Source organism: Neobacillus sp. 114 (assembly GCF_030127045.1).
GTDB classification, from domain to species: Bacteria; Bacillota; Bacilli; order Bacillales; family Cytobacillaceae; genus Neobacillus; species Neobacillus rhizophilus.
In genome coordinates, this window is sequence record NZ_CP126144.1 from 1,255,365 (window position 1) to 1,312,866 (window position 57,502).

A 57,502-nucleotide genomic window follows, 5' to 3' on the forward strand; every position below is an offset into this window, starting at 1 on the left:
ATTCATACTGGTAAACAATTTAAAGAAAGTCTGGAAATTGGAGAACGATTACAGGGTTTAGAAGCAAGGAAAGAGATTCTTAGAGCAATTTTAATATTTAGTACTATCCTAGCTGCTATAATATCCTTACTCGGAGGAAGATGGCTGTCGAATATGATCATGAGGCCGATTTCCAATATGATTACTACCATGGAGGAAATTGAAAAGAGTGGTGTTCCGAAGACTATCACCATTCAAAATAGGGCAAAAGATGAGCTGCAAACTTTGGCTAAAACATTTAATCGAATGATAGATAGACTTCAAGAGAACTTAGCAAAGCAATCGCAGTTTATTTCTGATGCCTCTCATGAATTAAAAACCCCGTTAACGGTCATTAAAAGCTATGCAAATCTACTGAGAAGGCACGGGCTTGAAAATAAAGAAATGGCTGACGAAGCCATTCAAGCTATTCATTCTGAGGCAACTAGGATACAAAAAATGACAGATACTTTTTTAGACTTAGCCACTCTTGAACGAGAATCAGAATTAGAAATCCATGAAGTAAACCTGGTTTCTTTATGCCAAAATATTTTGAAGCAACTAAAACAAGTATATAAACGAGAAATAACCTTGGAATATGATACGTCTTCTCTCATTGTTCATGCAGATGAATTAAAGCTCAAACAGGTTATTATCATTTTGCTAGACAATGCCATGAAATACAGTCAGGAAAAAATTGAGGTTTTCTTAGAGCAGAAAGAACAATTTGCCATTATTCGTGTAAAAGATTATGGGATTGGAATCCCGCAGGAGGAGATCCATAATATTTTTGAGCGGTTTTACCGAGTGGATAAAGCGAGGAGCAGAGAAACCGGGGGGACTGGATTGGGTCTGCATATCGCCAAAAGTATTATGAAATTGCACAAAGGTGAAATAGAAATAGAGAGCAATGAAGGATCGGGGACTACTGTAAAATTACTTTTGCCTAAATGAAGCAGAATTTCACGCAACTAACACTAATATTAACACTGTGGAAATCATTCTTTCTGAAAGATTATTTTTTAAAAGACGAGGTAGTTTTGCTTTTGAATCTTACCGACTTGCTATATAATGGGAGTAACATGTTCACTAAATTGTCAAAATTCCATTTGAGTATATAGCAAAAATTTATCGGGGGGATTAGAAATGATTAGGGCGGCAGTTGCTGGTGTTGTTGGTTTCATTTTAATTTTTATTGAGTCCATGATTGTCATGAAGTTTAAAGGCTACGCTACTATTGAATTCGGCGGCCTTAAACCGTTCATTAACGTTTGGGCGATGAATTTCTTCGTTGTTTTTGCCATCCTGACACAGGTTACAAATTGGTACGTTAGCAGACAGAGTTTCAAGGAAGATAACAGCTATTAATCTACAAGAACAAACACCTCCATCTCAAGGCTGAGATAGAGGTGTTTTTGGTTATGCAGTGCGTTTAACCGGATCATTTGCTTTTAAAACTGTTTTGCGGAAGAAAGGAACAACCCAGCGGTCTAAACCGATGCGGCCTGCGTTGTAGCCTGCAGCTAAGATAATCACGCCAAGGAAAATGTCAGTAGGAATGTGAGATACGGTTCCAGCAAGGAAGAACGCAAAGTTCATGACTAAGGCAAAGAATGCAGCAGCAGTTGTCAAGCAGCCTAACATTAATCCTAAGCCGACTAAAACTTCTCCCCAAGGAACGATAAAGTTAAAGATATCAACGTTAGGAAGGGCGAAGCCTTTTAAGAATTCAACATACCAGCCATAAACAACCGCCCCATCCGGACCTTTTACAGGATTGGCAGTAACTCCTTTTAAAAATCCTGCTGCATCAAATCCTCCAGTTAATTTATGAAAACCGGCAGTGAACCAAGAATATCCGAGATATAAACGTAAGACGGTTAAAATTCCAGCGGCGATCTTGTTTTCTCTCAACCAATTTGCAAACATTTGAAACATCTCCTTAAAAGGTTTATATAAGTTTTAAATAATTTCTACACTGTAAATATAGCAAATTTAATTTGAACTGAGAGCTCTTTGTTCGCTAATTCACATATTCGTAAAAAAGCTTTGAACAATTTGTTACATGACATTTTATTTAGTTAAGCGTTTTGTCTAATGGGTTCTTTTCCTTTGAAAACAGCCTTACGGAAGAAAGGAACAACCCAGCGGTCTAAACCAAAGTGTCCTGCATTGTAGCCTGCAATAAGAATAATCATGCCAAGGAAAATGTCAGTCGGAATGTGAGATACAGTTCCGGCAAGGAAGAACGCAAAGTTCATGACTAAAGCAAAGAATGCAGCGGCAGTTGTTAAGCAGCCTAACATTAATCCTAAGCCGACTAAAGTTTCTCCCCAAGGAACGATAAAGTTGAAGATATCGACGTTTGGAATGGCGAAGCCTTTTAAGAATTCAACATACCAGCCATACACAACGGCACCATCCGGACCTTTTACAGGGTTCGCAGTTACTCCTTTTAAAAATCCAGCAGCATCAAAGCCTCCAGTCAATTTATGAAAACCTGCGGTAAACCAAGAATACCCAAGATATAAACGTAAGACAGTTAAAATACCAGCAGCAATTTTGTTTTCTCTTAACCAACGAGCAAACATTTGAAACATCTCCTTAAAAGATTTATATAAGTTTTAAATAATTACTACACTGTAAATATAGCAAATTTAGTTTGAATCGAGGGCTTTTTGTTCACTAATTCACATATTCGTAAAAAAGCTTTGAACAATTTGTTACATACTGGAAGGGAAGATACTGTAGGAAATTTTTTCAAAAAACGACTTGATAAAACTAATGTTATTAGTTAAAATAAAACTAACGATAATAGTTAAGGGGTTGGTCAAAATGAGAATGATCCAAAAGGGATATTTGTATCAGGTAACGTTTATGGCGAATGTGTTTCCAGTAAATTGCTATTTGGTGGAAGAAGAGGACGGTTTAACACTAATTGATGCGGCTTTAGGGTTTGTTGCAAAGGGAATATTGCAGGCAGCCGAGAGAATTGGTAAACCTATTACAAAGATTGTCTTAACCCATGCCCATGAGGATCATGTTGGAGCACTGGATTTGTTAAAGGAAAGACTGCCAGATGCATCTGTTTATATTTCGGTGAGGGATAACCGATTAATGAACGGCGACCGCTCCCTGGATTCTCATGAGGATCAGACCCCGATAAAAGGCGGTGTCCCTAAGAAATTGAAAACAAGAGCCAATGTTTTATTGAAGGAAGGGGATATCGTTGGATCGTTAAAAGCCTTCGAATCGCCAGGTCACACTCCTGGGTCTATGTCCTTTTTAGATATGAGGACCCAAGCCTTAGTGGCAGGGGATGCATTCCAAACAAGAGGCGGCATAGCGATTGCGGGGGATTTCAGACCATTTTTTCCATTCCCGGCCTTCGGGACATGGAGCAAACAAACCGCGTTAACAAGCGCCAGGAAATTAGCCGCAGTGAATCCAAGTTTGCTTGCCATCGGCCATGGGGAAATGGTGGAAAACCCTGCAGAGGCTATGAAGATGGCTATCAATAAAATGGAAAAGAAATTACGCAAAAAGGAGAAATAAAATGGCTAGACCGAAAGTTGGACTTGAATTAACCGAAATTCTGGAAGTGGCGGGGGAGCTTGCCGACCAATATGGTCTTCAGGAAGTTACCTTGGCAAACCTGGCGAAAGAGCTAAATATCCGCCCGCCGTCTCTTTATAATCATTTTGATGGCCTCCCGGGACTAAGGAAAAAGCTAGCCATATATGGGCTCAATCTGTTGTATGACGAATTAGCCCCAGCGGCTATCGGGGTGTCTGGAGCAGAAGCGCTGCTAGCGATTAGCAAGGCTTATGTGGGGTTTGCCAGAACGCATCCAGGAATCTATGAGGCCACCTTAATGGCACCGGACCCGGAGGATGTTGACGTTCAGCAGGCGGGTGCCAAAATAGTCGATCTTTCCGTCCGGGTTTTGCAGGCCTATAAGCTAGAGGGCGACATGGCTCTGCATGCCGTGAGGGGGCTGCGCAGCATCCTCCATGGATTCTCCTCCCTTGAGCAAAGAGGTGGATTCAAAATGGCTTTGGACTTGGATAAGAGTTTGGAGATCATCATAACGGCGTTTATCGAGGGAATCCGGAAGGGCCGATAAACAGAAAAAACTCATCAAAACACGATTACTCTGCTGTTTTGGGGAGTTTTTTCGTTTATGAAGCCGCATGGCTTTCATTTCCGATGCATTTTGAATTGCAAAAATAGCTCATTATAGTAGGCCAAGTTCTTCTTGCCAAGGTTTTCATAGACTTCCAGCTTCTTTGTCAGTTCAGGTGACGGGTAGAACCGTTTATCATTGACAACATCTTTTGGCAGAAATTTAAGGGCCGCTTTATTTGGCGTCGAGTAGCCGACATATTCGGTGTTTTGCGCGGCAACTTTTGGGTCAAGCATGAAATTAATGAACTTTTGCGCACCATCGATATTTTTTGCTGTTTTTGGAATGACCATGTTATCAAACCACAAGTTGGACCCTTCCTTTGGGACAACATAATCCAAGTGCTCATTTTCTGACATAATTTCTGAAGCGTCTCCAGACCATACCAACCCAATCGAGGCTTCTTCATTGGCCATGAGCATCTTGATTTCATCACCGACAATCGCCTTGACATTAGGGGTTAATGTATCAAGTTTATTTTTTGCTTCCAGCAGGTGTTCCTTGTTCGTGTCATTAAGAGAATATCCCAGGCTGTTCAGCCCCATCCCCATTACCTCGCGGGCACCGTCAATTAATAGGATTTCATTTTTTAAATCGGGGGCCCAAAGGTCATTCCAGCTGGTTATTTTCTTTCCGTTAAGCTTGCTTGGATTATAGACGATTCCGACGGTTCCCCAAAAATATGGAACTGAATATTGATTGTCGGGATCAAATGGGAGGTCCATAAACCGTTTATCAATATTCTTTAAATTTGGAAGCTTGGTATAATCTAATGGAATCAGCAAATTCTCATGGCGCATTTTGTCAATCGTATACTCAGAAGGAACAGCAACATCATAAGTAGTGCCGCCCTGCTGGATTTTGGTCATCATCGCCTCATTTGAATCAAACGTTTCATAGATGACTTTAATGCCTGTTTCTTTTTCAAATTTCTTAATCAGCGCGGGGTCAATATAATCCCCCCAGTTATAGACAGTTAAAGTGTTCCCGCCTGAATAGCCTTGTGAGGAATTCAAGCTGGATATGGCAATTAAAATCAGGGCGGAGGAAACGGCGATAACCAGGAAAAATCTAACCAGATTTTTCATCGTTTACGCACCCCCGCTCCGTTTACTTTATTGTTTTGGACAATAAAGTAATAGATGACTACCAGTATCATCGTAAATAGGAATAGCAAAGCCGACAACGCATTGATGCTTAAGGAAATTCCGCGGCGGGCCAATGAATAAATTTCAACCGACAGCGTTGAGAACCCATTGCCGGTAACAAAAAATGTCACAGCAAAGTCGTCGAAGGAATACGTTAGCGCCATGAAAAAACCTGCCAAAATGCCAGGAGAAATATAAGGGATGATTACCTTTGTCATGACATCCCAGTGATTTGCCCCAAGGTCGCGCGCCGCATCAATCAAAGACGGGCTCATTTCCATTAACTTTGGCAGCACCATTAAAACCACAATCGGAATGCAAAAGGCGATATGCGATAAAAGTACCGAATAAAAACCGAGCTTGATTCCTGCTGTGGTAAATAAAATTAAAAAAGAGGCTCCAATAATTACATCCGGGCTGACAATCAGGACATTGTTCATTGCCAATAATGTATGTTTCGTTTGCTTTCTTTTTGCGATATAAATGGCCAAAGCTCCGATTATGCCGATGATGGTCGAAAATAATGCCGACAATAGGGCAACGACAACAGTATTCAGCACAATAATTAACAGTCTTGTATCACCAAACAGTTCCCGGTACCAATCCAAGGTAAAGCCTTCAAAGTTATACATCGTTTCTCCGCTGTTAAAGGAGTAAAAGACGAGAAAAAAGATGGGTGCATAAAGGACGAAAAAAATAATGGCCAAAAATAGCCTAGAAAATGGCGATATTCTTCTTTCCAAGTTACACACCTCGCTTTCGAGTATTGGTCATAACCATAATCAAAAACATAGCAATGATTAAAAAGACTGCGATTGTTGAGCCCATCCCCCAGTCCTGGGTGACCAGAAAGTGCTGCTCAATGGCTGTGCCAAGTGTGATGACACGATTCCCTGCGATTAATCTGGTCAGCATAAACAGGGAAAGTGCCGGTATAAACGTCACCTGACAGCCGGATTTCACCCCGTCAATCGTTAATGGGAAAATAACCCTTCGAAAGGTTGTCCACTTTGAGGCTCCCAAGTCATTGGCAGCATCAATCAAGGCAGGGTTCAATTCGTCTAGAGCGTTAAAAATGGGCAATATCATAAAAGGAATAAAGATATAAACCGATACAAACACAAAGCTGAAGTCGGTAAATAAAATTTGCTTCTGGCCAATCCCGATGATTTTTAAAAAGCTGTTGGCTGCACCGTATGTCCCAAAAATGCCAAGAAAGGCATAAGCTTTTAATAAAAGGTTGATCCAGGACGGCACAATGATTAACAGCAGCCACAATTGCTTGTGCTTTGTTTTCGTCAAAAGGTAAGCGACCGGATACGAAATCAACAGTGTAATGGCCGTAATTAAAAATGCATACCAAAATGAACTAAAGGTCATTTTTAAATAGACGGGCGTAAAAAATTTCTGATAGTTCGTGAGTGAAAAATGACCTTCAATATCAAAAAATGAATAGTAAAGGACTAACAAAATAGGACCAACGACAAACAGAATAATCCAAAGATAATAAGGGATTTTAAATAAATTGCCGGTCAGCTTCCTATCCATGGCGGTTCCCACCCGTATAAGTTTCCAAGCGCCTGTCGAACTCTTCCTCCGTTTCGCCTGGCTTCATGATATGAATGGCTTCCGGGTCAAAATGGAGTCCAATTTCAGCTCCGACCATCGCCTTTTTCGTCGAATGGACAAGCCACTCATTCCTGTCTTTATCATAGCAGCTAATCTCATAATGAACGCCGCGGAACAGCTGGGAATCGACTAGGACCTTCAGTTTGCCTCGCTCGACGGTCGTAATCTCAAGGTCCTCAGGCCGAATGACTATTTCCACCTGCTCTCCCTCACGAAAGCCCTTGTCGACACAGTCAAATTCAGTGCCCCCGAATTCTACCAGATAATCTCTAATCATTTTTCCGGTTACAATATTAGACTCCCCGATAAAGTCGGCAACAAAGCGATTAACCGGTTCATCATAAATATCTGTCGGCGTTCCGCTTTGTTGAATTTTCCCTTTGTTAAGAACAAAGATTTCATCGGACATGGCCAGTGCTTCTTCCTGGTCGTGGGTGACAAATATAAACGTAATCCCTAATCGCTGCTGCAGTTCGCGGAGCTCATATTGCATTTCGGTGCGCAGCTTTAAATCGAGGGCAGAAAGAGGCTCATCAAGCAGGATGACTTCCGGTTCGTTAACAATCGCCCGAGCGATGGCAACACGCTGCTTTTGTCCCCCGGACATCTCACGTATCTCCCGGTTTTCGAACCCGCTGAGATTGACAAAGCTCAGCGCTTCCTTTACTTTGGCTTGGATTACCTCCTTTTTTAGTTTCTTGATGCGCAGACCAAATGCCACATTTTCAAACACATTTAAATGAGGGAACAGAGCATAATCCTGAAATACGGTATTAACCTGCCGTTTATTGGCAGGAATATTATTGATTTTTTTTTCTTTAAAATAGATCTCACCTTTGCTTGGCTCAATAAATCCAGCTATTAATCTTAATATGGTTGTTTTACCGCAGCCGGATGGGCCAAGAAGTGTATAAAATTTCCCCTGCTCAATCTCGAAACTTACATCATCAAGTACAGGCGGATCCTGATCATATTGCTTTGTTACATTTTTGAATTGGATAATGGAAGTATTTGTCATGGTAGACACCCCCCTTAGAAAGTAGGTTTTGGGAACAATTATACCGTTAATGGGTAAAAATTCAATGTTAGTTTGATTTTATGTCTGTGTGGAAGAAGTTGGATGCTTTTTGATGTGCGTTAATGGTCAAGCCTTTGTTATAATGAAATCAATATTTGATTAAAAGGATGAGATTGCTGTGCAAAAACAATTAGGATTGGTGCTGGATGTAGAAACGACAGGTTTAGGGCCAACAACGGATGAGGTTATTGAACTGGCTCTAAAGTTATTTTCCTATTCAACCGAAACCGGTGAAATAATCGAGGTTTTGGAGGAAGATTCCTTTTTAAGAGAACCCCTTTCAGGTTCGGCTCGCCGGAACTATGACAGGGCATTCCGGGTTCATGGCATCCCATTTGACATGGTTCAGGGAAAGAGCTTTTATGATGTGAAGATTAAAACATATTTTCATCGTGCTGATTCTGTTTTTGCACATAATGCTTCCTTTGACCGCAGTTTCCTTTACCACATGTATCCGGAAGTGAATGACTTGCAGTGGTTTTGCACAATGAGGAATGTGCCTTGGAAACAGTACGGCTTTCCAAATGGTAAGCTGCTTACCCTTTTGGAAGCCCATGAAATCACAAACTATCAAACACATAGAGCGATGGATGATATTACATACCTAATGGAACTGCTTAAGCGGACAAGTCCAAAAGGCAATCTATATCTTCAAGAAGTTCTTGAATTCGGACCGATGAGAAAGTATCAGCCGGCTGCATCAAGAGCGAAGATGGGGTAGTTGTATCCTATTGGCGCCCAAACTATAAAAAAATCAAGTGTAACGGTCAGGCGCCAGAGCTTTAGAAAAAACGCATCGGTAATCCGGTGCGTTTTTTCTACCCATTAATAATCGTCCCTCCATTAACATGAATCATTTGTCCACTCATATAAGACGAATCCTCTGAGGCTAAGAAAACATAGCTTGCCGCCAGTTCATAAGGCTGTCCCGCACGTCCCATTGGAGTATCTGATCCGAAAGTGGCGACCTGGTCTGCCGTAAAGGTCGATGGAATGAGCGGAGTCCAGATTGGACCAGGGGCAACCCCGTTTACTCGGATTCCCTGCTTCGCTAATGAAAGGGACAACGAACGAGTATAGGTGACTATCGCTCCTTTTGTGGCCGAGTAATCGAGCAATTGTTCATTTCCATGGTAGGCTGTTATGGAAGCCGTATTTATGATTGATGCCCCTTTCTTTAAAAAAGGAAGAGTCATTTTCGTCATATAAAAATAGGAGAAAATATTGGTCCTGAATGTTTTTTCCAGCTGTGCTGAAGTGATATTTAAAATACTTGGCTGCGGGTGCTGCTCCGCCCCGTTGTTGACCAAAATATCCAATCTCCCGAACTCATCAATTGTTTTCTTCACAACCTCTTTGCAATAGTCCTCATTGCCAATATCGCCAGAAAAGAGAAGGCATCTTCGTCCTTCAGCTTCTATGATTCCTTTGGTTTCCTCAGCATCCTGATGTTCTTCTAGGTATACAATTGCTACATCTGCACCCTCTTTAGCAAAATAAATCGCAACTGATTTTCCAATTCCGCTGTCACCGCCAGTAATAATCGCGGTTTTTCCGGATAATTTTCCGGCTGGCTTATAGTTGGAATCAATGGAAATCGGCTTTGGGTTCATTTCACTCTCAGTTCCCGGCTGATGGTTCTGATGCTGTGGCGGAAACGTCTGCTTTTTTTTGCTTTTATTGCTGCTCATTTTCTAACCCTCCATTAATTTTCATCTCTCGTTAGTTTTAGAAAAATGAGGAAAATTTATGATGGGAAAAGGGAACGAATGTAATAGGGTTGTTGATTGGGGCTTCATTGAAGATATTGACAATCAAACAAACAAATAAAGGCTCTGTTCCCTTGCTGCGAACAGAGCCATTTTGTTTTAAGAAAGGATATTATTGGTGTGGTTTTCCTTCTGTGAAAATTTGGAAGGTTATGCCGAATTTATCTGTTACTTGGCCATAGGCAGGGCTAAAGAAAGTTTCCTGTAAAGGCAATCCAACTTGACCGCCTTGGGAAAGTCCCTCAAACATTTTTCTTGCTTGGTCTGCATCATTGGTTGAAATACAAATCGTCACTTGATTTCCACTATGATGCTCCTGTCCAGGGAAGGTGTCGGAAAACATAACTTCTGACTCACCAATTTTAATGGTCGCATGACTTACCAAATCCTTGGCTTCAGCAGGAAGAGGGTATTCCGGGTTTTCAGGCATTTCACCAAAACTTTGAGAGAATAAAACCTGTGCATCCAATGCCTGTTGATAGAACTGGATCGCTTCCTTAGCTGTACCGTTCATCACGAAATAGGGAATTAATTTTACTGACATGAACATTCACTCCTCGAATCCATCAAAATTTATTAGTTAACATTTTAGTAATGAGGCCTCCATTGGCCAATAGCCATTGAAAACAACACAATTTCTATTATTAACCAATAATTTCATTATAAGACACGGAACAAACGTTCGTCAATTATTTTTAAAAAAGTGATGCCGCCTGCGAGAAAGGGAAAACAGCCATAATTAGTGTGTTATGGTTTATTTGAGTGTTCCAATGTATTTGGATTGCGGCCGGTAGATGGTGTTGTTTTCTGATTGTTCCAGGATGTGGGCTGTCCAGCCAACGATTCTGCTAGCGGTGAAGGTTGGTGTGAAAAGGTCTGCCTCCATGTTAATGGCTTTCATGATAGCTGCGGCATAGAATTCTACATTTGTATAAAGGGAGCGGCCGGGTTTTAACTCCTCTAACACCCTTACTGCGGTTTTTTCTGCGTCCATAGCAAGATCAAGCCATGCATCTTGACCAACTAGCTCCCATAATTTGGCCTTTAAGGCAATGGCACGCGGGTCATGGGTTTTGTACACCCGATGCCCAAATCCCATTAATCTTTCACCCTTCGATATTTTATCACGCATCACCTTTTCAGCATCTCCAACCGCCGCAATCTCATCCAAAAGTTCAATTACTCCTGAAGGGGCGCCGCCATGAAGCGGTCCTTTCATCGTTCCAATAGCTGATGAAACGGCTGATACTAAATCAGATTCAGTAGATGCCGTAACCCTTGCTGAAAAGGTTGAGGCATTCATGCCATGTTCAAGAGTTAAAATCATATAGGTTTCGAGTACCTCTACATGGGCATCTAATGGGACCGAACCATTAAGCATATAAAGGTAATTTGCCACATGATCCAATTCATTCAACGGTGGAACAAATTCTTTACTCTCCAGCTGTCTTTTCCGGTAAGCAATGATTGTCGGGGCGAGGGCGGTGATACGAATAGCCTGTGACACAGTCGGCTTCCAGCCATAATTGAAATTCCCGCCTTCAGCTGAAATGGCTGTTCTCATCACACTCATTAGATCCATACCAGAAGGGAGCAGGTCGATTAATTTTTTCATATTTTCCGGTAGATCACGGTTGCTCATTAACTCATTTTTCAAAGCTCGTAACTGTACTTCATCAGGTAAATAGCCATGCCAGAGCAAGTAGGCAACTTCTTCAAAAGAGTATCGATTAGTAAGCTTCCCAATTTCATATCCCCGGTAAATAAGCTCTCCCTTTTCACCATCAATATGACTGATTAATGTTTCGGCAGCGACAATTCCTTTTAAACCCTTTTGGATCATAAAAATCTCTCCTTCCTTTATTTACTAATAGTGTATATAATGAGTTCGATTAATGAAATTAAATAATTTTAAATGAAATGATTAATATTTTTAATAAGGAGGAGAATATGGAATTCCAATGGCTCAACACATTTATTACGGCTGCTGATTGTGGGAATTTCCGCAGAACGGCGGAAATCCTTTATATTTCACAGCCTTCTGTTACCGTTCATATAAAACAATTAGAACAAGAACTTGGAATTCAGTTATTTGATCGGGAAGGGAAAAAAGTAAAACTGACCGAAGCGGGGAGAAGATATTTAGTTCATGCAAAGAGATTGTTAGAGGTTTATCAAGGGGGGCTCGAGGACATTCACTCTTTTAGTCAAGGATACTCGACCAAATTTTCTATTGCCATTTCGCCTTTGATCGCGGATACCATCCTGCCATATGTCTTAAAAAGCTATACAAACAAGCATCCTGAGGTAGAGATTTCGGTTAAAATTATCGAATCCGTTGGTATCGAAGATGCGGTATTAAGGGAAGAAGTTGATATCGGGCTGTCATGTTTAAATAGTCTTCACCCTCAATTAATTAGTGAACTCTTATATAAAGATAATGTTATGCTGGTAGCGCCTCATGATGGGAGAGATTCCGAAACAGCACCTCCGTTAGACGAAGAAGAGGTTTTAACATCGAACTATTTGTTAACCCATAATCACCCAGGTTACTGGGATGGTCTTTGTCATGCAGTAAAAACCAAATATCCAAAAGTAAAAATGATGAAAGTATCACAGGTACACATTACAAAAAGATTCATCGTTGAAGGGCTGGGTGTCTCTTTCCTTCCGACATCAACGGTCAGAAGGGAACTGCTAGAAGGGAGGCTTATAGAAGTAGACTGCCAAACCATCCACCTGCCCGAAGCCAACACTTACGCAATCATGAAATACGACCACTCCAAACAAAAAGAATTTCTCGAGTTTATCTCAAACTATCGGATTTAAAAAACAGTGTCCGCCTGAGGCAGACACTGTCCACGATTGGTGTCAGGCGCCGCTCGTTATTTCAATTTAGATAAGTATCGTTCTGTCACGATGCTGCGGTGGTGGATTGCATGGCCGGCGATGATGTAGGCGATGGCACGGGCGGTGACCTCCATGCCATTGGCGTTGCCGACATTTGTCCAGGCTGACTCCGGCATGTTCTCGATCAGAGTGATTGATGCTTTTCTGACTGCAATGAAGTCAGAAAGAATAGATTGCAGCGGCAGTTCACTCATTTGTGCTCCTGCTACATAATCATTTTCGTTAAAGCCTGCCAGCGGTGTCTTGTCGCCACGCCCAACTCGAAGCAGGCGGTAGCTCATGATTCTTTCGGTATCTGCCATATGGCCAAGCACCTCTTTGATGCTCCATTTGCCAGATTCATAGCGGAAGTGCGCCTCTTCCTCTGAAATCCCTTCGAAAAGAGAAACCACCTCTTCCAGGCTTTCTTTAAGAGTCGCCAATAAATCTCCCTCTGGAACTAACTGGACGTAAGGAACATAATACTCCGGAAACTCATTGTTATTTGGACGCTGTACCATTCGAAAAATCCCCTTTCTAGTCTCATAAAATATAGACTTTCCATCCTGTAAACATGATTATCTATCCCTATTTTAGTAGTTTATTCAAATAAATACCATAAAAAAGAGCCGTTGCCCAGGTCCTCCCCGAAGCAACAGCTCTTCATAAATTATTTAAAAATTTTATCAAAATGAACGCGCTTGTTAATGAAATACATGACCGGCATGCCGACAGCCATCACAACGAATTCCCCAACCGCCGTTGTTAACCATGTAAACAGGAATGGCAGATCGAACGCTAAATGCAGTTCAATCGCAATGAGGAACATCGTAAAGGTGAACACCAATGTATTCACAATCATCCGTGTCCAAATTCCTTTAATGAACCGTGCACACAAAATCGTAATCACTAAAGCAATCAATGACTGCCCTACACCGAAAATAAGGTCATACGCCTTCATTGGTGAGAAGAATAAATTCGTTAAAAATACCCCTAAAATGATCCCGTATAAATACTTTTTGTTGAAAACGACGAGATGGTTAAACATCTCTGAAACGCGGAATTGCACCTGGGTAAACCCAAATGGCTGAATTAACGCCGAAACCGCAATGTACAGGGCCGCAATAATCCCGTTTACAACGATTTCCCTTACCTTGCTGCTCGATGTGCCTGTCGTGTACTGGGCGTCAAGCATGTTTGTTGTTTTTTCCATATTCATTTCTCCTTAGTTTTTTAAAGTGGGAGGATCTCGAACCACTTAAAGTAATATACTAACAAACTATTATATTAATACATAAAAAATTGGCGGTCAATTACAGTTTTTGGGATAATAAGAATATACAAAACATAATGTCGGAGGGGAACCATGTACGAATATAAATTTGAAAGAATTGAATTAAGCAAGTTAAGCGGAAAACCTAAGGAAGATTACCATGAAATCATTCAACAAAATGCCAAAAACGGCTGGAGACTGGTCCAGATTTTTGCGCCGGGAATTGCTGCATATGGGTCCGCGGCTTATTATGAAGCCATATTTGAAAGAAAAGTAGATTAAAGAAATACAAATAATATCTGAACATGCATCAAAGAAACTCAATAAGAATTGCGCCAAAATTAAAAGAATGATAAAATCTAACCAAATAACTTCAAATTTTTAGGATTGTTACTGACTAATCAGGCAAAACCTATGACTAATGTTTTTTTGCATTAGTTTTAGGTTTTTTTATTTTCCTTTTTATCACAAATATTCCACAAATAGGTGATTTGTATGAAAATCGCAAAGGTAATCAATAACAATGTAATCAGCGTCATGGACGAGCAAAATAAAGAATTGGTCATTATGGGAAGAGGAATCGCGTTTCAAAAACGGCCGGGTGACGTAGTGGATGAGAGTAAAATCGAAAAGGTCTTCAGACTCGAAAACAAGGATGTTTCCGAAAAGTTTAAAACGCTATTGTATGAGATTCCATTAGAATATATGGCCGTTTCCGAAGAAATCATCAACTATGCGAAAGTGAAACTAGGGAAGAAGCTAAATGACAGCATCTATGTCTCCTTAACCGACCATATTCATTTTGCGATTGAAAGGCATCAAAAAGGAATCAATATCTCGAATGCGCTCCTTTGGGAGATTAAAAAGATTTATCAAGACGAATTCTCCATTGGTCGGGAAGCGTTAAAAATGATTCAAAACAAGCTTGGTATTACGCTTCCAGAGGATGAAGCGGGCTTTATTGCGATGCATATCGTGAATGCGGAATTAAACGATGAGATGCCAAACCTTGTCAACATAACCAAACTCATTCAGGATATTTTAAACATCGTCAAGTATCATTTCAAGATTGAACTTGATGAGGAATCCTTAAATTATTTCCGGTTCCTTACCCATCTTAAATTTTTTGCGCAGCGCCTTTTCAGCGGTTCGCATTTAGACAGCGAGGATGATTTTCTTTATAACCTGGTAAAGGAAAAACATAAAGAAGCATTTGCTTGTGCGCAAAAGATTAAAGATTATATTACAAAAGCGCATCAGCATGAGATCACAAAGGAAGAAATGGGCTACCTTGCCATTCATATACATCGTGTCGTGAATCGAAACTAGTAAATTTTTTATGGTAAGAAAGCGTTGACACCTAATGAAAGCGAATGCTATTATGTGAATACAAATTAATATAAATTTATTAGGATTGTTACTGATTATGCAGGCAAAACCTAAATTGCAAACCATACTTATGTTTATGGCATGCAGTTTAGGTTTTTTTTATTTTCTTAAAGGTGTGCCATCCTGGTCCGGACAGGAAACACAGCAAAAGTAAAATCAAAAAGTAAATATAAAAACAGGATTGTTACTGGTCATGCAGGCAAAACCTAAGTCATAAAGAATGTTTCAGGGACGCTATGTCCCCGGCTTCTTAATGGCTTAGGTATTTTTTTTACCAAAATACTAGAGGTGATAAAGATGTCGAAAAACGAAAGATTAGCTAAAGAAATTCTACAGCTAGTTGGCGGAGAAGAGAATGTAAATTCACTTGTTCACTGTGCAACGAGACTGCGTTTCGGACTAAAGGATAAATCAAAAGCCAATAAAGCAAATTTAGAAAAAACTGATGGGGTCATCACTGTTAAAGAAAGCGGCGGACAGTTCCAAGTGGTAGTAGGAAATAATGTTCCGGAAGTGTATGCTGAAATCGGAAAAATCTCAAACATCACAAGGGATTCAAAACATGCTGCCGCTAAAGATAGTGGAGAAAAAGGAAATTTCTTGGGGAAAGCGGTAGATGTCGTTTCCAGTATTTTTGCACCGCTCCTTGGTTTAATGGCAGGGGCCGGTATCCTTAAAGGGTTATTGTTAATTGCTGTGAATTTCGGCTGGCTGGTCAATACTGATACGACTTATACGATTTTATACGCGGCTGCAGATGCGATGTTCTACTTCCTGCCAGTATTGTTAGCCATCACAACCGCACGTAAGTTTGGCGGAAATATCTTTGTCGCCGTAACCATTGCAGGTGCGCTGCTCTATCCGTCCATTGTGGCGCTTAAAGCGACTCCACCTGAGGGCGGAATCCATTTCTTTAGCATTCCTGTTACCATGATGAGCTACTCATCAACGGTTGTTCCAATCATTCTTTCGATCTTCGTCATGAGCAAGCTTGATATTTACTTTAATAAAAAGATTCACGAAAGCGTTAAAAACTTCGTTACTCCGTTATTGTTATTAGTGATTATGCTTCCATTAACATTGTTGGTATTTGGTCCAATCGGTGTAAATGCAGGTAATGCCGTAGCAAAAGCGATGGTCGCCGCATTCGCATTCAACCCAATTTTAGCTGGCGCCATCATGGGGGCAAGCTGGCAGTTACTCGTCATGTTCGGTATTCACTGGGGCTTGGTGCCAGTATTCATTAACAATATTGCCGTTCACGGAAAAGACGGTGTAAAGCCGGCCGCAACCGCTTCTGTATTTGCTCAAACTGGTGCAATGGTCGGGGTTATGTTAAAAACGAAAAATAAAAAGTTAAAAACATTAGCAGGTTCGGCTGCGATCACAGGTCTTTTTGGTATTACAGAACCAGGAATTTACGGCGTAACATTACCGCTTAAAAAACCATTCATTGCTGGAATCATTGGTGCGGCAATCGGTGGAGGAATCATTGGTTACGCTGGAACGAACGCATTTGCTTCTGGTGCTCCTGGATTATTGACTTTACCAATCTTCTACGGACCAGGCGGCCAAGGGTTCACCGGTCTAATTATCGGTATTGTAGTGGCATTCTTAGTATCTGCAGGTCTTACTTATGTATTAGGTTTTGAAGATCCAGTTGAAGAAGAAATAACTGCTCCAGAAACAGGCAAAGCAGCTAGCAGTGAACAAATTGCCAGTCCTATTACAGGTAAAGTAGTTAACTTATCTGATGTATCTGACCCAGTATTTGCTTCAGAATCGATGGGAAAAGGAATTGCGATTGAACCATCTGTTGGCCGAGTTGTATCGCCTGTAAATGGAGTTGTAACAGTTGCTTTTAAGACGAAGCATGCGATCGGCCTTGTTTCCGAGCAAGGTGCAGAAATCTTAATTCATGTTGGGATCGATACTGTCCAATTGGATGGAAAATACTTCACCTCACATGTTAAACAAGGCGATAAAGTTTCAGTTGGCGATTTATTAGTAGAATTCGATATTGAAAAAATCAAACAAGCTGGCTACGAGGTAACAACACCTGTGATTGTTACGAACTCCAGTATCTATACAGAAGTAACAGCAGCAAGACAAGGGGATATTGGCGAAAAGGAACCAATCTTAATCCTGGATATCCATACAAAAGAAAGTATTGCGTAGGTAGTCACTACTTACTGCTTCATAGATTAAAAACTTAATAAGATATATGATTTTGGCTATAGCTAAAGCCATATATTTTTTTGAAGGAGAGGAATAAATCATGAAACACACACAGCTAAAACCATTTCCAAAGGATTTCTTCTGGGGAGCTTCGACCTCTGCATACCAAGTAGAAGGAGCATGGAATGAGGATGGTAAAGGTCCGTCTGTCATTGATATGCGTCAGAAATACCCAGAGGGTACGACGGATTATAAGGTAGCAAGCGACCATTATCACCGTTATCAAGAGGATGTTAGATTAATGGCAGAGATGGGTTTTAAAGCTTATCGCTTTTCCATCGCCTGGACACGAATTATCCCTAACGGAACAGGTGAAGTGAATCCAAAAGGACTTGAATTCTACAGCAATTTAATCAATGAACTTATTAAATATAAGATTGAGCCCATTGTAACGATGTATCACTTTGATTTGCCATATGTGCTTCAAGCTCGCGGCGGCTGGTCGAATCGTGAAACGATTGATGCCTTTGTGGAGTATGCGAAAGTGCTGTTTGGGAACTATGGTGATCGTGTTAAATATTGGCTGACGATTAACGAACAAAACATGATGATTATGCATGGAAAGGCACTAGGAACTCTGGATCCAAATTTAGAAGACCCAGACAGAGAGCTTTATCAGCAAAACCATCATATGTTAGTGGCACAAGCAAAAGCTATGGATGATTGTCACCAAATGCTGCCACAGGCGTTAATTGGGCCGGCTCCAAATATTTCCTATATATATCCTGCCAGCTCGAAGCCGGAGGATATATTGGCAGCGCAAAACTTTAATTCAATCCGCAACTGGCTGTACTTAGATGCGGCAGTATATGGACGTTACAATAAGACAGCTTGGAGCTTTTTGGAAGAAAAGGGCTATGTTCCAACCATTGTCGAAGGCGACATGGAAATCTTAAAAAATGCCAAGCCTGACTTTATTGCGTTCAACTACTACACGTCTAAAACAGTAGAAGCAAGCAATGGGGAAGGTAATGATAAAAATAATACTGGTGACCAGGAAATTGTCATTGGTGAAGCAGGTGTTTATAAGGGGCACAGCAATTCGAACCTTCCAAAAAATGAATTCGGCTGGGAAATTGACCCGATTGGCTTCCGCACAACGCTTCGTGAAGTATATGACCGCTACCAGCTGCCAATCATCATTACGGAAAATGGTCTTGGTGCCTTTGATAAGGTAGAAGAAGACGGCACCGTTCGTGACCTGTATCGGATCGATTATTTGAAAAAACACCTTGAACAAATGCAGCTTGCGATTACCGATGGTGTAGAAGTGTTTGGCTACTGCCCTTGGTCAGCAATTGATTTGATTTCCACACACCAGGGTGCGAAGAAACGTTACGGCTTTATTTTTGTGGATCGTGAGGAATTTGACTTAAAAGAATTACGCCGTATCCCTAAACATAGCTTCTATTGGTATAAGGAAGTCATTGCAAACAACGGCGAGAATTTGTAATAAGCTGATAGGGCTGACAAGGAAACCTTATGTCAGCCCTTTGCTTATATTTTCCTCTTACGGACATCTTTCAGGCAAAAAAAAGAATAATAAAGAGAGTACATAATTGATATTTAAAGAAAAGGATGATTTCTAATGGAACAAAACCAACAAAGATTCCCCGAAGGATTTCTATGGGGCGGGGCAACCGCTGCCAATCAAATAGAAGGTGGATTTCGCGAAGGCAATAAAGGTTTGAATATCTCAGATGTCTTGCCGGGCGGGAAAGAGCGACTTAAAATATTGATGTCGCCTGGCTTTAACTTTGAAATTGACAATGAGAAATATAGGTACCCGAACCATGAAGCGATTGATTTTTATCATCGTTATAAGGAAGATATCGCCTTGTTTGCGGAAATGGGCTTCAAAGTATTTCGGATGTCGATTGCTTGGACAAGAATTTTTCCCAATGGTGATGAGTTAGAGCCGAATGAAGAAGGTCTGGCTTTTTATGACCGGGTCTTTGATGAATTACATAAGTACGGAATTGAGCCCGTAGTGACCATCTCTCACTATGAAATGCCGCTGCATTTGGTGAAAGAATATGGCGGCTGGAGAAGCCGTCAGGTGGTTACTTTCTTTGAAAGATATGCTACATCGATTTTTAACCGTTATAAGGATAAAGTGAAGTATTGGATGACCTTTAATGAAATTAACGGTGCCTTGAAGATGCCAATCATGAGTATGGGCTTCTCACCCCAAAACGAAGAAGTCCGATACCAGCAGACCTTCCAGGCTTTTCACCATCAATTTGTGGCCAGTGCGATGGCCGTAAAAACCTGTAAGCAAATCATTCTAGATGCACAGATTGGCTGCATGATCCTGTTTGCACCTGTTTATTCGTACGATAGTAATCCGGAAAACGTCCTCTTTGCCTTAAAAGAAGAGGAACTGTTCAATTACTTTTGCGCAGATGTTCATGTGCGCGGCGAATACCCAACTTTCAGTAATCGCTTCTTTAAGGAGCATAATGTAGAACTTGAGATTCAGGAAGGGGACTTGGAATTAATCAAAGAAGGAACGGTAGATTATATCGGCCTAAGCTATTACATGTCCCGTACAGATAAAAAAGTTAAGGCCGAAGAGGAAAAAGCAAATGGCAATATTGTTGGAGGAGTGAAAAACCCATTCCTGAAAGCAAGTGATTGGGGCTGGGAAATCGACCCTGTCGGTTTGCGAATCAGCTTAAACAAGCTATACGGCAGGTATCAGGTGCCGCTTTTTGTGGTCGAAAATGGGTTAGGGGCATACGACCAGGTAGAGGAAGACGGCTCCATCAACGATGATCACCGGATTGATTACCTCCTTGAACATATAAAAGCCATGGGTGAAGCTATTGAAGATGGTGTAGAGCTAATGGGCTATACAAGCTGGGGCTGTATTGATTTAGTCAGTATGTCTACTGGCGAAATGTCCAAGCGTTATGGATTTATCTACGTGGACAAACAAGATGACGGCAGCGGTACATTAGAGCGTAAACCGAAAAAGTCCTTCTATTGGTATAAAAATGTCATTGCTACCAATGGGGAGCAATTATAACAATAAAAAAATCGGTATCTTATTAGGTACCGATTTTTCTATTTGTATGTGGCAGTGGCGTTATTTTTGGATTCGCAGATATAATTGAAAATCCGCAGATAAAATGAAAAATTCGGTGACAATGCAGTACATCCAATCAAGCCAAGACAATCACTCACCTGCAATCTACACAGCCAAGAAACCAGAGGAAGCACTGGAACAGGTAAAGGAAATCTACTCAGACTGGCTTGAAGAAGCAATTGATGTATGGGTGGTAGAGGAAGAAAAAATGCCACTGTACCCAGACCCAGATGGGATAGCAGTAAGGAAGACAGAATTCTACCAAAACCTAAAAGAAGAAAAGTAAGACAGGCAGGGGAAACTCTGTCTTTTTATTTGCAATGGCTTTGCCACCATGCCACCAAATGTCAAAAAGGGATTGTTCCCACATACAAACATAAACAAACCTTTAACCCTAGCCAGATAAGAATTTTGCTGAATAAATCTAAACTCAACACCCCATTTTTCATACTTTTTAAAGGTAATTTTGTTGCAAAACCTTTTCTACACTGCATCCTTAATAAGATACAATATCCACATATCAACAAAATAACTAGAAAAAGTTTATGTCAGGTTGTTATAAATGGCTTTAGCTACCTTATTAAGTAGGTGAAGATTTCACTTTAACTTTTTTTCAAATCTATAAAAGGAAAGTGAGGTCAAAAAGATATTATTTTAAAAATATACAATTTGGGGTGGAGAATATGGACAAAGCACAAGCTATTGACAGAATGTATGAGGTGCTTGCTGAATTGCAGGGTGAAATATACTTCTGGCAAGGGAAAACTACTGACAAGGTTATGTTACAAAAATTTGCTAACTTAGAGGATGCTTCTATTAGGCTGTATGAAGAACTTGATATATTACCAATTAGTACACTTAGTTCTATGGTTATGGTAAGTATAGTAAAGTACATGGAGATTGAATTGAATCAAACTGATGAATTATTTTTTCTTTACACTTACATTAACCAGTTGCAGGTCTGCCTATATCAAATAAGGGCATAATCATTCAAAATCAAATGAACACAACTCCAATAAAACTAAATCTAATTTTGTCTGAGGACTTCCTGGCAACACAGGTTGTCCTCTTTTTTTATGCAATTTTTTAGATAGGAGAGGATAAAATGGCAATTAAACTAAATATTAAGCCTGACTACTTTAATCATAAATATGTGCCTTATGTAAACAAGGATGCCAGATTCGCAGATAACTTCAAAAAATTCGCAGATAAATTTTTCCGCTATGAAAAAATGCATGTATCAAGCCGCATTACGATACCGAACGAAGCCCGATAACCCCCGCAATTATCAAACCGACACTGACAAACCTCCCGATGTTTTTCGATTCATCGAACAAAAACATATTTATCAAAACCGCCCCAGCTGTGCCAATCCCAATCCAAACCGCATAAGCGATGCTGACCTGCAAATATTGAAAAGAGGTATATAAAAAGCCAAAGGAGGCACTGAAACCGCCAATATAGAGTGCGCCATTTCTCAAGGTTTTCCCTTGGCTGTATAATTTCAGCCCTGCCGCCCCGATAATCTCACTAACACTTGCCAATAGGACAAATAACCAGCCCATGCTAGGCAGCCTCCTTTGCCGTTTCTTTTTTGCTGTGTTTGTTGTCTGCCAGATTTAAACCGATGACCCCTAATACAATAATGGCAATAAACAAAAGCTTGCCGCTATTGAACCCTTCCCCAAAAAGGAACACATCCATCAAGACGGTGCCGATCGTGCCAACTCCTGAAAAAACAGCATAAACCGTTCCGGTTGGCAGCCCTTTGCAGGCTTCAGGCAGAAAGTGAAAATCCGTAAAGATAATCGCGATCACGATGGCCCACTGCCACCAGGTTTCAGCAACATTAAATCCATATACCCACATTAATTCAAATAAACAAGTTAAAGCTACAAATAACCAAGCTTTTTTCAATTATCTCACCTCATGATGCTGGCAAGCCATTTTAACAAGCCAGCTTTACCCTATAGTATATTAGGATATCACAAGCGCAAAAAAAATTGTTTCAACCTGAATTAAACACTATGGGAAATTGTGTAATCTTTGGAAAGTGTGATATAAATCACGAAACACCATCAGGTAAATCAGTATAATGATTAAAACAGGGAAAACTTTGCAGAGGATGGTGAAGAAGTATGGAATACCAACTAAAAACACTTTATTCGGAAATCGGCGGCCAGGAGACGATTGATAAGCTGGTGGAAGCTTTCTATCCGCGCGTCTATGCCGATCCTGATTTAGCTCCATTATTTGAAGGCGATATGGAAGAAATCAAACGGAAGCAGAAAATGTTCCTGCCGCAATTTACAGGCGGTCCGGCACTCTACAGCCAGGAATTTGGCCCACCTGCAATGCAACACCGCCATCTCCCGTTCGAAGTGACACCAAAACGGGCGAAATGCTGGCTTCGCTGCATGAAAGAAGCATTTCGAGAAATCGGCCTTGACCAGAATCCGGCAGGAAAGGCATTCTATGAACGCTTAACACAAGTGGCCGGCATTATGGTGAATAGCCCAGACCGTGAATAATGCAAAAGATCCTCAGCCAAAATTGAGGATCTTTTTTGATGCCCAAACGTCATTGCTGCATAGTTTAATTTTTAAAAAGAAATGATATGAATTGGAGGTGTATGAAAAAATGTCAAAGAAAAACGCACCCAATTCAATTCCATATAGTATTTGGGATACCAAATTAGATAATGAGCAAATAGAAATGAACGAAAAAATTGCTGAAACAATGAAAGGCAGTACTGCGGAACAAAAATCAACGGAGCAACAGGATTAACAGGGTAAAAGCAACCATTTCGGGTTGCTTTTATTTTAGCTAATAGGAAAGTATAAACTTTCACAAATTTATACTTTCCTAACGCATAAATTCAACTATGCCTCATGAACCGTCCTATCGGACTCGCCAATCGGCGAGTTTTCATTTATTTTGGCAGCCCTTTCAAAATGTGGCCGTTGTGTTATGATGTAGGTGTTATTGAAGGGAAGGAGCAGCAAAAATGAATACAACTGACCAATGGTGGAAAAAAAGCGTCGTATATCAAATCTATCCGCGCAGCTTCCGTGATTCGAACGGGGATGGAATTGGAGACCTTCCGGGGATTATTGAAAAACTGGATTATCTAAAATTATTAGGTGTCGATATCATCTGGCTGAGTCCGATCTATGATTCGCCCAACGACGATAACGGCTATGATATCCGGAACTATCAGGAAATCATGAACGAATTTGGAACGATGGCTGATTTTGACCGGCTTCTTGAAGAAATTCATAAGCGGGATATGAAGTTAATGATGGACCTAGTCGTCAATCATACTTCTGATGAACATGAGTGGTTTGTCCAATCGAAACAATCTAAGGACAATCCTTATCGTGATTACTATATTTGGCGGGAAGGCAAGGACGGAAAAGAACCGAATAACTGGGGCTCTTTTTTCAGCGGCCCGGCCTGGGAATACGATGAGGCGACGAATGAATATTATTTGCACCTTTTTTCGAAAAAGCAGCCCGACTTAAATTGGGAAAACCCAAAGGTTCGCCAAGAGGTTTACCAGATGATGAAGTTTTGGCTGAAAAAGGGTGTAGACGGCTTCCGGATGGATGTCATCAACATGATTTCCAAAGCTCCAGGGCTGCCGGATGGAGTGCAGCATAGCGGGCAATTATTTGGTGACGGAGCTCCTTATTTTATGAATGGCCCTAGAATTCATGAGTTTTTACAAGAAATGAATAACGAAGTATTGTCCCAGTACCCAACCATCTCAGTCGGGGAAATGCCTGGAACCACTCCAGAGGATGCCATTCTCTATACGAATCCAAACCGCCGTGAAGTGAACATGATTTTTACGTTTGAGCATATGGACCTTGACAGCGCGCCCGGCGGAAAGTGGAATCTCAAGCCTTTAAATCTCCTCGATTTAAAAGAAAACTTGGCTAAATGGCAAACAGCTATACATAACAGGGGCTGGAACAGCCTGTACTGGAACAATCACGATCAGCCTCGGATTGTCTCGCGTTTTGGCAATGACGAAGAATATCGGGTGGAATCGGCAAAAATGCTGGCCGCGTGCCTGCACTTTATGCAAGGAACACCTTATATTTACCAAGGCGAGGAAATTGGCATGACCAATGTGAAATTCAAATCTCTTGAAGATTACCGCGATATTGAGACGATCAATATGTACAAGGAACGGAAATCTCAAGGATATTCCCATGAGGAAATTATGACCTCCATTTATGCAAAGGGAAGGGATAATGCTAGAACCCCGATGCAATGGGATGATGCGGAACATGCAGGTTTCACCACAGGAACCCCTTGGATTAAGGTGAACCCGAGGTATCAAGAAGTAAATGTGAAGAGTGCTCTGGATGATAAGAATTCTATTTTTTATTTTTATCAAAAATTAATCGCCTTAAGAAAGGAATTGGACATCATTGTCGAAGGTGATTTTCAATTGCTGCTTGAAGACCACCCCGAATTGTTTGCTTATGAACGTAAATGGAAAGAAGAAAGCGTGATTGTAATTTGCAATTTTGGGGATAAGGACATGTCTGTGGAGAATGAACTTTTGACAAGAATTTCTGATTACAACGTCATTCTTTCAAATTACGAAGGCTCAAACATAGAAAAACTCCGGCCATTTGAAGTAGTCGTTTTAACACGCTAATTAACCAGGGGCCTGAACCCGAACTGTCCTGATTAAAGAGTGGGGATCCAGGCTCTGCAAAAAAATGTTTGCACATTTAGCCCAGAAGTGTTACTATGAATCTACCGATTAGTGCAAACGTTTTCACTAATTGCTACATAATGAGATAGGGGGTCTAATTAGACAAAGGCTGTTAAACGCAGTTAAATTGAATTGTTGCCTGCTAGATTTATTATGTTTTTTTGCACTTTTGCGCAAACGGTTTCACAAAATAGTATTTTGATAGAAGACAATTTCTACTTTCCTTTAACAAAATAGTTAGATTTTTTACTATACGGAATTGTGCAAACGATTTCGCAAATCTTTAATAGAGTATTAGAAGTCGTATCTGTCAATACTACCTACATCTCTGTCAATATGGTAGCTGCGCAAAAGATGGTGTACCAAAAATTATTATGCAAAGCATGGGGGTAAATGATGAACAAGAAAAAGTTATTTTCCGGCATAGGTGCAGGGATTTTATCGCTAAGCCTTCTTTTAACTGGCTGTGGAAACGCTGATAAGGGCTCTTCCAACGAAAGTTCAAAAGGCAATGTGACAATTGATGTTTTCCAATTTAAGGTTGAATTTAAAAAGCAATTTGAAACAGTTGCTAAGAAATATGAGCAAGAACACAAGGGTGTAAAAATCAACATCACGACTGTTGGCGGCGGTGAAGATTACGGTGCGGCCCTAAAATCCAAATTTGCTTCCGGCAAAGAACCAGCGATCTATAATATCGGCGGTCCGCAGGACGTAGAAGATTGGCAAAAGAAACTGGCTGACCTTTCTGATACAGAAGCATCAAAAGCTGCTCTAAAAGGTACTCTTGATGGGGTAAGCAAGGACGGTAAAATTCTTGGATTGCCATACAACCAAGAAGGTTATGGTTTGATTTACAACAAGGCTGTTTTTGAAAAAGCCGGCATTGATGCAAAATCTATCAAGAGCTATGCCGACCTTGAAAAGGCAGTTAAAACTCTAGACTCAAAGAAAAAAGATCTTGGTCTTGAAGCAGTATTCGCGCTTCCTGGTAAGGAAACATGGGTAACTGGACTGCACTTATCCAATGCCTTCCTTGCTCCGGAATTTGATAACAACGTATTAAACGCTTATAACGCTAAGAAGGTTGACTTCAAATATGGCGATGCATTCAAGAAAGTGCTTGATCTGCAAAACGACTATTCTGTTCAGCCAACTGTAAGCTTAGATTACTCTAAGCAGGTTGAAGAATTGTTCTCACTGCAAAAAGTAGCATTGATCCAGCAAGGTAACTGGGTATATGGATCCATCGAAGGCATTGACAAAGAATTTGCCCAAAAAGGCATCGGCATCCTGCCAATCCCTGTTGAAGGCTATAAAGAAGATGCAATTCCTGTAGGGATTCCAATGTACTGGGGCGTAAACAGCAACAAGGACAAAGCAACTGTTGCTGAAGCAAAGAAATTCTTAGACTGGCTATATACTTCTGACGAAGGTAAAGAAGCCGTTATCAACGACTTTAAATTTATCCCTGCTTATGATGGCTTTGATGCATCAAAAATCAGTGACCCGCTTTCAAAAGAAATTTATCAATATGCTCAAGATGGCAAAACTATCGGCTGGACCTTCATGGGCTACCCAACTGGCTGGGGACAGAACGAGCTTGGAGTGCAAATCCAGAAATACTTGAGCAAAGAAGCTAAGTGGGAAGATGTTGTGAAAACTACTCAAGCAGCCTGGGAGAAATCCAGAAATAAATAATCAATGAAGGCAAATGCGTTGGCCTAATACAAATTTATAATGGGTCCTTTCAATAAAAAGGACCCATTATTTTTAAGAGAGGCAAGCGGCTGGTTCGTAAGGAAGCTTCACCTTATCAATCAGCCCCTTTTCTCTCATCATAAACGAGAGACTCTAGATTATTGCTTGGAGGTTTTTTACCATGATGCGTACTCGGGATTTATCCTATTGGCTTTTTTTGGCCCCGGTTCTTTTAGCCTTATCCATGGTTGTGATCATCCCGCTGGTATTTGGTATTTATTATTCCTTTACTAACTGGAATGGAATTGAAGTCGGTAGTTTTGTCGGCCTTAAAAATTATTTAGCCATTTTGGATGATAAGGAATTTTTAGATTCCATGTGGTTTACCGTGAAATTTTCCGTGGTTTCCATTATTCTGATTAACTTTTTTGGCTTATCTTTGGCCCTTATTGTGACTTCAAAAATTAAATCCAATAAGTTCTTAAGAACGATTTTCTTTATGCCAAACTTAATTGGCGGGTTGATTCTTGGTTTTATCTGGCAGTTTATTTTTATTAAAGTTTTCGCCGGAATTGGTTCAGTGTTTGGAATACAAAGTTTAGAAGGATGGCTTTCTACTACACAAACAGGATTCTGGGGACTTGTCATTTTGATGAGCTGGCAAATGTCCGGATACATTATGGTCATCTACATTGCCTATTTAGAAGGCGTCCCTGGTGAGTTGATTGAGGCAGCAGAAATTGATGGTGCAAGTCCGTTCCAGCGTCTTCGCTATATCATTTTCCCATTGGTTGCTCCAGCTTTTACGGTCAGCATGTTCCTTACTTTGTCCAATACATTTAAACTTTACGACCAGAACCTGTCGTTGACAGGCGGGGGGCCGTATAACTCCACGCAAATGGTGGCAATGGAAATTTTTAAGACGGCCTTTACTGAAAGTGAAATGGCATATGCACAGGCCAAAGCAGTTATTTTCTTTGTGATTGTGGCGGTCATTTCTTTGACGCAGGTATATATCAATAAGAAAAGGGAGGTTGAAATGTAATGAGGAAACATAAATGGCCCATTGAAATCCTAGGTATTATTTTAGGAATAATATGGCTGTCTCCCTTTTACTTAATGATTGTGAACTCCTTTAAAACAAAGCGTGAAATGTTTGAGGATACACTAAAGCTTCCGGCAGGCTTTAACTTCGATAACTATATCGAAGCCTTTACAGAGTTGAATTTTATTCAAACTTTCATGAATTCCGTGTTGATTACCGTGGTCAGCGTACTTGTTATCATTGTTTTTTCATCGATGGCAGCTTATGCTTTATCGCGGAATAAAAGCAAAATCAGTAGTTTTATATTCTTCCTGTTTGTTGCAGCAATGCTAATTCCGTTCCAATCGGTGATGATTCCGTTGGTTACGATATTTGGTAAATTAGAAATGTTGAACCGAGCCGGCATTATCTTTATGTACCTCGGATTTGGCGCAAGTTTATCGATCTTCTTATATCATGGTACATTAAATGGGATTCCAAAATCTTTGGATGAAGCGGCAACCATTGACGGGGCAAACCGATTCCAAATCTTTTGGCATATCATCTTCCCGATGTTAAAACCGATTACGGTCACCGTTGCGATTTTAAATACGATCTGGATTTGGAATGACTACCTATTGCCGTCCCTAGTTATTAACCAAGAAGGAATGGAGACGATTCCGCTCAAGATGTTCTTCTTCTTTGGAGAGTATACGAAGCAGTGGCATCTGGCCCTTGCTGGACTTACCATTGCGATTATTCCAGTCATCATCGCTTATTTCTTTGCCCAGCGTGAAATTATTAAAGGGATTTCCGAAGGTGCAGTTAAATAACAAATTTACTATATAATAGAAGCAAACTTTATTGGCTTAGGGGGAAGCACTGTGGTAACGATTAAGGATGTAGCAAAGGCAGCTAATGTGGCGCCCTCAACGGTTTCTCGGGTGATTGCCAACAATCCGAGAATCAGTGAGAAGACTAAGAGGCGTGTGAAAGAGGTCATGGAGGATTTAGGATACTATCCTAATTTGCAAGCAAGAAGTCTGGCCGCCAAAAGCACACAAACGATCGGTGTCATTATGCCGAACTCAGCTTATCATGCTTTCCGCAACCCGTTCTTCCCTGAAGTCTTACGAGGAATCAGTATGAATGCCCATGACAGCAGATACGGGATTTACCTTTCCACGGGTTCAACGGAGGAGGAGATTCACGAGGAAGTGCTGTCGATGGTAAATGGGAGACGTGTCGATGGGATTGTCATGTTATATTCACGGGTCAATGACCGCACCATGCAGTACCTTGCGGAAATAGACTTCCCATTTACCGTAGTAGGCCGGCCAAGCACATATGAAGAAAGAATTACGTATGTTGACAACGATAATATTTTTATTACCAACCAGGTGACAAAATATTTGATTGACCTTGGTCATAAAAATATTGCCTTCGTGGGCGGGAATTTGGACTTTGTTGTCGCCCATGACCGTTTAAACGGTTATCGGATGGCTTTAACAGAAGCGGGTCTTCCCGTAAATGAAGCTTATTTGGTTCATGAAAGCTTTGTTAATGATAATGGACGGGATGCCATCCAATCTTTGATCAATTTGGAAGTGCCGCCAACTGCATTTGTCACCCAGGACGATTTAATGGCGTATGAAATCATCAGCCACTTGGATGCTTTGAACATTAGAGTTCCAGAGGATATTTCGATTGTCAGCTTTAATAACCTTTCATTATCGGAGCATTCGAAGCCTCCATTAACATCAGTGGATATCGGTACCTTTCAACTAGGCCAGGTGGCAACGCAATGTTTAATTGAAAAAATTGAGCATCTTGACACCCTGCCAAAACGAATTACGATCCCGACGAAGCTGATTGAACGAAAATCATGCGCCCCAAAAAGGTAAGTACTAACAATGGACTAACAAATAGAAAGTCAGTGAGGAAGATATGAGTAAATTATGGTGGAAAGAAGCGGTGGCCTATCAAATATACCCACGTAGCTTTATGGACTCGAATGGAGACGGGATTGGCGATATCCAGGGGATCATCACGAAGCTTGATTACCTTAAGGATTTAGGAACCGACGTCATCTGGGTCTGCCCAATGTTCGAGTCGCCGAATGATGATAACGGGTACGATATCAGCAATTATCAGGAAATCATGAAAGAGTTTGGAACGATGGCGGATTTTGATTTTCTTTTACAAGAAACCCACCGCCGAGGGATGAAGCTAATCCTTGATTTAGTCATCAACCACACGAGCGATGAACACCCATGGTTTGTTGAATCCCGCTCCTCTAAGGACCATCCGAAGCGCGACTGGTATATTTGGCGCGACGGTAAGGGCGGAAAGGAACCTAATAACTGGGAAAGCATTTTTTCTGGGCCAGCATGGGAATATGATGAATCAACTGACCAATATTACATGCATCTTTTCTCAAAAAAACAGCCTGACCTTAATTGGGAAAACGAAGAAGTCCGCCAAGCCCTCTATCAAACAGTGAATTGGTGGCTTGATAAAGGGATTGACGGCTTCCGTGTTGATGCCATCAGCCATATCAAAAAGGAAACTGGCCTCCCAGACATGCCGAATCCAAAGGAGCTTCCCTTTGTTCCATGCTTTGAAAAAATGATGAATGTGACCGGGATACACGATTTTCTTCAGGAATTAAAGGAAGAGACGTTCTCCAAGTATGACATTATGACGGTTGGTGAAGCAAATGGTGTCACCGCCGATGATGAAGAGGACGTTGAGCTTTGGGTCGGGGAACAGAAGGGCAAATTCAACATGATTTTTCAATTCGAGCACCTTGCCCTTTGGGATGCCGAGGTAAAAAAAGAATTGGATATAGTAGAATTTAAGGATGTCCTATCGCGCTGGCAGAAAGGGCTGGAAGGGAACGGCTGGAATGCCCTTTTTATTGAAAATCACGACAAGGCCCGCGTAGTCTCCACCTGGGGAAATGATAAGGAATACTGGCGGGAAAGCGCCACTGCCTTTGCTGCGATTTATTTTTTGATGCAGGGGACGCCATTTATTTATCAAGGGCAGGAAATCGGCATGACCAACGTCCGCTTTGATTCCATTGAGGATTATGATGATGTGTCGGCAAAAAATATGTACCGCTTGAAACGAGCGGATGGTGTCCCACATGAGGAAATCATGGAGATGATCTGGGCGAGCGGCCGCGATAATTCCCGGACGCCGATGCAGTGGTCAAATGAAGGGAATGCTGGGTTTACCAGGGGAATCCCATGGTTAAAGGTCAACCCAAACTATCGCCAAATCAATGTCGAAGCACAGGAACAAGACCCAGATTCCGTCCTGAATTTCTACAAAAAACTGATTCGGTTGAAAAAGGCGAATGAAGTGTTTACGTACGGTACGTACGATTTACTATTGCCGGAAGATCCGCAGAGTTTTGCCTACACGAGAACACTTGACGGAGAAAAAGTGCTGGTGATTGCGAATCTTTCAGACCGAAAGGCTGAGGTAAAAGGTGTGAGCTTTGAAAATAGTTCTTTGCTGCTTCATAATTATGAAATTTCCAAGATGTCAGAGCAGATTTTAAGACCATACGAAACAAGAGTATACCGGCTGAAATAAAGAAAGACGATTCGGGGAAACCGAATCGTCTTTTTGCTAGAGTTGTTACACTGTTACTTTTGGTTTATCAGCTGCATTCTTTTTGCCAATCTTTCTAAGGAAAGGTACTACCCAATAATCTAAGCCAAATCTGCCGGCGTTGTAGCCTGCTGCCAGGATGATGAAGCCAAGGAAGATGTCAGTAGGGTTATGAGATACAGTTCCTGCTAAGAAGAAAGAGAAGTTCATTACGAGACCAAAGAACATGGCAGCTGTTGTTAAGCATCCGAGAAGTAAGCCAAGACCGATTAATGTTTCACCCCAAGGGACGATAAAGTTGAAAAGATCGACATTTGGCAGGGCCACACCTTTTAAGAATTCTACATACCAGCCGTAAACAACGGCGCCATCTGGACCTTTGACCGGATTTGCTGTTACTCCTTTTAGGAATCCTGCTGCATCAAAGCCGCCTGTTAATTTATGAAAACCTGCTGTGAACCAAGAATAACCAAGGTATAAACGGATAACCAGTAGGATGGCTGCGGAAATTTTATTCTCTCTTAAAAATTTGTTAAACATCTTACATTCCCCTTTCAAACATTTATTTGTTTCTCTTTCTAATTTCAATATATAGGATTTTTTTGTAAAAAACATGGATATAGTAATAAGTTCAAAGTTTGTTCGAAATGTTTTGACAGTTCTTTGAACGGTGCAAAATTCAAAGCGTATGCTCGCATTTTTTAATGTTGAAAACACTGCCATTCTTGCCGTGACAACAATTGTAAAGTTAGATGTTTTTTGTTATTTTAAAATTAATGATTTTCGAAACGAAAAAGGGGAAAGAACGTTGATGGGAATGAAATTGGCAAATTTTCGAATAAAGTGGATTATCATCATTTGTTTGCTTGTTTTTTCAGAGCTACTTGATTTATTTGTTTCTTTCAATTTTCCTTCTATTAAACTATTTCACTTTACAACAATTGCTGTGATTGTATGTGCCATCCCTTTTCTCCTGGTCACTTTTAAGGAAATGGGGAAAAAATCAGTAGAATATGAAAAAAATGAAGAAAAGTTAAAAAATATTTATGATTCCCTAGATGTAGCGATTTGGTCCCATGACCTCAAAACCAATCAGCTTTTCATTACCCAAGGGATTGAAAAATTGTATGGAGTATCGTTAGAAGACTTTTATCATGACCATGCTTTATGGAAAAAGGTCATTTTTTCGGATGATTTACCCATCATATCTGAACGTGAGCAGAAAATAGTACTTGGGGAAACAGTTACAAGTGAGTATCGAATTATCCGGCCCAACGGTGAGGTGCGCTGGATTTATGACAGAGGTTTCCCGACTTTGGATTCAAAAGGAAACTTTGTTTATTTTAGTAGTGTACTATTTGATATTACCGATCGGAAAGAAAGTGAGGACCGCTATCGCAGTTTAGTAGAAATGTCCCCTGACATCATAGCTGTAGTTAGTGAGGAGAAAATTGAATATATTAATGAGGCTGGATGGAGGCTGATGGGCGCAGCCCATCCGGAGGAACTAATTGGCAAGTCACCATTAAATTATGTTCCCAATAATATTATCCGGACAATTCGAAGGAGGGTTGGATCCTATGATAACCCTATTCAGGAAAGAGTAAGTTTCGAATTCCAGGTAAAACGGCTCGATGGTGAAAAAATAGATGTCGAAATGGCTTCAACTCCAATTCTTTTCGAAGGCAGATTTGCTGTGCAAATTGTCGGCAGGGATATTACGGAAAGGAAAAGGGCAGAGCAAACGATTAAAACAATGGCTTATTATGACGCCTTAACTGGCTTGCCAAATCGAAACAGCTTTAAGGCCCACTTAACAGAGGCAGTAACAAATCACCAACACCAAAAACCGGCTGTGTTATTTTTAGACTTGGATCGCTTTAAGATTATTAACGATACGAAAGGCCATTCTATTGGGGATATAATCCTGCAAATGGCAGCAGGCAGACTGCAAGGGGCAGTGCAACAGAATGGGATTGTTTCACGGCAGGGTGGAGATGAATTTATCATTTTACTAGAAAACACCAATAAGGAGCAAGTGACCTATATAGCCGAAAAAATCCTAAATGCATTTTCCAAGCCCTTCTACGTAAATAATCAGGAATTCTTTGTCTCAACAAGTATAGGAATTAGTCTTTATCCAGAAGATGGCGCGGATGAGGAAAGCTTAATAAAAAATGCCGATACTGCCATGTATAAGGCAAAAGAGCGCGGCAACAACTTTCAATTTTATTCATCCAGCTTAAATGGAATATCCGTCCGAAAGATGGAATTGGAAAATGGTCTGCGTAAAGCATTGGAATTCAATCAACTGATGCTCTATTATCAGCCGCAATGTTCCTTGACAACCGGGGAGATTGTGGGAATGGAGGCGTTAATCCGTTGGGATCACCCTGAACACGGCTTTGTCCCACCATCTGAATTTATTCCGCTTGCTGAGGAGACGGGGCTGATTGTACCAATTGGCAAGTGGGTTCTAAGGGAAGCCTGCAGACAAAGGAAGAATTGGAGCAAAGCGGGAATAGCGGATTTTCCAATCGCTGTTAATGTATCAGTCCGCCAATTCGAAGATGACCATTTTATCGAATATATTGCAGCGGTTTTGGAAGAAATGGATCTCGATGCAGGGCTTCTTGAATTGGAAATCACGGAAAGCATCATGCAGAACCTGCAAAGATCGTCTTACATCCTTCATCAATTGGAAGGGATGGGGGTGCTTTTAGCAATCGACGATTTCGGGACGGGCTATTCCTCGCTTAGTTATTTGAACCGATTACCGATTCAAAAAATTAAAATCGATAAGTCCTTTGTTCAGGAAGTTCCTTTCCTTGCAAGCCAAGAAATGCTGGTAAAAACAATTATTGATATGGGGTTAAACCTAAATTATATAGTCATCGCAGAAGGCATTGAAACCAAGCATCAATTGGAGTTTCTGCGGCAAAATGAATGTGCTGTCGGCCAAGGCTATTTATTCACTAAACCATTACCGGCAGACCAGATTGAAAGGTATCTTGAACGCAATAAAAGTGGTATCCGTTTTTAATGGGTACCACTTTTTATTTGGCTAATAAGAAAGTATAAACCTTCTGTCGAAAGCTTTATACTTTCTTAGCGCATAAGTGCAACTACGCCTCATGAACCGCACCCTTAGGGGCTCGCCAGTCGGCGAGTTTTCTTTAGAAAAATACCACCGGCCGCTGCTCGGAAGGAATTTATATGAAGATGGCGATTAGGGTAATTCATTGCCCCCATTTCATGTTAATAGATAAAGTGCAGCAGTCTGCAGGCTGAGCCTGAGTCGCTGGTGTAGTGAGGATGAAAGCCACACCTGATGGCGTAAACCTTGTGCTAACAGGAATGGTGAGTCCAATCGATTTAATGAGGATGTCAACCTCGGCATGCTTCCCTTGCTGAGCGGCGTTCATGATTTTACGGGCAAATCCGACATCACTAAGCCGATCTAGCAACATGCTGCCCTGCCTCATTAAAACACGGAAAGTCTTGATGGATTGTTCAAATATTTTCGTATCCACTGGCGGGTAGGCCCTTGGCGGAGGAAAGTGTATGGTGTAGGCAGGATAATACGTCATTGGCGGATTTACAGGATGATGAAAAGGGTTGTAATACATCATAACACTCCTTTTATAGCAAAACAGCATAGCAGTATACGGTATGTTTAAGGAGGTAATTTGGTTCCTAGCGGCAGAATCGTGATACATATCACCGAAATGATTGTCCGTTTTTGTTAAATTGTAAATAGATTTACTGAAAAGACTAAAACCGCTACTATCCACTTGAACATATTACTCATTCTTCTGACATGTACACTTGCATTTGGAGCCTATATTAAACATGAATCGTTTGGTATGGCTTGCGGGTGGCTTGGCTGCCGACAAACATTTTTTCCTTCAAGCACACCTGAGTTGCTGCAAACTCTCCACCGCGGTCTTGCTGGTATTTCCGCAGCTTACATCCTATTTTTGACATACTGGTCTTTTTCAAAAAACTGGGCAAGGAGTCTTCAGAAACGCTTATTATTGGGTACATTAACCGTCCTGCTTCAACTGGTCATTGGTGCGGCCGTTATTGAAAATTCGATTGCCATCCCATGGGCAGTCCTTCATCTTGCTATTGGAACCGCCCTGTTTGCGATTGTCAGCGAGGCAAGGATTTATTTAGGTGGAAGAGCAGTTGTGCCGGTTTCCGGCCTTAAAGAGATTAGGCCGCAGGGAGACAGGAAAAGTTTTGACTAATTCAATTCAGAAGGCGCTTGAAAAATGACTTTTCAAGCGCCCACGATTTTTTAGAAACTATAAATGCTTTGCTTTTCCGCCATACACCGTTTTCCTATTCCTCCGCGACTGATGAAGGAATTCCTCGAGCGCCCCAGAGCCAAATAACACCCCAAATAAAATAAGGAGGAACCCAAGGATTTGCGCCATGGATATATTTTCTCCGAGAAACGTCACCGCGCCGACTAAGGTAAAGACGGGCTCGAAGTTGATGAAGATGGCTGCTTCCGTTACGCCAACCATGCTTACCGCATAATTGTAAATCATATGACCAATCGCAGTGGCGATTACGGCGGAAGCGAGAAAAATCATCCAAATACCGAAGGACCCGTTAGATAATTCCCTTAACCCGCCTGGCTCCATAACTAAACTTAGAAAAAATAATACAATCGACCCGAAAAGCATCATGTATCCAGTCAATAAGCGGGGGTCCAATGTATCGGAAACTTTCTTTATTAACACAAAACTATATGCTTGTGTAAGAATCGATAAAAAGATGTACAGATCCCCAAGTGAAATGCTGCTTAGGGACAAACCGCCATGTCCTGCCAAAACAATAAAGGCAACCCCAGTAAAGCCTAAGATGATTCCCAAAACTTTTACTAACGTTACTCTGCTCTTTAAAAAAATAAATGCCAGAATGGCCGACAAGAGCGGTCCCAGCCCTAGAATAAGTCCACCGTTTGAAGCAGTTGTTTTGGCTAAACCAATCGACAAAAAGAAATGGTGACAGACCACGTTGAAAAATCCAGCCGCAGCGATATAACGGAGTTCCTTTCTAGTCGGTATCCGGATCTTCCTTAAAAACGCAAGGATAGTAAAGACAGATATTGCTGCGGTGAAAATCCGTAATGACGTTATCGTAACGATAGGAAAATGCGAGACAATCACTTTGATGCCGACAACATTAAAACCCCATGCTGCCATCACCATAACGAGTAGAACATACATCTGGAATTTTTGCGCTTTTGCCATATCCCCACTTCTTTCTTTTTCCATAAAATATAATGCCAACATTATACAACAATGGATGTCATTTTTGTTCAGCTTTTTTTCGGCTAACGAAAGATATTACCTCCCCAAGTAATAAAATTGTGTTATTCTTTTGGATGGGGGTGTTTGTAATGTCAGTGAAAAAAATTACAGCTAAAGAGCTGCATGAAAGATTGCAGGCACGAGAAAATGTTATGATTTTAGATGTCCGTGCAAACGAGAAATATAACAAGTTTCACATAGAAGATTCCCATGTAGAAAGCCGCAATATTCCAAAAACGGAAATATTTGAACTTGACGAAAACATGGACAAACAGCTTACCTTACCGAAAGACAGAGAGGTCATCGTTACCTGCACGACCGGGAATTCGGCAGCAAAATGCGCGAATATCCTTGACCGGAAAAATTACCAGGTCACGCTATTGGAAGGCGGCGTTACAGCCTGGAAGGACTTCTTAAAGTCACTTGAAGATTAAAAAAGGGAGAGACCCTTTATGCTGCAAAAATTGAATAAAAAACTAGAGAAAATTATGCCATTTATTACCCCGGTTAGTGTTATAACCGGGGTTATCTTAAGTGCTTATATAAAGGATTTTTCCTTTTTAATCCCGTGGATTTTCGCCTTTATGACCTTTGCCGGAAGCTTAAACTCTAATTTTAAATCGTTGAAAGACGCGATGCTTCACCCTTTTCCGATTTTTATAGCAATGCTGATTCTCCATCTTCTCATGCCGCTGTTTGCATGGGGAGTGGGGCATATCACTTTCCCAAATGATGCCTATACCATTACGGGTTTAATTTTAGGTATGGTAATTCCAACAGGCATTACGAGCTTTGTTTGGGTTTCTATTTATAAAGGAAATATCCCGCTTGTGTTATCGATCATTTTACTCGATACCTTGTTATCTCCGATTATTGTTCCGTATTCTCTCTCGGTTTTTATGGGACAAAAAATTGAAATGGATTATGTCGATATAATGAAAGGTTTATTCGGAATGGTCGTGATCCCATCCATTATCGGCATGCTGTTAAATCAGTGGACAAAAGGAAAAATAAATCAACAATTAGGGGTAAAGCTTGCCCCATTTTCAAAAATCAGTATGGGGTTTGTTGTGATGCTGAATGGAGCGGTTGTTGCTCCCTATCTAAGAAATATTGACCTTAAACTAGTCGGTATCATGGTTACAGTCTTTATTATTGCATTGTGCGGATATTTGCTTTCTTTTTTCCTTGGGAGGATTTTGATCGGCGACCGGGACACGGCCATCACCTTGACTTTTTCTGGAGGAATGAGAAATATCAGTGCCGGGGCTGTCATTAGTGTTACCTATTTCCCGCCGTCGGTAGCGGTGCCAGTTGTCGTCGGGATGCTTTTCCAACAAATATTAGCGTCTTTAAATGGACATTTTATCGCAAAATACTACCAAAAAGGCGAGGAAAAGCAGGATTCAGTTGCTGTGTAGAAAGAAGGAATTTCACCATGGAAAATCAAACGAACAAAGATAGCGGGCTGATTGTTGGCATACAAGGGATTCAGTGGGCTGTTTTTATGTTGACGAATGTTATTGCAGTACCGGTTGTTGTCGGAGCAGCCTTTCATATGGCCCCGGCAGAAATCGCGGACTTTATGCAACGCATGCTTTTTGTAACCGGAATTGCTACCCTAATTCAGATTTTTTTCGGCCACCGTCTTCCACTGGTGGAAGGGGCAGCAGGAATGTGGTGGGCCATTTTTATTTTGCTTGGGTCCATGAGTACCCCGGCCAATCAAGGAAATGTGCTTCAGCAATTAGAAATGGGATTAATCATCGCCGGAATATTGTTGGCCATCATCGGATTTTTGCCGATTATTGAAAAAATACGCCTCCTATTTACACCGATAGTTACTGGCGTTTACTTAATTTTACTGGTCAGTCAATTGAGCGGCTCGTTTTTAAAAAGCATGCTAGGCTTCACCGCCACCGGCCATTTAAATGGGAAAATTGCTCTTATTTGTTTTCTTGTTATTTTCATCATTTTATTCATATCATTAAAAGCCAATGGCATTTTAAAAAGTTTAGGGCCGCTAGCTGGGATAATTGTTGGCTGGGCCATGTTTCATTTTTTCGGTTTGATTGATACAAATCAATCCTACGAGCCCTCCAGATGGTTCAGCATTCCGAAGATTTTTGCTTGGGGAACTCCGAAGTTTGATATTGGGATTGCAGTTACCACGCTCCTTACTTCGATTGTCCTTATTTCCAATGTTATCTCCAGCGTTCTGGTAGTTGGAATAGCTTTAGAAAAAAGGATAAAGCCTAATCAGTATCAAAAGGGGATTTTTGGTAATGGGGTGGGTTTAATCTTCTCTGGCCTCTTTTCTGTTGTGGGCGTAATCCCGTTAGCTATTTCCGCTGGATTCATCATGACGACTGGCATAAAAAAATTGTTCCCGCTCATCATAGGGGCTGTTTTAATCACGGTATCTGGATTTTTTCCATATATAGGCGGATTTTTGGCAACCTTGCCATTAGAAGTTGCTTATGCTTCCCTCTTTACCATGTTTACACAGTTGCTTGGGTTTGGTATCCGCGATTTAATGGGGCAGGAGCCGACGGGACGGAACCTGATGGTGATAGGGATTTCCTTAATGACAGGAATCGGCATCATGTTTTTACCGCCAGAAGCCTTTGAAAATATCGCTCCTTGGCTGCGGAACATTGTGTCCAATGGACTGCTCGTAGGCCTTATTTTATGTTTCATATTAGAGCACGTTGTATTTCGAAAAAAGCAAATCGAGCAGACTGCGTAATCCCTTCTATTTATGGAAGGGATTTTTTATTTGCGTTTTTGGGGAAAGTAAAAAGGAAATTTATGTTGACATGAAACCAAAAGGTTTTATATAATCGAAAATGTGAAACCAAATGGTTGTATACTTTTTGAGAAAGCAGGCGAATTATAATGGTAAATACTCTAGAAGATATCAAGAAATCGATCGTCATCGAGGCACCAATTGAAAAGGTTTGGGAGCATGTTTCTACCGCTGAAGCGATTGGAGAATGGTTCATGCCAAACGACTTCAAACCGGAAGTGGGCAATGAATTTCACTTGCAATCTCCGTTCGGTCCATCTCCTTGTAAAGTAACCGAATTCGACCCTCCAAACCGTCTTTCCTTCAAATGGGATACAGAGGGATGGTTTGCATCCTTTATTTTGAAAGATTTAGGTGGGAAAACGGAGTTTACTTTAATTCATGGCGGCTGGAAGCCTGCGGATGAAATCATCGGTAAAGCCGGTCAAAAGTCTGGTGTCATTCGCGAACACATGTCTGGCGGCTGGAATGGCATTATCGAAAAATTAAAAAGGATTGTGGAGGGCTAAGTGTCAGCCTCAGCACAAAAGCATGATGTGTTTCAAGCAATAGCAGACCCCACAAGGAGAGAAGTGCTAAAGCTTCTCTCTGAAAGAGAATTGCCGATTTCGGAAATCACATCACATTTTTCAATCAGCAGGACGGCTATTGCCAAGCATTTGAAAATTCTCTCTGAAGTGGAATTGGTAAGCGGACGAAAGGAAGGACGGGAAAAAATATACCGGCTCCATCCCGAACCTCTATCTGAGCTAAAGCAGTTTTATGACCAATTCTGGAGCAATAGGCTTTCTGTTCTAAAGCATATCGTGGAAACGGGCGGAGAACACAGCGGCCTGAAATTGATTCCATCAGAGACAGAAAAAAAAGAACCTTAACCGGTTCTTTTTTTTTCGTAAATATTGTGGCTTTAAGATTGCTTCCCAATTTGATAAATTTCCCGTTATCCTTGGGTACCTATTGGTTACCAAACCAGCGGAATTTTGTCGGTTTCGGGCACCCATATCCTTTATTGGTTACCGAACCTGCGGAATTTTGTCGGTTTCGGGCACCCATATTCTTTATTGGTTACCGAACCGAGGTATTTCTTTTGGTTTCGGGCACCCATACCCTTTATTGGTTACCGAACCAGCGGAATTTTGTCGGTTTCGGGCACCCATATCCTTTATTGGTTACCGAACCTGCGGAATTTTGTCGGTTTCGGGCACCCATATTCTTTATTGGTTACCGAACCGAGGTATTTCTTTTGGTTTCGGGCACCCATACCCTTTATTGGTTACCGAACCAGCGGAATTTTGTCGGTTTCGGGCACCCATATCCTTTATTGGTTACCGAACCGGCGGAATTTTGTCGGTTTCGGGCACCCATATCCTTTATTGGTTACCGAACCGGCGGAATTTTGTCGGTTTCGGGCACCCATATCCTTTATTGGTTACCGAACCAGCGGAATTTTGTCGGTTTCGGGCACCCATACTCTTTATTGGTTACCCCACTAGCGGATTATTCTTGGCTATGGGCACCAATACAAAGCAATAAGATATTCATTGCTTCTTAAAGCTCGTTTTTTAAATGACAAAGCAACAATCTTATGAAAAGGGTCTTTTTTACACTTGAACAAAGCTAATTTTAACCTGCATCAATAGAAATATGCTGAAACTTGGAAACCTGAAACAAGCCTTTGTCGGTTAGCTTTAATTCAGGTATCACCGGCAGTGTTAAAAAGGAAAGAGTTAAAAATGGGTTGAACTGGCGATTTGCTCTTAACTGGTTTAGTGCACCATGGATATTGTTCAGATTGGCGTAAACCTCTTGATAGGAGCGGTCCGACATCAATCCCGCGATGGAAAGCTTCAATGCTGCAAGGACCTTGCCGTCTTTTATAACCACCATCCCGCCTTGCATCTCCTTAATTGTTTTGGCGGCCATCACCATATCATGATCGTTTGTGCCGGCGATAACAAGATTATGGGAATCATGGGCGATTGTAGTCGCTATGGCACCTGATTTAAGCCCTAGACCATTGACAATTCCCAAACCGATAAAACCAGTCTGGTGATGGCGTTCAATCACGGCCAGTTTTAGCTGGTCTTTATCCAAAGAGCATTGAAAGAAACCGGACTCATTTGTTTCCACCTGTTCAACGATATGGCGTGTCACCAGGCTATTTGGAATGATTTCGATAATGTTCGCCTTGTGGGATTGAACCGGAATTTGAAATTCATCCTCGGAAATTTCAAGGAAATGAACTGTTTGGGTTAAAGAGCTTGGTATATCCGGCTGGCTGCTTTCTGGAAAGTGTACAATGGCTCCTTTTTTGACAACAGCTGTCCCGTCCTTATAAACATCGGCAATTTTAAAACTTTCAAGATCTTCCATGATGATGAAATCTGCTTTATATCCGGGAGCGATAGCCCCCTTTTCCTCAAGTCCAAAACATTCTGCCGCGTTGATCGTTGCCATTTGAATAGCGGTTATTGGGGAGATACCCGATGCGACCGCCAGCCTAACATTGTGATCAATACTTCCTTCATGAAGCAGGTCGTCAAGATGTTTATCATCTGTCACGAATAAGCAGCGGCGGGCATTACGCTCATTTACGACGGGGATCAATTGACGTAAATCCTTGGCCACAGTCCCTTCGCGGATCATCACATACATCCCCCGATTGAGACGTTCTTTTGCTTCTGCTACGTTTGTACACTCGTGATCGGTTCGGATGCCGGCAGCCATGTACACATTTATATCATTTGCGGAAAGACCTGCAGCATGGCCATCAATTTTTTTCCCAAAGGCTTTGGAAGCAGCAATCTTTTCGAGCATATCCTTGTCACAGTTAACAACTGCAGGAAAATTCATGACTTCAGCCAATCCTAGAACTTTTGGCTGCTGAAAAAATGGTTTTAAATGTTCGGCTTTTAAAACAGCACCGGAATGTTCGAACTCAGTCGCAGGGACACAGGAAGGGAGCATAAAGTAAAAGTCAAACGGTAGGTTTTCGGAAGCATCAAGCATATATTGGATTCCTTCAGTACCTAGAACGTTGGCAATTTCATGTGGATCTGCGATTACAGTCGTTACACCATGCAGGAGAAGAACTTTGGCAAATTCGGAAGGTGTGACGATGGATGACTCGATATGAACATGACCATCGATGAAGGCTGGAGTTAAATAAGCCCCATTTGCATCAATCACCTGTTTCCCCTCATATGTGCCAATGCCGGCAAAGTAACCATCTGCAATCGCAATGTCCCCTTCAATAATTTCCCCATTAAAAACATCGATAATTTTTGCGCTTTTAATAACTGTATCCGCAGGTTCTTTGCCGGATGCAACCGAAATTCTTCTTGCCAATTGTCGTCTTTCCATGCGCACCATCCCCCCTAAACTCTATATCTGACATATATTCTTTCCATACTAGTATTCTGTAAGTGTACGTAATTATTACAGGGTTTGGATAAGTCCTTCCAAAAATAAAGCGGTTTGCTGAAAATTGAATATAAGCGATTAAAAGCTAGGTTATAACCCCCTAGCTTTTTTATGATACAATTTTCTTAAAAAAGGAGTCGGCCAACATGAATATCATTGACCTGCATTGTGATGCATTACTTAAGCTTTCGGAAGGTAAAGGTAAGCTGCGTTTTGCCGATGCCCCGGAATTAGAGACAAACAAAGCTCGCCTGCAGCAAGGCAAAATCAAAGCTCAGTGCTTTGCAATCTTTATCGAACCGGATATCCCATCCGATCGAAAATTCCAGGCAGCGCTGGAGCAAGTTGATTATTTTTACAAGGAAGTCTTGGGGGAAAATCCCGACATGTTTCATATAAAGAATTGGGCTGATTTTGACCAGCTCAAAATTGGCCAGATTGGTGCGATGCTGACGCTTGAAGGTGTCGACGCGATTGGCAACGACCTTATGAAGTTGCGTACATTGTTCCGATTAGGTGTCCGTTCTGTCGGCCTTACCTGGAATAACGCCAATTTGGCGGCTGACGGTGCCGGCGAGCCGCGCGGGGCGGGGCTTACACTATTTGGTAAGGAAATCGTGCAATTAAACAATGAGAATCAAGTCTTGACGGATGTTTCTCATTTGTGCGAAAAAGCATTCTGGGATGTCATGGAACTCGCAGATTACCCGATTGCGAGCCACTCCAATGCCAAATCCCTTTGTAACCACCCGCGCAATTTAACTGATGAGCAAGCTGCGGCAATGTTCCAAAAGGGCGGACTGATCCATGTCGTCTATAATCCGCCATTTATTAATGAATCTGGGGATGCACACATAAGTGACCTCATCAAGCATATTGACCATTTCTGCTCCCTTGGCGGGGTAAAGCAAATTGGCCTAGGGTCTGATTTTGATGGAATCTCCCAATTTATCATTGATTTAGAGAATGCTGCCAAATCGCAAAACCTGATCAATGAACTTTTAAAACATTACAGTGAAGAAGAGGTTAGGGGCTTTGCCTCACAAAACTTCCTTGACCTCCGGCCGGGTGCAGTACGATGAAAATTCGCGAAATGGGTATGGCCATTGGAAAGCTTACCACTGGCGAAAAAAACTGCCTAACAGATGTCCCAGGAGTAATGGTTGGGCACGTGACACTAGATTATCCTTTAAACGAAACAGGCACCGACTATGCCTGTACGGGAGTAACCGCCATTTTACCCCATAGCGGAAACATGTTTAAAGAAAAAGTGACGGCGGCAAGCTGTGTCCTGAATGGTTTTGGCAAAACAACCGGACTAGTACAGGTAAATGAATTAGGTGTTCTCGAATCGCCGATTATGTTAACAAACACCTTTGGGGTCTCGGCGGTGACTCAAGGCACGCTTGAATATATGCTAGAGGAAAATCCGGAAATCGGTGATACGACCGGAACCACCAATATTGTGGTTGGGGAATGCAATGACAGCTATTTAAACTCAATTCGTAAGTTTCCAGTTAAACCCAAGCATGCCATTGAAGCGATTAAAAAGGCATCGAATCAACAAGCTGACGAAGGGGCCGTTGGTGCCGGAAAAGGCATGGTCTGCTTTGGCTACAAAGGCGGAATTGGCTCATCATCCCGAGTAGCAACAGACTATACAGTGGGATGCATGGTACTCAGTAATTTTGGCAGAAAGGAAGATTTCCGCGGCTTCCAATATGAAACAGGAGGCGGACTTTCTGAAACTGCTGACGGTTCCATTATTATCGTTTTGGCGACAGATGCCCCGTTGAACGATCGGCAACTAAAACGGGTGGCGAAGCGTTGCGGGATTGGTCTTGGGCGGACTGGTAGTCATTTCAGTCACGGCAGTGGCGATATTGTGATTGCCTTTTCAACCGCTCATAAAATTCCTCATTTTTTAGATGAGACGGCTGAAATACGGACACAGCTTCGCGAAGACCATCCCATTATGAATCAGCTATTTGCCGCAGCAGCTGAAGCGGTGGAGGAAGCGATTCTTAATTCCTTGACCCAGGCCGTAACCACACAGGGAAGGGAAGGCCATGTTGTCGAAGCTATTTGCTTAAGGAAAGAAGGAAATTAAATGTATCTTTCAATAAAAGAAACAGCAGAGTTTTTATCCATCTCAGAAGCTGACGTTAAAAAGTTCATCCAGCAGAAAAAGATCCGCGCTCTTTTTGACGGCAGTGATTACCTAATCAACAAAGAACAATTCAACACCCATTTAAAACAAATGGAAAAATACAAACAGCTTGTAGAAGAAATCTTGAGTGAACCCATACCTGAAGACTTGGACGTAAAGGATGAGGATTAATGGCAAACATTTATTTAAAGCGAGTATATGAGCCTTACGATGAATCGGATGGGTGCCGGATTTTGGTGGATCGGCTCTGGCCGAGGGGGATTTCGAAGGATGCGGCAAGGCTCGATCATTGGTATAAAGAGATCGCGCCAAGCCCAGATCTTAGAAAGTGGTTTTGCCATAAACCGGAGCTGTTTGATGAGTTTCGAAGCCGTTATATTCAAGAACTCCGTACTAATGAGGAAAAACTTCAATTAACTAGTCAAATATTCGAGATGGCAGCTTCTCAAAACGTAACGCTTTTATACGGTGCGAAGGACACGGTCTATAACCATGCGGTGGTTTTGTATGAGGAGTTAATGGGAAGAGGGGACATCGGGTGAAAAAAATATTTTTCACAGCACTGCTGTTAGTGTTAGTCCTATCCGGATGTTCTTCAAATGATCAAGCGAATAAACCAGATAAGAAAGACGCGAAAGTGGAATTAACCATTTCTGCTGCCGCAAGTCTGCAAGATTCCTTGAATGATATTAAAGCAAGCTTTGAAAAAGCCCATCCCAATGTACAAATAAATTATAACTTTGGTGCTTCTGGAGCGCTGCAGCAGCAAATTTCCCAAGGAGCGCCTGTAGATTTGTTCTTTTCCGCTGCAGAGGATAAATTCAATTTATTGGTCCAAAAAGGCGACATTGAACAGAAAAGAAGCGTTAATCTTGTGGGAAATGACCTGGTGTTAGTTGTTCCGAAGGATAATAGGAAAAGTATTAATAATTTTAAAGATGTTTCGCGCGCGGAAACCATTTCGGTTGGTACCCCGGAATCGGTGCCTGCCGGAAAATATGCGCAGGAAACATTCGATGCATTGAATATTTGGAATTCCCTTCAAGGTAAAGTAGTCTACGCAAAAGACGTCCGCCAAGTCCTTACCTATGTTGAAACCGGAAATGTGGATGCGGGAGTAGTCTATAAAACCGATGCTTTAACCTCCAATAAGGTTAAAATAGCAGCAACGGCAGAGGACAACACACATACCCCCATCATCTATCCGGTAGGTGTTGTAAAAGAAACGGCACATCCAAAAGAAGCCGAGTTGTTTCTCGAATATCTTCAAAATCAAACATCAATGGACATTTTTAAAAAATACGGATTTAAAAAAATACATTAAGCATGAAAAAGAGCCTGGAAGACCAAGCTCAGATTGTCAAGAAGGTGTATTTTTCTCGGCAATTTTTAATTTTTGTTAGGATCCAAAATTTCGATTTTTATTATTAGATATGGCTATGCTGATAGGTCTGTTGATTTCCACTCCGGGCACTTGCTTTCCGCGGGGAGGTCCTAGAGCCTCCTCGGCGCTATGGCGCCTGCGGGGTCTCCAGTGACCTCTATATCCCGCAGGAGTCGAGTGCCCTCCGCTCCAATCAACAGGGAGGCAAATCCACTTAATTATAGCAACACACTTTTTTCTTACCCAACTAGTTCGTATTAGGGACATTTCCTTCTCGATTTCTTCGATTTTGTCCTTCATTGGCTTTATGTGGGACATTTTCTTCTCGATTTCTTCGTTTTTGTCCTTCATCAGCCTTATGAGGGACATTTCCTTCTTGGGATCCTTTCATTTTGTCCTTCATCAGCTTAATAATGGAGCTGGATAGCGGACATAAACATTGAATTTACAACTTATTTTCATTATTTATTGGAGTTGATGGTCTTTTTGATACACCTGTTGATTGGCGCGGAAGGCAAGAAGACTCCTGCGGGAGTACGGGGCAGGGGAGACCCCGCAGGAGCGAAGCGACGAGGAGGCTCCCCGGCACGCCCTAAGGTGCGCGAAGTGTCTGGAGCGCCAATCAACAGACTTGTTGCACAGCCCTAAATTGAATAATTAAATAAAGGCTATCGAAAGATTCTCGACAGCCTAAGCTTGGAAGACCAAGCACTTTTTTTATTAGATGACATATAAAAACACGCACATAAAATGGGCTAAGCTTCCGAGCATAATGAAGATATGGAAAATTTCATGGAAACCCCAATTTTTAACTTGCAAAAACTTAGGCTTTGCTCCATAAATGACACCGCCAACCGTGTAGAAAACACCGCCAAGTATGAGCAGAAACAAGCCGTTTGGATTGATGCTGCCTGCCAGCGGCGAGAAAACAAAAACCACCATCCATCCCATCACAATATACAACGCGGTTGAAATCCAGCGCGGGCAGTGAAACCAAACCATTTTAAAAACAACGCCGCAGATGGCCACTGCTGCAATAATCGAAAAGAGAACAGCACCTGTTTTTCCATTTAAGCTGATAAAACAGAATGGAGTGTACGTACCGGCAATCAGGATAAAAATCATCGAATGGTCAAGTTTTCTTAAAAAAGCAATCACTTTAGCCCGTGCAATTACCATATGGTAGGTTGCCGAGGCTGAATAAAGAAGAATCATGCTGATACCAAAAATGATGACAGCGGCAATGGCAAGGGGCGAATGGGAAGTCAGTGAGGCTTTGATCACCATCGCCAACAATCCGACAAAAGACAGAATCGCTCCCGTTAAATGAGTGAGTCCGTTAATGGGCTCCCGAATATACGCATTCATTATGTAACACTCCTATTCCAACACGTAGTTTTAATAACTACATATAATGATACAAGTATATCAGAATCTAGTCAATGACTATATCTTCAGGTATAATAAAAAATATTATGAAGTGAACGGGGTTAACAGTAATGGAAAAAATCAATCAAATCATTGAAGAACTTGATTTGGAAGCGAATTTGCCGTTGGATGAGATTCCAAAGATAGATTTATATATGGACCAGGTCATCCAGCTCTTTGAAAATAAATTTGCGGAATCGAAGCGGAACGATGAGGAAAAAATTCTTACGAAAACAATGATTAACAATTACGCCAAAGGAAAGCTTATTTTTCCTATTAAAAATAAAAAATACTCCAAAGAGCATCTCATCCTTATTAGTTTAATCTATCAACTGAAAGGTGCACTATCAATTAACGATATCAAAACGACTCTTGATGGGCTTAATAAAAGAATTATGAAGGAAGATATCGGTTTAGACTCTTTCTATAACAGTTATCTAAATTTGACTGCCCAAAATGTCTCCGATTTCAAAGAGGAAATGACTAGAAGAGGGTTGGAGGTAAAGGAAGAAATCGCTGAAGGGCAGGAGGATACGTCGCCCTATCTGGAACGGGTCCTGATGATTTCGTCCCTTGTCCATATGAGTAACTTATATCGAAAAGCGGCTGAGAAGCTTGTTGATGGCATCGTGATTGATAAAGAAGGAAAGCGCCAGAGATCATAATGGTCTCTGTTTTTTTTGTATACCTATTTGGTGAAAATTTCTTCCGTCTTTACTTTAAAAAAAGAAAATAATTTACGAAACTTTTTGATTATGCTATATTTTGTTTGAAAGCGTTTAACACTAAGAATCCAATTTATGAAGGAGCCGAGAAAGATGATTGCCGATCACATTAGTAACTCTGAGTTATATAAAGGGATAAACGAAAGAGTGAATCGTGCCATTCATTATATTCAAACACACGATTTTTCAGGTCTTCAAACAGGCATGCATGAAGTTTATGGGGAAGAACTTTTTTTCAATTTAATAGAATATGACACGAAAGAAGCCGAGGAACGGTTCTGGGAATCCCATAAAAAATATATCGACCTTCACTATATACTTGAGGGAAAAGAGTTTGTCGCTTATGAGCTATTTGAAAGAATGTCGGTAAAACAGGACTACGATGAACAGGACGATTTTTTCCTGCTGGAAGGAAAAGTACAGTCTAAAGTGAAGCTAGAACAGGGCAATTTCATGCTCCTATATCCGAAAGATGTTCATATGACGGGTATCAAAGTAGACGGAGCGGAAAGGGTCAGAAAAGTAGTTTTTAAAATTCTTATTTAGGATGTGCGGAACAGATGATTAAAGAGCTTATGACAACGGATGTTTTGGTCGTTGGCAGCGGGATTGCCGGGCTTAAGGTAAGCATGGAACTAGCCAAAGCCGGACAAAGCATCATCATGTCGACAAAAACACAGCTTTGTTCCGGATCAAGTTTTTTTCCCTTAAAGGCTTCTTTAGGGACACAAGTGACAAAAAACGATGAAGATAAGGGTGTGTTTTTGGAGGATATTGATGCCGTCAGCCATCATATGCAAGACCGGGAGATGGCAAAAATCTATATTGATGAGATTCGGGACAGGGTCGAGGAGTTTCCCGAAATCGGAATTGAGCCTTATAAGCTTTCTGATGACCGAAAGGCCTGTTTTGCCAACCATGGCAGAACTATTTATATGCTGAAGGATTGGAATAAAATCAGGGAAAATGTTACTGAAATCATCGATCATTACCCTAATATTACCCTCATGGAGAGAACTGCAGTCATTTCCTTGGTAAAGCAGGATGGTAGAGTGGCTGGGGCGATTCTGTTGAACCGGGATAATGACTTTATCATGATTAATTGTAAAGCCGTTGTCCTTGCTTCCGGGGGATTTGGGAATATCTATAAGCATAATTTGAACCCAAATGATGTTGATGGCTCGGGCCATATTCTGGCGCTTGAAGCAGGCGCGAGTCTGGTTAATATGGAGTTTATTCAATTTATCCCGGGCTTTACCTCACCAAAATACAAGACATTATGGGGCGAACACACGTTAAATTATTGCAAGGATTTTGTGGATGAGGACGGGAACAGCATTTTAGATAGTGTGCTCCCGGAAGGTCTTTCCAAGCAAGAATGCCTTATAATCCGCAGTACCCATGGTCCGTTTACAAACTCCCTGCCATCCAAATACTTTGATATTGCGATGATGAAAGAAATTTTCAGAACGAAAAGTGAAGATGGTTTTGAGTTACTTTACGATCCGGAAATTTACAAGAATAAAAGTGATTTCTATACGATCTATTTAAATTGGCTGGAAGAACGCGGCATAAACCTAATCAAGGATAAGATGAAGATTGCTCCGTTTGCCCATGCCAGCAACGGGGGCGTCAAAATTGACAGCTATGGCAGGACAGGCGTACCCGGGCTATATGCAATAGGAGAGCTGGCCGGCGGGATTGAGGGTGCCAACCGTTTGGGGGGGAATTCTACCGGAGCTTGCATGGTGTTCGGAAAACGCGCTGCCCAAAATTGCCTTGAATATGCAGAAAGCATCGAGCGGCTAGAAATCAATCCACATCAGGTGACAACGCAGTTGACACAGGAGATTCATGCCTTTTCAGCAGATACCCAAAATACAATGACTCCACATGATGTAATGGACGCAGTCAGAGAAATCATGTGGTTCCATGGTAACGTCATTCGCAATGAAAAAAATCTCCAAACGGCCTTGAATGAAATTAAGGAATTGAAAGCTTCTTTTAATATGGGGATTTTTACAAATACTATAAAAGAGCGAAAAAGTGCCTTTAAAGCACGAAACTTCCTGATTCTTTCCGACCTGCTTCTAAAGGCAATGCTCCAAAGAAAGGAAAGCAGGGGCGCTCATTATCGCGAGGACTATCCGTTTGAGGATGAAGCCTATAGCAAAAGGTTAGTAATATCACGAATAGATAATGATATTAAGCTGGACTTTGAAGCAGATAGGATGTCTGTTTAGTTCGAGAAAAAAGTGGAGATTTTTTTCAAAAAAATAAAATGTGAAGAAAATTATTTACACACAAGAAATTTTATGATATATTTTGACTGTAAACGCTAACATTACTTTCACTCAGGTGGGGATATACATGAATTTAGAAAAGTTTAAAGGGATCATTCCTGCATTTTATGCCTGTTATGATGATGCAGGTGAAGTATCGGAAATGAGAACAAAAGACCTCTGCAACTATCTTTATGAAAAAGGGGTAAAGGGGCTTTATGTCGGCGGGAGCTCAGGAGAATGCATTTACCAAAATCTTGAGGAAAGAAAAGCAACCTTAAAATATGTTGCCGAAGCGGTCAAAGGGAAGCTGACATTAATCGCACATGTCGGCGCACCATCAACGCGGGAAAGCGTCGCCTTGGCTAAATACGCAGAAGAGCTTGGCTATGATGCACTTTCTGCCATTCCGCCAATCTATTTTAAACTTCCAGACAGCTCTGTTATTAAGTATTGGACAGAAATCATGGAATCTACTAAACTGCCGTTTATTATCTACAACATTCCGCAAACAACAGGATACAATCTTTCGCTGCAGGCCTTTAAGAAATTGATTGAAAATAAAAAGGTAATCGGCGTAAAGAATTCATCAATGCCGGTAATGGATATCGAACGCTTTAAGGCAGCAGCAGGAGAAGATTTCATCGTCTTTAATGGTCCTGATGAACAGTATGTTTCTGGCAGAGTAATTGGCGCTGACAGTGGAATCGGCGGTACGTATGCGGCAATGCCTGAACTGCTTTTAAAAGCGGAAGAGTTCGTGTCATCAGGGAATTTTGAACAAGCGAAAAATATTCAACGGGATATTAACGATATCATTATTGCTTTATGTTCTCTAAATGGCCATATGTACTCTACGATTAAGGAACTTCTAAAATTACGAGGGGTCAATGTTGGAAGTGTAAGAGGACCGCTTGAGCCTGTAACCGGCGAGGATTTGAACAAGGTTGAAGAAATCAAGAATATGATTGATCAAGCTATCCTTAAATACGGCAGGTAGAAGGATGAAAAGAAGAATAGTGTGCTTTGGAGATTCCAACACATGGGGCTATGATGCCAAAACATTGGGAAGATTCCCGGAAGGTATCAGGTGGACCAGCATTCTGGCAGACCTTTTGGGGGAAGAGTTTCAAGTGGTCGAAGAAGGACTATCAGGCAGGACATCTGTAGTGGATGACCCCCTATTTGAAGGGCTAAATGGATACGATTATATTCATCCATGTTTGATGAGTCATTCTCCGCTAGAGCTAGTAATCATAATGCTTGGGACAAATGATACGAAAGAGAGGTTCCATTTAACCTCTTATAACATTGCCCAAGGCATAGCAAGACTATCACAAAAGGCAAAAAGCATACCGGCTGGCGTCAAAGGGGCTTTCCCTGAAGTATTAGTCATTGCACCGCCGCCAATTGGCAAAGAGTACTACGAAACAGAAGTAGGAAAATCCATGGGAAAAGACTGTGACATCAAATCAACGGAACTTTCTGCCCATTTGGAAGAATTGATGCGTATTCAGAAAACTGAATTTCTTGATACAAAAGGAATCGTTCCTATGAATCACATTGATTATATGCATCTCGATGAGGAAGGACACAGGCTTCTTGCAGAGCTTGTCTTCAATAAATTACAAACTTTTGTATAAAAGGGGAGAAACATATGTTCAAGAAGCGTTTTCTTGCAACTGCTTTATCAGGTGTATTGGCCCTATCAGCATTAGCTGGTTGTTCGGACAAAGAATCAAGCAAACCTGCCGGAGGGTCCAAAGACAAAAAGACCGTAGAATTATCCCTGATGTTAACACCGCAATGGAAGGGTGTTATGGATGCAACTGAACAAGGGGCTGATTACGACAGCTTCTTCAAGTATGCAGCAGATAAATTTTCAAAGCAATATAAGGACTATGACGTAAAGGTTAAGGTTGAAGTCGTTGCCAGTGAACAACGGGACGAACTGTTAAACGTTAAGTTAAACGGCGGCACCCCGCCAGATATCTTCTTTGAAAATACGTTTGCTATGGGTGACTACGCTCATCGCGGTGCATTAGTACCATTAAATGATATTGTCGATGATGCAGCAAAGAAAGATATTGATCAGAACTACTGGGATACTGTTACATTTGGAAAAGATATTTACTTCTATCCATTCTCCCATATGCCAGGAACATTTGCTTACAACGCTGATATGTTAAAGGCAGCCGGACTTGAAAAATATATCGGCGGCGAGAATGAAATTAAAACGTGGACTTTAGAAGAATATGAAACAATTTTAAATTCCCTTAAGAAGGACTTGCCAAAAGATAAATATCCGAATGCCTATCCAATGGGATTATATGCTCTTAACAACCAAGCGGATACTTGGAACCTAGCGTATCTAAGAATGTTTGGCAATCAATTCTTTGATAAAAAGGGAAATATCGTCCTGGATGATGCTAAAGGTGTGAAAGCTGCAGAATGGTTAAAGAAAACCTATGATGCTGGTTTAACCAACCCTGGTGCCGAATCAGTTTCTTCTAACGACGTACTAGCTATGTTTAAGAACCAAAAGATTGCTATTGCCTTCACTAACTCAGTACTATTTAACAACACAAAAGCTGAAATGGAACAAGGCAAGGCTCCTAAGTTCGATATCAGACTTGCAAACATTCCTTCTGAAAGCGGCGACCCATTAACATTTACTTATGTATCAGGTGCTGCCGTATTTAACACACAAGATGAAACTAGAATTAAAGTAAGTAAGGATTTTGTAAAATTCTTCTCAACTGATCCTGAGCTAGTAAAAGCATCTAAAAATGGTGTTCCTGTTAGAACTTCAGTGGCAAATGAGTTCAAATCACAAAATCCATTATTCGCAGCATATGACAAAAACGCTCAGTATTTATTCAACTTTACAGGAAGCGTTCCAGGTTACAGCCAGTTAAGACAGGTATTATTCCCTGAACTTCAAGCCCTCTATACTGGTCAAAAATCACCTGAACAGGCAATCAAAGATTATCAGAAGAATGGTAATCAAGTAATTAAGGATGCAAAAGAAAACTCGGTGATTAAATAACCTTCAGCGTTATAAATAAAAGCTTAAGCCCCGATATTGGGGCTTAAGTTTTAGAAAGGTTGAGGCTTCTTATGAATTTCAACAAGCATGCTTTAAAAGAGAATTTGACGGGATACCTGTTTATTGCTCCACAGCTTATACTCTTCTTGGTATTTCTCGTTTATCCAATTATTGAAGGAATTCGCTTAAGCTTATATCGGATTAACTATACGAATGAAGTTTTTGTTGGTTTTGAAAACTATCAAAAGTTATTTCAGAATCCGGTCTTTGTAAAATCAACTATAAATACTGTCGTATTTGTTATTTTTATCGTTGCTTTAACTGTTATTTTTGCCCTATTCGTTTCTGCGGCTGTTTTTGATAAAAATGCGAAATATGTTTCTTTTATTAGAGGAAGCTATTACATTCCGGTAATGGTTTCAATGGTCGTCATGAGTATGGTTTGGAGCTTCTTACTAAATCCAGCTAACGGTCTCATTCCTTATATTGCAAAACAGATGGAAATGTCATCAATCAATTTCTTGGGCAACCCTAAAACAGTATTGCCGGTCATCATTTTTGTAACCTTTGCAACTAACGTTGGTCAAGCGATCATACTTTATATAGCGTCGATGATTGGAGTTCCAAAGGATTTATTCGAGGCGGCAGAGGTTGACGGTGCCAGCCGTACGACAATCATCTTTAAGATCCTAATTCCAATGGTCAAGCCAACTACCATCTACATTATTATCATGAATATAATTGCCGTATTAAAAATATTCGTTGTCATCCAACTCTTAACGGGCGGCGGACCAAATAATGCTTCTACTACGCTGATGTATTTCTTATATAATAACGCGTTTAAGTTCAATCAACTTGGAATTGCTTCCGCTGTTGGTGTCATTATGTTCTTAATTACATTAGTGTTGTCGATTCCACAATTAAGAGCAATGTTTAAGAAGGATTGAGGTGACTGAGTATGTTGAAAAATAAAAATAAAAGAAAAAGAGAAACCGTTGACGTAGTTGCAAACGTGATTATTCTTTTCTTCGCAATCCTAAACCTATTTCCGCTTTACTGGTTATTTACCAGTTCTTTAAAAAATAGTTCAGATGTAATCAAAATGCCGCCAGATTGGTTTCCAAAAACCATATCCTTCAACAATTATGTGGATGTGTTCCAAAATCAGCCGGCATTAAGATGGACATTTAATAGTATTTTTGTATCACTTATTTCAACCATTGCGGTTATCGTAGTCAGTTCCCTGGCAGCCTATGCTTTTTCAAAGCTGCAATTTAAAGGAAAAAATGTTATTTACATTATCTTTATTTCAAGCTTAATGATTCCAAAAGAGGTTATGATTGTTCCTTTGTTCAGAATTATTCAAGACTTAGGTATGGTCAATTCGCTAAATGGCATGATTTGGCCGAACGTGGCAACTGCTTTTGGTGTATTCCTGTTAAAGGGATTCTTTGATTCGATACCTGACTCATTACGCGAAGCAGCCAGAATTGACGGTGCTGGTGAATTATATACCTTCTACAAAATTATTCTGCCAATTGTAAAACCGGGTATTGGAGCATTATTTATTCTAAATTTTGTTCAGGTATGGAACGATTACCTATGGCAGCTGGTGGTTGGGCAGAGTGAAGAATCGAAAACATTAATGGTTGGTATTGCTTCATTAATGCAGGACCTAAATCCAAACTTTGCTTACAAGATGGCGGGAGCTACCGTGGCTGCAGTTCCAATGCTATTAATCTTTATTTTCTTCCAAAAATACTTTACCAAAGGCTTAGCAATTGGGGCAGAAAAGGGATAAAATTCAACTTGGAGATGCTTTTAAATGGATAATAAGGATAAAATTTTTGAACAAGTTAAAGGTAAATTAATCGTTTCATGTCAAGCTCTTCCGGAGGAGCCGCTGCACAGTCCATACATTATGGGGAGAATGGCGTATGCAGCCAAGCTAGGTGGAGCGTGCGGCATCCGCGCTAATAGTGTAGAGGATATTAAGGAAATTAAAAAAACAGTTGATTTGCCGATCATAGGAATTATTAAACGGGACTACGAAGGGTCTGATGTATTTATCACACCCACAATGGAGGAAATTGACCTTCTTTACCGGGAAGGTGTGGACATCATTGCTTTAGATGCAACAAAAAGAGTCAGACCTGATGGCATGACCATTGAAGAGGTATTTCCTAAAATAAGAGAAAAATATAAAGATCAACTCTTTATGGCGGATTGTTCTACTTATGAGGAAGGTATGACAGCCTATAAATTAGGTTTCGATTGTGTTGGTACCACCTTAAGCGGGTATACAGAATATACAAAAGGAACGAGCCTGCCGGATACGGATTTAATAGAGAACTTAGTTCGTGAACTGCCCATTCCGGTAATTGCTGAGGGGGGTATCTGGACACCTGAGCAATTAAAAACTGTTTTTGAGCTTGGTATTCATACCGCGGTAGTTGGAACTGCTATCACAAGACCGATGGAAATTACCAAAAGATTTGTTCACGTTATTCAATAATGGAGAAAATTTTTTCCAACATTAATCCCCCGAGTTTCTCGCGGGATTAATGTCTTCTTAGGTAGATATTGACGGGGAGTGGGAATTGTGGAAATATTAGCTGTCGATATTGGAGGGACATCCATCAAGTTAGGCCTCTCCGACGAAAAAGGTAATATAAAGGTATTTAGAGAATATGATTCGGAAGGTAAAAAGGGCGGGCCATATTTAGTTGAAAAACTGATTCAGATTATTTCAGAATTTGCCGGTTTTGATGCTATTGGCATCAGCACGGCAGGGCAGGTTAACAGTGAAGAAGGGTACATTATTTTTGCCAATGATAATATTCCGAATTATACAGGTACACATTTAAAAAAGATTTTTGAGGAAAAATTTAAAGTTCCCGTTAAAGTAGAAAATGATGTAAATTCGGCAGCATTAGGTGAAAAATATTTTGGTGCCGGCCGAGGGTTTAATGATTTCCTTTGCTTGACATATGGAACAGGAATTGGCGGTGCCATTATAGCTGATTCCAAGGTTTACAAGGGTCATAAAGGAATTGCAGCTGAATTCGGCCATATTATTACCCATCCTGGAGGAAATCATTGCAATTGCGGTG

At 41.1% G+C, this 57,502-nt stretch carries 63 protein-coding genes and 1 riboswitch (2 of these 64 only partly in view); of the genes, 44 read left to right on the plus strand and 19 right to left on the minus strand.

The features are described from left to right. Positions 1–972, plus strand: the 3' portion of a protein-coding gene (locus QNN06_RS06210) for a sensor histidine kinase (protein ID WP_284037259.1). It extends 387 nt beyond the left edge of the window; 972 of the gene's 1,359 nt are visible here — the last part of the coding sequence; the start codon falls outside the window, past its left edge; the stop codon is at positions 970–972. 192 nt (positions 973–1,164) lie between these two features. Beyond that, positions 1,165–1,386, plus strand: a complete 222-nt coding sequence (locus QNN06_RS06215) for a hypothetical protein (protein WP_217035268.1) — start codon at positions 1,165–1,167, stop codon at positions 1,384–1,386. Between the two features lie 51 nt (positions 1,387–1,437). On the opposite strand, the gene QNN06_RS06220 is transcribed toward QNN06_RS06215, so the two are convergent. Together QNN06_RS06220 and QNN06_RS06225 are read right to left on the minus strand one after the other, a co-directional pair. Beyond that, positions 1,438–1,947 carry a DoxX family protein gene (locus QNN06_RS06220; protein ID WP_213118289.1) on the minus strand — a complete coding sequence of 170 codons (510 nt, stop codon included), beginning with the start codon at positions 1,945–1,947 and terminating at the stop codon, positions 1,438–1,440. A gap of 152 nt (positions 1,948–2,099) precedes the next feature. Beyond that, entirely contained in the window at positions 2,100–2,609 is a 510-nt protein-coding gene (locus tag QNN06_RS06225; RefSeq protein ID WP_217035270.1) for a DoxX family protein, read from the minus strand. A gap of 244 nt (positions 2,610–2,853) precedes the next feature. On the opposite strand from QNN06_RS06225, the gene QNN06_RS06230 reads away from it, so the two are divergent. Beyond that, complete coding sequence (locus QNN06_RS06230; protein WP_284037260.1) at positions 2,854–3,573, plus strand: MBL fold metallo-hydrolase; 720 nt, start codon at positions 2,854–2,856, stop codon at positions 3,571–3,573. 1 nt (position 3,574) lies between these two features. Further along, positions 3,575–4,144, plus strand: coding sequence for a TetR/AcrR family transcriptional regulator (locus QNN06_RS06235; protein ID WP_213118286.1), 570 nt, complete (start codon positions 3,575–3,577; stop codon positions 4,142–4,144). Between the two features lie 74 nt (positions 4,145–4,218). On the opposite strand, the gene QNN06_RS06240 is transcribed toward QNN06_RS06235, so the two are convergent. The 4 genes from QNN06_RS06240 to QNN06_RS06255 are packed head-to-tail and all read right to left on the minus strand — an operon-like array spanning position 4,219 to position 7,999. After that, entirely contained in the window at positions 4,219–5,292 is a 1,074-nt protein-coding gene (locus tag QNN06_RS06240) for an ABC transporter substrate-binding protein (RefSeq protein ID WP_213118285.1), read from the minus strand. Continuing rightward, the gene (locus QNN06_RS06245; RefSeq protein ID WP_284037261.1) at positions 5,289–6,095 is read right to left on the minus strand and encodes an ABC transporter permease; all 807 of its coding nucleotides are present in this window, start codon (positions 6,093–6,095) and stop codon (positions 5,289–5,291) included. Before QNN06_RS06245 ends, QNN06_RS06240 begins: the two co-directional genes overlap by 4 nt. Before the next feature lies 1 nt (position 6,096). Continuing rightward, complete coding sequence (locus QNN06_RS06250; protein WP_213118283.1) at positions 6,097–6,900, minus strand: ABC transporter permease; 804 nt, start codon at positions 6,898–6,900, stop codon at positions 6,097–6,099. After that, positions 6,893–7,999 (minus strand): ABC transporter ATP-binding protein, encoded by a 1,107-nt coding sequence (locus tag QNN06_RS06255; protein WP_217035284.1) that lies wholly within the window; start codon positions 7,997–7,999, stop codon positions 6,893–6,895. Before QNN06_RS06255 ends, QNN06_RS06250 begins: the two co-directional genes overlap by 8 nt. 178 nt (positions 8,000–8,177) lie before the next feature. Between QNN06_RS06255 and QNN06_RS06260 the strand changes: the two genes are divergently transcribed. Then, positions 8,178–8,780, plus strand: a complete 603-nt coding sequence (locus QNN06_RS06260) for an exonuclease domain-containing protein (protein ID WP_284037262.1) — start codon at positions 8,178–8,180, stop codon at positions 8,778–8,780. A 97-nt stretch (positions 8,781–8,877) separates the two neighbouring features. Here the strand turns inward: QNN06_RS06260 and QNN06_RS06265 are convergent, their stop codons facing one another. The 3 genes from QNN06_RS06265 to QNN06_RS06275 all read right to left on the minus strand — a co-directional run bounded on the left by QNN06_RS06265 (position 8,878) and on the right by QNN06_RS06275 (position 11,671). Further along, the gene (locus QNN06_RS06265) at positions 8,878–9,750 is read right to left on the minus strand and encodes an SDR family oxidoreductase (protein WP_284037263.1); all 873 of its coding nucleotides are present in this window, start codon (positions 9,748–9,750) and stop codon (positions 8,878–8,880) included. 190 nt (positions 9,751–9,940) lie between these two features. Continuing rightward, on the minus strand, positions 9,941–10,372 hold the full coding sequence (locus tag QNN06_RS06270) for a VOC family protein (RefSeq protein ID WP_213118280.1): 432 nt from the start codon (positions 10,370–10,372) through the stop codon (positions 9,941–9,943). A gap of 210 nt (positions 10,373–10,582) precedes the next feature. Beyond that, a complete protein-coding gene (locus QNN06_RS06275; protein ID WP_213118279.1) occupies positions 10,583–11,671 on the minus strand; it encodes a citrate synthase/methylcitrate synthase in 1,089 nt (362 codons plus the stop codon). A gap of 107 nt (positions 11,672–11,778) precedes the next feature. On the opposite strand from QNN06_RS06275, the gene QNN06_RS06280 reads away from it, so the two are divergent. After that, a complete protein-coding gene (locus tag QNN06_RS06280; RefSeq protein ID WP_213118278.1) occupies positions 11,779–12,657 on the plus strand; it encodes a LysR family transcriptional regulator in 879 nt (292 codons plus the stop codon). Between the two features lie 56 nt (positions 12,658–12,713). Here QNN06_RS06280 and QNN06_RS06285 read toward each other — a convergent pair whose 3' ends face one another. Together QNN06_RS06285 and QNN06_RS06290 are read right to left on the minus strand one after the other, a co-directional pair. Further along, on the minus strand, positions 12,714–13,238 hold the full coding sequence (locus QNN06_RS06285; RefSeq protein ID WP_217035288.1) for a DinB family protein: 525 nt from the start codon (positions 13,236–13,238) through the stop codon (positions 12,714–12,716). Between the two features lie 149 nt (positions 13,239–13,387). Beyond that, positions 13,388–13,912: a QueT transporter family protein gene (locus QNN06_RS06290; RefSeq protein WP_217035771.1), complete on the minus strand. Its 525-nt coding sequence runs from the start codon at positions 13,910–13,912 to the stop codon at positions 13,388–13,390. 24 nt (positions 13,913–13,936) lie between these two features. Next, positions 13,937–13,981: riboswitch (PreQ1 riboswitch) on the minus strand. 102 nt (positions 13,982–14,083) lie between these two features. Here QNN06_RS06290 and QNN06_RS06295 point away from each other — a divergent pair. From QNN06_RS06295 to QNN06_RS06330, 8 genes are all read left to right on the plus strand, one after another. Further along, positions 14,084–14,272, plus strand: a complete 189-nt coding sequence (locus QNN06_RS06295) for a DUF4177 domain-containing protein (protein ID WP_213118276.1) — start codon at positions 14,084–14,086, stop codon at positions 14,270–14,272. Between the two features lie 213 nt (positions 14,273–14,485). Next, on the plus strand, positions 14,486–15,319 hold the full coding sequence (licT, locus tag QNN06_RS06300; RefSeq protein WP_217035298.1) for a BglG family transcription antiterminator LicT: 834 nt from the start codon (positions 14,486–14,488) through the stop codon (positions 15,317–15,319). Positions 15,320–15,676: 357 nt separating this feature from the next. Further along, positions 15,677–17,557 carry a beta-glucoside-specific PTS transporter subunit IIABC gene (locus tag QNN06_RS06305; RefSeq protein WP_284037264.1) on the plus strand — a complete coding sequence of 627 codons (1,881 nt, stop codon included), beginning with the start codon at positions 15,677–15,679 and terminating at the stop codon, positions 17,555–17,557. A gap of 100 nt (positions 17,558–17,657) precedes the next feature. Next, entirely contained in the window at positions 17,658–19,070 is a 1,413-nt protein-coding gene (locus QNN06_RS06310) for a glycoside hydrolase family 1 protein (RefSeq protein ID WP_284037265.1), read from the plus strand. Between the two features lie 135 nt (positions 19,071–19,205). Continuing rightward, the gene (locus QNN06_RS06315; protein WP_284037266.1) at positions 19,206–20,648 is read left to right on the plus strand and encodes a glycoside hydrolase family 1 protein; all 1,443 of its coding nucleotides are present in this window, start codon (positions 19,206–19,208) and stop codon (positions 20,646–20,648) included. A 103-nt stretch (positions 20,649–20,751) separates the two neighbouring features. After that, positions 20,752–20,994, plus strand: coding sequence for a hypothetical protein (locus QNN06_RS06320; protein WP_284037267.1), 243 nt, complete (start codon positions 20,752–20,754; stop codon positions 20,992–20,994). Positions 20,995–21,391: 397 nt separating this feature from the next. Then, positions 21,392–21,694: a hypothetical protein gene (locus QNN06_RS06325; protein WP_284037268.1), complete on the plus strand. Its 303-nt coding sequence runs from the start codon at positions 21,392–21,394 to the stop codon at positions 21,692–21,694. 119 nt (positions 21,695–21,813) lie between these two features. Then, entirely contained in the window at positions 21,814–21,984 is a 171-nt protein-coding gene (locus QNN06_RS06330) for a hypothetical protein (protein ID WP_284037269.1), read from the plus strand. Here QNN06_RS06330 and QNN06_RS06335 read toward each other — a convergent pair. Next, positions 21,959–22,273 carry a DMT family transporter gene (locus QNN06_RS06335; RefSeq protein WP_213118271.1) on the minus strand — a complete coding sequence of 105 codons (315 nt, stop codon included), beginning with the start codon at positions 22,271–22,273 and terminating at the stop codon, positions 21,959–21,961. The genes QNN06_RS06330 and QNN06_RS06335 overlap by 26 nt on opposite strands. A gap of 1 nt (position 22,274) precedes the next feature. After that, the gene (locus tag QNN06_RS06340; protein WP_213118270.1) at positions 22,275–22,625 is read right to left on the minus strand and encodes a DMT family transporter; all 351 of its coding nucleotides are present in this window, start codon (positions 22,623–22,625) and stop codon (positions 22,275–22,277) included. Between the two features lie 221 nt (positions 22,626–22,846). Between QNN06_RS06340 and QNN06_RS06345 the strand changes: the two genes are divergently transcribed. From QNN06_RS06345 to QNN06_RS06380, 8 genes are all read left to right on the plus strand, one after another. Then, positions 22,847–23,239, plus strand: coding sequence for a globin domain-containing protein (locus tag QNN06_RS06345; RefSeq protein WP_284037270.1), 393 nt, complete (start codon positions 22,847–22,849; stop codon positions 23,237–23,239). Between the two features lie 109 nt (positions 23,240–23,348). Further along, positions 23,349–23,495, plus strand: a complete 147-nt coding sequence (locus QNN06_RS06350) for a hypothetical protein (RefSeq protein WP_213118268.1) — start codon at positions 23,349–23,351, stop codon at positions 23,493–23,495. Between the two features lie 220 nt (positions 23,496–23,715). Next, positions 23,716–25,383: a glycoside hydrolase family 13 protein gene (locus tag QNN06_RS06355; protein WP_284037271.1), complete on the plus strand. Its 1,668-nt coding sequence runs from the start codon at positions 23,716–23,718 to the stop codon at positions 25,381–25,383. 456 nt (positions 25,384–25,839) lie between these two features. Next, a complete protein-coding gene (locus QNN06_RS06360; protein ID WP_217035323.1) occupies positions 25,840–27,144 on the plus strand; it encodes an ABC transporter substrate-binding protein in 1,305 nt (434 codons plus the stop codon). 184 nt (positions 27,145–27,328) lie between these two features. Beyond that, positions 27,329–28,189, plus strand: a complete 861-nt coding sequence (locus tag QNN06_RS06365; protein ID WP_213118881.1) for a carbohydrate ABC transporter permease — start codon at positions 27,329–27,331, stop codon at positions 28,187–28,189. Next, positions 28,189–29,001, plus strand: coding sequence for a carbohydrate ABC transporter permease (locus tag QNN06_RS06370; RefSeq protein WP_217035325.1), 813 nt, complete (start codon positions 28,189–28,191; stop codon positions 28,999–29,001). The genes QNN06_RS06365 and QNN06_RS06370 overlap by 1 nt, the downstream gene beginning before the upstream one ends. 51 nt (positions 29,002–29,052) lie before the next feature. Then, complete coding sequence (locus QNN06_RS06375) at positions 29,053–30,072, plus strand: LacI family DNA-binding transcriptional regulator (protein WP_217035332.1); 1,020 nt, start codon at positions 29,053–29,055, stop codon at positions 30,070–30,072. Positions 30,073–30,115: 43 nt separating this feature from the next. Next, entirely contained in the window at positions 30,116–31,774 is a 1,659-nt protein-coding gene (locus QNN06_RS06380; RefSeq protein ID WP_284037272.1) for a glycoside hydrolase family 13 protein, read from the plus strand. 45 nt (positions 31,775–31,819) lie between these two features. Here QNN06_RS06380 and QNN06_RS06385 read toward each other — a convergent pair whose 3' ends face one another. Next, positions 31,820–32,332 (minus strand): DoxX family membrane protein, encoded by a 513-nt coding sequence (locus tag QNN06_RS06385; RefSeq protein WP_213118262.1) that lies wholly within the window; start codon positions 32,330–32,332, stop codon positions 31,820–31,822. 271 nt (positions 32,333–32,603) lie between these two features. Between QNN06_RS06385 and QNN06_RS06390 the strand changes: the two genes are divergently transcribed. Continuing rightward, on the plus strand, positions 32,604–34,835 hold the full coding sequence (locus QNN06_RS06390; RefSeq protein ID WP_284037903.1) for a bifunctional diguanylate cyclase/phosphodiesterase: 2,232 nt from the start codon (positions 32,604–32,606) through the stop codon (positions 34,833–34,835). A gap of 196 nt (positions 34,836–35,031) precedes the next feature. Here QNN06_RS06390 and QNN06_RS06395 read toward each other — a convergent pair whose 3' ends face one another. Beyond that, positions 35,032–35,421: a YuzC family spore coat inner layer protein gene (locus QNN06_RS06395; RefSeq protein WP_213118261.1), complete on the minus strand. Its 390-nt coding sequence runs from the start codon at positions 35,419–35,421 to the stop codon at positions 35,032–35,034. Between the two features lie 120 nt (positions 35,422–35,541). Between QNN06_RS06395 and QNN06_RS06400 the strand changes: the two genes are divergently transcribed. After that, positions 35,542–36,045, plus strand: a complete 504-nt coding sequence (locus QNN06_RS06400; RefSeq protein ID WP_284037904.1) for a COX15/CtaA family protein — start codon at positions 35,542–35,544, stop codon at positions 36,043–36,045. A gap of 57 nt (positions 36,046–36,102) precedes the next feature. Here QNN06_RS06400 and QNN06_RS06405 read toward each other — a convergent pair whose 3' ends face one another. Next, entirely contained in the window at positions 36,103–37,059 is a 957-nt protein-coding gene (locus QNN06_RS06405; protein ID WP_284037273.1) for a DMT family transporter, read from the minus strand. Positions 37,060–37,208: 149 nt separating this feature from the next. On the opposite strand from QNN06_RS06405, the gene QNN06_RS06410 reads away from it, so the two are divergent. The 5 genes from QNN06_RS06410 (at position 37,209) to QNN06_RS06430 (ending at position 40,803) form a co-directional block, all read left to right on the plus strand. Continuing rightward, the gene (locus QNN06_RS06410) at positions 37,209–37,553 is read left to right on the plus strand and encodes a rhodanese-like domain-containing protein (RefSeq protein ID WP_217035346.1); all 345 of its coding nucleotides are present in this window, start codon (positions 37,209–37,211) and stop codon (positions 37,551–37,553) included. An 18-nt stretch (positions 37,554–37,571) separates the two neighbouring features. Continuing rightward, complete coding sequence (locus tag QNN06_RS06415; protein WP_217035353.1) at positions 37,572–38,540, plus strand: bile acid:sodium symporter family protein; 969 nt, start codon at positions 37,572–37,574, stop codon at positions 38,538–38,540. Positions 38,541–38,557: 17 nt separating this feature from the next. Continuing rightward, positions 38,558–39,868 carry a purine/pyrimidine permease gene (locus tag QNN06_RS06420; protein WP_213118255.1) on the plus strand — a complete coding sequence of 437 codons (1,311 nt, stop codon included), beginning with the start codon at positions 38,558–38,560 and terminating at the stop codon, positions 39,866–39,868. Between the two features lie 149 nt (positions 39,869–40,017). Beyond that, positions 40,018–40,437, plus strand: coding sequence for an SRPBCC family protein (locus QNN06_RS06425; protein ID WP_254124666.1), 420 nt, complete (start codon positions 40,018–40,020; stop codon positions 40,435–40,437). Further along, positions 40,438–40,803, plus strand: coding sequence for an ArsR/SmtB family transcription factor (locus tag QNN06_RS06430; RefSeq protein ID WP_217035364.1), 366 nt, complete (start codon positions 40,438–40,440; stop codon positions 40,801–40,803). It abuts the gene before it with no gap. 748 nt (positions 40,804–41,551) lie between these two features. On the opposite strand, the gene ade is transcribed toward QNN06_RS06430, so the two are convergent. Further along, the gene (ade, locus tag QNN06_RS06435) at positions 41,552–43,297 is read right to left on the minus strand and encodes an adenine deaminase (RefSeq protein ID WP_481819259.1); all 1,746 of its coding nucleotides are present in this window, start codon (positions 43,295–43,297) and stop codon (positions 41,552–41,554) included. 200 nt (positions 43,298–43,497) lie between these two features. Between ade and QNN06_RS06440 the strand changes: the two genes are divergently transcribed. Genes QNN06_RS06440 through modA form a run of 5 tightly spaced genes read left to right on the plus strand, consistent with a single transcriptional unit; the run spans position 43,498 to position 46,845 of the window. Further along, positions 43,498–44,433, plus strand: a complete 936-nt coding sequence (locus QNN06_RS06440; protein WP_284037275.1) for a dipeptidase — start codon at positions 43,498–43,500, stop codon at positions 44,431–44,433. Next, positions 44,430–45,461 (plus strand): DmpA family aminopeptidase, encoded by a 1,032-nt coding sequence (locus QNN06_RS06445; protein WP_284037276.1) that lies wholly within the window; start codon positions 44,430–44,432, stop codon positions 45,459–45,461. Before QNN06_RS06440 ends, QNN06_RS06445 begins: the two co-directional genes overlap by 4 nt. Beyond that, a complete protein-coding gene (locus tag QNN06_RS06450) occupies positions 45,462–45,692 on the plus strand; it encodes an excisionase family DNA-binding protein (RefSeq protein ID WP_213118250.1) in 231 nt (76 codons plus the stop codon). After that, entirely contained in the window at positions 45,692–46,063 is a 372-nt protein-coding gene (locus QNN06_RS06455) for a DUF488 domain-containing protein (RefSeq protein WP_284037277.1), read from the plus strand. Before QNN06_RS06450 ends, QNN06_RS06455 begins: the two co-directional genes overlap by 1 nt. After that, entirely contained in the window at positions 46,060–46,845 is a 786-nt protein-coding gene (gene modA / locus QNN06_RS06460) for a molybdate ABC transporter substrate-binding protein (protein WP_284037278.1), read from the plus strand. The genes QNN06_RS06455 and modA overlap by 4 nt, the downstream gene beginning before the upstream one ends. A gap of 307 nt (positions 46,846–47,152) precedes the next feature. Here modA and QNN06_RS06465 read toward each other — a convergent pair whose 3' ends face one another. Next, entirely contained in the window at positions 47,153–47,296 is a 144-nt protein-coding gene (locus QNN06_RS06465; protein ID WP_284037279.1) for a hypothetical protein, read from the minus strand. A gap of 329 nt (positions 47,297–47,625) precedes the next feature. Beyond that, the gene (trhA, locus tag QNN06_RS06470) at positions 47,626–48,273 is read right to left on the minus strand and encodes a PAQR family membrane homeostasis protein TrhA (RefSeq protein ID WP_213118246.1); all 648 of its coding nucleotides are present in this window, start codon (positions 48,271–48,273) and stop codon (positions 47,626–47,628) included. Between the two features lie 131 nt (positions 48,274–48,404). Here trhA and QNN06_RS06475 point away from each other — a divergent pair, with 131 nt between their 5' ends. From QNN06_RS06475 to QNN06_RS06520, 10 genes are all read left to right on the plus strand, one after another. Beyond that, positions 48,405–48,998, plus strand: coding sequence for a DUF1836 domain-containing protein (locus tag QNN06_RS06475; RefSeq protein ID WP_284037280.1), 594 nt, complete (start codon positions 48,405–48,407; stop codon positions 48,996–48,998). Positions 48,999–49,151: 153 nt separating this feature from the next. Further along, positions 49,152–49,604 carry a NanQ anomerase/TabA/YiaL family protein gene (locus QNN06_RS06480; RefSeq protein WP_284037281.1) on the plus strand — a complete coding sequence of 151 codons (453 nt, stop codon included), beginning with the start codon at positions 49,152–49,154 and terminating at the stop codon, positions 49,602–49,604. A 14-nt stretch (positions 49,605–49,618) separates the two neighbouring features. After that, positions 49,619–51,301 (plus strand): FAD-binding protein, encoded by a 1,683-nt coding sequence (locus tag QNN06_RS06485; protein ID WP_284037282.1) that lies wholly within the window; start codon positions 49,619–49,621, stop codon positions 51,299–51,301. A 127-nt stretch (positions 51,302–51,428) separates the two neighbouring features. Then, a complete protein-coding gene (locus QNN06_RS06490) occupies positions 51,429–52,340 on the plus strand; it encodes a dihydrodipicolinate synthase family protein (RefSeq protein ID WP_213118242.1) in 912 nt (303 codons plus the stop codon). A 4-nt stretch (positions 52,341–52,344) separates the two neighbouring features. Continuing rightward, positions 52,345–52,983, plus strand: coding sequence for an SGNH/GDSL hydrolase family protein (locus QNN06_RS06495; protein WP_284037283.1), 639 nt, complete (start codon positions 52,345–52,347; stop codon positions 52,981–52,983). Positions 52,984–52,997: 14 nt separating this feature from the next. Then, positions 52,998–54,389: an ABC transporter substrate-binding protein gene (locus tag QNN06_RS06500; RefSeq protein ID WP_213118240.1), complete on the plus strand. Its 1,392-nt coding sequence runs from the start codon at positions 52,998–53,000 to the stop codon at positions 54,387–54,389. Positions 54,390–54,460: 71 nt separating this feature from the next. After that, a complete protein-coding gene (locus tag QNN06_RS06505; protein WP_213146477.1) occupies positions 54,461–55,336 on the plus strand; it encodes a carbohydrate ABC transporter permease in 876 nt (291 codons plus the stop codon). Positions 55,337–55,347: 11 nt separating this feature from the next. Beyond that, the gene (locus QNN06_RS06510; protein ID WP_213118238.1) at positions 55,348–56,190 is read left to right on the plus strand and encodes a carbohydrate ABC transporter permease; all 843 of its coding nucleotides are present in this window, start codon (positions 55,348–55,350) and stop codon (positions 56,188–56,190) included. Between the two features lie 24 nt (positions 56,191–56,214). Next, positions 56,215–56,904 carry an N-acetylmannosamine-6-phosphate 2-epimerase gene (locus QNN06_RS06515; RefSeq protein WP_213118237.1) on the plus strand — a complete coding sequence of 230 codons (690 nt, stop codon included), beginning with the start codon at positions 56,215–56,217 and terminating at the stop codon, positions 56,902–56,904. 87 nt (positions 56,905–56,991) lie between these two features. Beyond that, positions 56,992–57,502, plus strand: the 5' portion of a protein-coding gene (locus QNN06_RS06520; protein ID WP_213118236.1) for an ROK family protein. 377 nt of this gene lie beyond the right edge of the window; only the first 511 of its 888 coding nucleotides appear in the window; it begins with the start codon at positions 56,992–56,994; its stop codon lies off the right edge, out of view.

Coding starts and splice junctions, on each gene's coding strand:
- QNN06_RS06215 (WP_217035268.1), top strand. CDS start 1,165: ATGATTAGGGCGGCAGTTGCTGGTGTTGTTGGTTTCATTTTAATTTTT.
- QNN06_RS06220 (WP_213118289.1), bottom strand. CDS start 1,947: ATGTTTGCAAATTGGTTGAGAGAAAACAAGATCGCCGCTGGAATTTTA.
- QNN06_RS06225 (WP_217035270.1), bottom strand. CDS start 2,609: ATGTTTGCTCGTTGGTTAAGAGAAAACAAAATTGCTGCTGGTATTTTA.
- QNN06_RS06230 (WP_284037260.1), top strand. CDS start 2,854: ATGAGAATGATCCAAAAGGGATATTTGTATCAGGTAACGTTTATGGCG.
- QNN06_RS06235 (WP_213118286.1), top strand. CDS start 3,575: ATGGCTAGACCGAAAGTTGGACTTGAATTAACCGAAATTCTGGAAGTG.
- QNN06_RS06240 (WP_213118285.1), bottom strand. CDS start 5,292: ATGAAAAATCTGGTTAGATTTTTCCTGGTTATCGCCGTTTCCTCCGCC.
- QNN06_RS06250 (WP_213118283.1), bottom strand. CDS start 6,900: ATGGATAGGAAGCTGACCGGCAATTTATTTAAAATCCCTTATTATCTT.
- QNN06_RS06255 (WP_217035284.1), bottom strand. CDS start 7,999: ATGACAAATACTTCCATTATCCAATTCAAAAATGTAACAAAGCAATAT.
- QNN06_RS06265 (WP_284037263.1), bottom strand. CDS start 9,750: ATGAGCAGCAATAAAAGCAAAAAAAAGCAGACGTTTCCGCCACAGCAT.
- QNN06_RS06270 (WP_213118280.1), bottom strand. CDS start 10,372: ATGTCAGTAAAATTAATTCCCTATTTCGTGATGAACGGTACAGCTAAG.
- QNN06_RS06275 (WP_213118279.1), bottom strand. CDS start 11,671: ATGATCCAAAAGGGTTTAAAAGGAATTGTCGCTGCCGAAACATTAATC.
- QNN06_RS06280 (WP_213118278.1), top strand. CDS start 11,779: ATGGAATTCCAATGGCTCAACACATTTATTACGGCTGCTGATTGTGGG.
- QNN06_RS06285 (WP_217035288.1), bottom strand. CDS start 13,238: ATGGTACAGCGTCCAAATAACAATGAGTTTCCGGAGTATTATGTTCCT.
- QNN06_RS06290 (WP_217035771.1), bottom strand. CDS start 13,912: ATGCTTGACGCCCAGTACACGACAGGCACATCGAGCAGCAAGGTAAGG.
- QNN06_RS06295 (WP_213118276.1), top strand. CDS start 14,084: ATGTACGAATATAAATTTGAAAGAATTGAATTAAGCAAGTTAAGCGGA.
- licT (WP_217035298.1), top strand. CDS start 14,486: ATGAAAATCGCAAAGGTAATCAATAACAATGTAATCAGCGTCATGGAC.
- QNN06_RS06305 (WP_284037264.1), top strand. CDS start 15,677: ATGTCGAAAAACGAAAGATTAGCTAAAGAAATTCTACAGCTAGTTGGC.
- QNN06_RS06310 (WP_284037265.1), top strand. CDS start 17,658: ATGAAACACACACAGCTAAAACCATTTCCAAAGGATTTCTTCTGGGGA.
- QNN06_RS06315 (WP_284037266.1), top strand. CDS start 19,206: ATGGAACAAAACCAACAAAGATTCCCCGAAGGATTTCTATGGGGCGGG.
- QNN06_RS06320 (WP_284037267.1), top strand. CDS start 20,752: ATGAAAAATTCGGTGACAATGCAGTACATCCAATCAAGCCAAGACAAT.
- QNN06_RS06325 (WP_284037268.1), top strand. CDS start 21,392: ATGGACAAAGCACAAGCTATTGACAGAATGTATGAGGTGCTTGCTGAA.
- QNN06_RS06330 (WP_284037269.1), top strand. CDS start 21,814: ATGGCAATTAAACTAAATATTAAGCCTGACTACTTTAATCATAAATAT.
- QNN06_RS06335 (WP_213118271.1), bottom strand. CDS start 22,273: ATGGGCTGGTTATTTGTCCTATTGGCAAGTGTTAGTGAGATTATCGGG.
- QNN06_RS06345 (WP_284037270.1), top strand. CDS start 22,847: ATGGAATACCAACTAAAAACACTTTATTCGGAAATCGGCGGCCAGGAG.
- QNN06_RS06350 (WP_213118268.1), top strand. CDS start 23,349: ATGTCAAAGAAAAACGCACCCAATTCAATTCCATATAGTATTTGGGAT.
- QNN06_RS06355 (WP_284037271.1), top strand. CDS start 23,716: ATGAATACAACTGACCAATGGTGGAAAAAAAGCGTCGTATATCAAATC.
- QNN06_RS06360 (WP_217035323.1), top strand. CDS start 25,840: ATGAACAAGAAAAAGTTATTTTCCGGCATAGGTGCAGGGATTTTATCG.
- QNN06_RS06365 (WP_213118881.1), top strand. CDS start 27,329: ATGCGTACTCGGGATTTATCCTATTGGCTTTTTTTGGCCCCGGTTCTT.
- QNN06_RS06370 (WP_217035325.1), top strand. CDS start 28,189: ATGAGGAAACATAAATGGCCCATTGAAATCCTAGGTATTATTTTAGGA.
- QNN06_RS06380 (WP_284037272.1), top strand. CDS start 30,116: ATGAGTAAATTATGGTGGAAAGAAGCGGTGGCCTATCAAATATACCCA.
- QNN06_RS06385 (WP_213118262.1), bottom strand. CDS start 32,332: ATGTTTAACAAATTTTTAAGAGAGAATAAAATTTCCGCAGCCATCCTA.
- QNN06_RS06390 (WP_284037903.1), top strand. CDS start 32,604: ATGGGAATGAAATTGGCAAATTTTCGAATAAAGTGGATTATCATCATT.
- QNN06_RS06395 (WP_213118261.1), bottom strand. CDS start 35,421: ATGTATTACAACCCTTTTCATCATCCTGTAAATCCGCCAATGACGTAT.
- QNN06_RS06405 (WP_284037273.1), bottom strand. CDS start 37,059: ATGGCAAAAGCGCAAAAATTCCAGATGTATGTTCTACTCGTTATGGTG.
- QNN06_RS06410 (WP_217035346.1), top strand. CDS start 37,209: ATGTCAGTGAAAAAAATTACAGCTAAAGAGCTGCATGAAAGATTGCAG.
- QNN06_RS06415 (WP_217035353.1), top strand. CDS start 37,572: ATGCTGCAAAAATTGAATAAAAAACTAGAGAAAATTATGCCATTTATT.
- QNN06_RS06420 (WP_213118255.1), top strand. CDS start 38,558: ATGGAAAATCAAACGAACAAAGATAGCGGGCTGATTGTTGGCATACAA.
- QNN06_RS06425 (WP_254124666.1), top strand. CDS start 40,018: ATGGTAAATACTCTAGAAGATATCAAGAAATCGATCGTCATCGAGGCA.
- QNN06_RS06440 (WP_284037275.1), top strand. CDS start 43,498: ATGAATATCATTGACCTGCATTGTGATGCATTACTTAAGCTTTCGGAA.
- QNN06_RS06445 (WP_284037276.1), top strand. CDS start 44,430: ATGAAAATTCGCGAAATGGGTATGGCCATTGGAAAGCTTACCACTGGC.
- QNN06_RS06450 (WP_213118250.1), top strand. CDS start 45,462: ATGTATCTTTCAATAAAAGAAACAGCAGAGTTTTTATCCATCTCAGAA.
- QNN06_RS06455 (WP_284037277.1), top strand. CDS start 45,692: ATGGCAAACATTTATTTAAAGCGAGTATATGAGCCTTACGATGAATCG.
- QNN06_RS06465 (WP_284037279.1), bottom strand. CDS start 47,296: ATGAAAGGATCCCAAGAAGGAAATGTCCCTCATAAGGCTGATGAAGGA.
- trhA (WP_213118246.1), bottom strand. CDS start 48,273: ATGAATGCGTATATTCGGGAGCCCATTAACGGACTCACTCATTTAACG.
- QNN06_RS06475 (WP_284037280.1), top strand. CDS start 48,405: ATGGAAAAAATCAATCAAATCATTGAAGAACTTGATTTGGAAGCGAAT.
- QNN06_RS06480 (WP_284037281.1), top strand. CDS start 49,152: ATGATTGCCGATCACATTAGTAACTCTGAGTTATATAAAGGGATAAAC.
- QNN06_RS06485 (WP_284037282.1), top strand. CDS start 49,619: ATGATTAAAGAGCTTATGACAACGGATGTTTTGGTCGTTGGCAGCGGG.
- QNN06_RS06490 (WP_213118242.1), top strand. CDS start 51,429: ATGAATTTAGAAAAGTTTAAAGGGATCATTCCTGCATTTTATGCCTGT.
- QNN06_RS06495 (WP_284037283.1), top strand. CDS start 52,345: ATGAAAAGAAGAATAGTGTGCTTTGGAGATTCCAACACATGGGGCTAT.
- QNN06_RS06500 (WP_213118240.1), top strand. CDS start 52,998: ATGTTCAAGAAGCGTTTTCTTGCAACTGCTTTATCAGGTGTATTGGCC.
- QNN06_RS06505 (WP_213146477.1), top strand. CDS start 54,461: ATGAATTTCAACAAGCATGCTTTAAAAGAGAATTTGACGGGATACCTG.
- QNN06_RS06510 (WP_213118238.1), top strand. CDS start 55,348: ATGTTGAAAAATAAAAATAAAAGAAAAAGAGAAACCGTTGACGTAGTT.
- QNN06_RS06515 (WP_213118237.1), top strand. CDS start 56,215: ATGGATAATAAGGATAAAATTTTTGAACAAGTTAAAGGTAAATTAATC.